53 protein-coding genes and 1 pseudogene (1 of these 54 running past the window's edge) are annotated in these 57671 nt (G+C 58.1%); 20 read left to right on the top strand and 34 right to left on the bottom strand.

The features are described from left to right. Positions 1-40: 40 nt before the first annotated feature. The 11 genes from JFT91_RS29660 to JFT91_RS17320 form a co-directional block, all read right to left on the bottom strand. On the bottom strand, positions 41-325 hold the full coding sequence (locus tag JFT91_RS29660) for a hypothetical protein (protein ID WP_201203847.1): 285 nt from the start codon (positions 323-325) through the stop codon (positions 41-43). Between the two features lie 255 nt (positions 326-580). Continuing rightward, entirely contained in the window at positions 581-811 is a 231-nt protein-coding gene (locus JFT91_RS17280) for a hypothetical protein (RefSeq protein WP_201225959.1), read from the bottom strand. A 120-nt stretch (positions 812-931) separates the two neighbouring features. Continuing rightward, on the bottom strand, positions 932-1162 hold the full coding sequence (locus JFT91_RS17285; protein WP_201203845.1) for a hypothetical protein: 231 nt from the start codon (positions 1160-1162) through the stop codon (positions 932-934). A 71-nt stretch (positions 1163-1233) separates the two neighbouring features. After that, positions 1234-2871, bottom strand: a complete 1638-nt coding sequence (locus JFT91_RS17290; RefSeq protein ID WP_201233245.1) for an ATP-binding cassette domain-containing protein — start codon at positions 2869-2871, stop codon at positions 1234-1236. Positions 2872-3016: 145 nt separating this feature from the next. After that, positions 3017-4054: a DNA topoisomerase IB gene (locus JFT91_RS17295; RefSeq protein WP_201225957.1), complete on the bottom strand. Its 1038-nt coding sequence runs from the start codon at positions 4052-4054 to the stop codon at positions 3017-3019. A 72-nt stretch (positions 4055-4126) separates the two neighbouring features. Further along, on the bottom strand, positions 4127-5206 hold the full coding sequence (gene modC / locus JFT91_RS17300) for a molybdenum ABC transporter ATP-binding protein (RefSeq protein ID WP_201225956.1): 1080 nt from the start codon (positions 5204-5206) through the stop codon (positions 4127-4129). A 3-nt stretch (positions 5207-5209) separates the two neighbouring features. Beyond that, positions 5210-5890 (bottom strand): molybdate ABC transporter permease subunit, encoded by a 681-nt coding sequence (gene modB, locus JFT91_RS17305; protein ID WP_201233246.1) that lies wholly within the window; start codon positions 5888-5890, stop codon positions 5210-5212. Beyond that, positions 5891-6658 (bottom strand): molybdate ABC transporter substrate-binding protein, encoded by a 768-nt coding sequence (gene modA / locus JFT91_RS17310; RefSeq protein ID WP_242489297.1) that lies wholly within the window; start codon positions 6656-6658, stop codon positions 5891-5893. A 167-nt stretch (positions 6659-6825) separates the two neighbouring features. After that, positions 6826-7890 (bottom strand): NAD(P)H-dependent flavin oxidoreductase, encoded by a 1065-nt coding sequence (locus JFT91_RS17315; RefSeq protein WP_201233247.1) that lies wholly within the window; start codon positions 7888-7890, stop codon positions 6826-6828. 109 nt (positions 7891-7999) lie between these two features. Next, complete coding sequence (locus JFT91_RS29665; RefSeq protein WP_242489298.1) at positions 8000-8344, bottom strand: hypothetical protein; 345 nt, start codon at positions 8342-8344, stop codon at positions 8000-8002. Continuing rightward, entirely contained in the window at positions 8341-10449 is a 2109-nt protein-coding gene (locus JFT91_RS17320) for an autotransporter (RefSeq protein ID WP_242489299.1), read from the bottom strand. The genes JFT91_RS29665 and JFT91_RS17320 overlap by 4 nt, the downstream gene beginning before the upstream one ends. A 188-nt stretch (positions 10450-10637) precedes the next feature. Between JFT91_RS17320 and acuI the strand changes: the two genes are divergently transcribed. Next, positions 10638-11621 carry an acrylyl-CoA reductase (NADPH) gene (gene acuI / locus JFT91_RS17325; protein WP_201203835.1) on the top strand — a complete coding sequence of 328 codons (984 nt, stop codon included), beginning with the start codon at positions 10638-10640 and terminating at the stop codon, positions 11619-11621. Positions 11622-11683: 62 nt separating this feature from the next. Next, positions 11684-12142 carry a GyrI-like domain-containing protein gene (locus JFT91_RS17330; RefSeq protein ID WP_201225951.1) on the top strand — a complete coding sequence of 153 codons (459 nt, stop codon included), beginning with the start codon at positions 11684-11686 and terminating at the stop codon, positions 12140-12142. On the opposite strand, the gene ada is transcribed toward JFT91_RS17330, so the two are convergent. The 5 genes from ada to JFT91_RS17355 form a co-directional block, all read right to left on the bottom strand. Next, a complete protein-coding gene (gene ada / locus JFT91_RS17335) occupies positions 12139-13203 on the bottom strand; it encodes a bifunctional DNA-binding transcriptional regulator/O6-methylguanine-DNA methyltransferase Ada (protein WP_201233248.1) in 1065 nt (354 codons plus the stop codon). The two genes, JFT91_RS17330 and ada, sit on opposite strands and share 4 nt — an antisense overlap. Positions 13204-13304: 101 nt before the next feature. Continuing rightward, a complete protein-coding gene (gene alkB / locus JFT91_RS17340; RefSeq protein ID WP_201205276.1) occupies positions 13305-13970 on the bottom strand; it encodes a DNA oxidative demethylase AlkB in 666 nt (221 codons plus the stop codon). 5 nt (positions 13971-13975) lie between these two features. Beyond that, positions 13976-14686 carry a 2OG-Fe(II) oxygenase gene (locus JFT91_RS17345; protein WP_201233249.1) on the bottom strand — a complete coding sequence of 237 codons (711 nt, stop codon included), beginning with the start codon at positions 14684-14686 and terminating at the stop codon, positions 13976-13978. Between the two features lie 92 nt (positions 14687-14778). Further along, positions 14779-14952 carry a hypothetical protein gene (locus tag JFT91_RS17350; RefSeq protein ID WP_201203833.1) on the bottom strand — a complete coding sequence of 58 codons (174 nt, stop codon included), beginning with the start codon at positions 14950-14952 and terminating at the stop codon, positions 14779-14781. 28 nt (positions 14953-14980) lie between these two features. After that, complete coding sequence (locus JFT91_RS17355) at positions 14981-15283, bottom strand: DUF1883 domain-containing protein (RefSeq protein WP_016984992.1); 303 nt, start codon at positions 15281-15283, stop codon at positions 14981-14983. Positions 15284-15494: 211 nt separating this feature from the next. Here JFT91_RS17355 and JFT91_RS17360 point away from each other — a divergent pair, with 211 nt between their 5' ends. Next, positions 15495-15851 (top strand): hypothetical protein, encoded by a 357-nt coding sequence (locus tag JFT91_RS17360; RefSeq protein WP_201225947.1) that lies wholly within the window; start codon positions 15495-15497, stop codon positions 15849-15851. A gap of 71 nt (positions 15852-15922) precedes the next feature. Beyond that, complete coding sequence (locus tag JFT91_RS17365) at positions 15923-16153, top strand: hypothetical protein (RefSeq protein WP_008082673.1); 231 nt, start codon at positions 15923-15925, stop codon at positions 16151-16153. Between the two features lie 3 nt (positions 16154-16156). Here JFT91_RS17365 and JFT91_RS17370 read toward each other — a convergent pair whose 3' ends face one another. Then, positions 16157-16444: a hypothetical protein gene (locus JFT91_RS17370; protein ID WP_201225945.1), complete on the bottom strand. Its 288-nt coding sequence runs from the start codon at positions 16442-16444 to the stop codon at positions 16157-16159. 138 nt (positions 16445-16582) lie between these two features. Beyond that, positions 16583-16768 (bottom strand): hypothetical protein, encoded by a 186-nt coding sequence (locus JFT91_RS17375; protein WP_201203829.1) that lies wholly within the window; start codon positions 16766-16768, stop codon positions 16583-16585. 259 nt (positions 16769-17027) lie between these two features. Between JFT91_RS17375 and galU the strand changes: the two genes are divergently transcribed. The 3 genes from galU (at position 17028) to gorA (ending at position 21127) form a co-directional block, all read left to right on the top strand. Further along, positions 17028-17867 carry a UTP--glucose-1-phosphate uridylyltransferase GalU gene (gene galU, locus JFT91_RS17380; RefSeq protein WP_008082670.1) on the top strand — a complete coding sequence of 280 codons (840 nt, stop codon included), beginning with the start codon at positions 17028-17030 and terminating at the stop codon, positions 17865-17867. A gap of 266 nt (positions 17868-18133) precedes the next feature. Continuing rightward, the gene (locus JFT91_RS17385) at positions 18134-19663 is read left to right on the top strand and encodes an MFS transporter (protein ID WP_347340639.1); all 1530 of its coding nucleotides are present in this window, start codon (positions 18134-18136) and stop codon (positions 19661-19663) included. A gap of 105 nt (positions 19664-19768) precedes the next feature. After that, complete coding sequence (gene gorA / locus JFT91_RS17390) at positions 19769-21127, top strand: glutathione-disulfide reductase (RefSeq protein ID WP_201233250.1); 1359 nt, start codon at positions 19769-19771, stop codon at positions 21125-21127. On the opposite strand, the gene JFT91_RS17395 is transcribed toward gorA, so the two are convergent. Next, complete coding sequence (locus JFT91_RS17395; RefSeq protein ID WP_201233251.1) at positions 21124-22140, bottom strand: DNA-binding protein; 1017 nt, start codon at positions 22138-22140, stop codon at positions 21124-21126. The two genes, gorA and JFT91_RS17395, sit on opposite strands and share 4 nt — an antisense overlap. 177 nt (positions 22141-22317) lie before the next feature. On the opposite strand from JFT91_RS17395, the gene JFT91_RS17400 reads away from it, so the two are divergent. The 3 genes from JFT91_RS17400 to ahpF all read left to right on the top strand — a co-directional run bounded on the left by JFT91_RS17400 (position 22318) and on the right by ahpF (position 25643). After that, entirely contained in the window at positions 22318-23256 is a 939-nt protein-coding gene (locus JFT91_RS17400; RefSeq protein ID WP_201233253.1) for a site-specific integrase, read from the top strand. 136 nt (positions 23257-23392) lie between these two features. Next, entirely contained in the window at positions 23393-23956 is a 564-nt protein-coding gene (ahpC, locus tag JFT91_RS17405; protein WP_007912224.1) for an alkyl hydroperoxide reductase subunit C, read from the top strand. A gap of 124 nt (positions 23957-24080) precedes the next feature. Beyond that, the gene (ahpF, locus tag JFT91_RS17410; protein ID WP_201233255.1) at positions 24081-25643 is read left to right on the top strand and encodes an alkyl hydroperoxide reductase subunit F; all 1563 of its coding nucleotides are present in this window, start codon (positions 24081-24083) and stop codon (positions 25641-25643) included. Positions 25644-25819: 176 nt separating this feature from the next. On the opposite strand, the gene gloA is transcribed toward ahpF, so the two are convergent. Continuing rightward, on the bottom strand, positions 25820-26341 hold the full coding sequence (gene gloA / locus JFT91_RS17415) for a lactoylglutathione lyase (protein ID WP_201225940.1): 522 nt from the start codon (positions 26339-26341) through the stop codon (positions 25820-25822). Positions 26342-26482: 141 nt separating this feature from the next. Between gloA and JFT91_RS17420 the strand changes: the two genes are divergently transcribed. Further along, entirely contained in the window at positions 26483-27001 is a 519-nt protein-coding gene (locus JFT91_RS17420; protein ID WP_207196962.1) for a DUF4946 domain-containing protein, read from the top strand. 217 nt (positions 27002-27218) lie between these two features. On the opposite strand, the gene JFT91_RS17425 is transcribed toward JFT91_RS17420, so the two are convergent. The 3 genes from JFT91_RS17425 to JFT91_RS17435 form a co-directional block, all read right to left on the bottom strand. Then, positions 27219-27584 (bottom strand): histone-like nucleoid-structuring protein, MvaT/MvaU family, encoded by a 366-nt coding sequence (locus JFT91_RS17425; RefSeq protein ID WP_077573093.1) that lies wholly within the window; start codon positions 27582-27584, stop codon positions 27219-27221. Positions 27585-27818: 234 nt separating this feature from the next. Continuing rightward, entirely contained in the window at positions 27819-29354 is a 1536-nt protein-coding gene (locus JFT91_RS17430; protein WP_201233256.1) for an EAL domain-containing protein, read from the bottom strand. A gap of 115 nt (positions 29355-29469) precedes the next feature. Then, a complete protein-coding gene (locus tag JFT91_RS17435; protein ID WP_201233258.1) occupies positions 29470-30342 on the bottom strand; it encodes a LysR family transcriptional regulator in 873 nt (290 codons plus the stop codon). Positions 30343-30420: 78 nt separating this feature from the next. Here JFT91_RS17435 and JFT91_RS17440 point away from each other — a divergent pair, with 78 nt between their 5' ends. Both JFT91_RS17440 and hppD read left to right on the top strand, forming a co-directional pair. Then, positions 30421-31368 carry a DMT family transporter gene (locus JFT91_RS17440; RefSeq protein ID WP_201233260.1) on the top strand — a complete coding sequence of 316 codons (948 nt, stop codon included), beginning with the start codon at positions 30421-30423 and terminating at the stop codon, positions 31366-31368. 245 nt (positions 31369-31613) lie between these two features. Next, the gene (gene hppD / locus JFT91_RS17445) at positions 31614-32690 is read left to right on the top strand and encodes a 4-hydroxyphenylpyruvate dioxygenase (protein ID WP_201225936.1); all 1077 of its coding nucleotides are present in this window, start codon (positions 31614-31616) and stop codon (positions 32688-32690) included. Between the two features lie 60 nt (positions 32691-32750). Here hppD and rarD read toward each other — a convergent pair whose 3' ends face one another. The 3 genes from rarD to JFT91_RS17460 form a co-directional block, all read right to left on the bottom strand. After that, entirely contained in the window at positions 32751-33632 is an 882-nt protein-coding gene (gene rarD, locus JFT91_RS17450; RefSeq protein WP_201225935.1) for an EamA family transporter RarD, read from the bottom strand. A 192-nt stretch (positions 33633-33824) separates the two neighbouring features. Further along, positions 33825-34838 carry an aldo/keto reductase gene (locus JFT91_RS17455; protein WP_201225934.1) on the bottom strand — a complete coding sequence of 338 codons (1014 nt, stop codon included), beginning with the start codon at positions 34836-34838 and terminating at the stop codon, positions 33825-33827. A gap of 68 nt (positions 34839-34906) precedes the next feature. Beyond that, positions 34907-35806, bottom strand: coding sequence for a LysR family transcriptional regulator (locus tag JFT91_RS17460; protein WP_201233262.1), 900 nt, complete (start codon positions 35804-35806; stop codon positions 34907-34909). 98 nt (positions 35807-35904) lie between these two features. Here JFT91_RS17460 and JFT91_RS17465 point away from each other — a divergent pair, with 98 nt between their 5' ends. Continuing rightward, positions 35905-36261 (top strand): VOC family protein, encoded by a 357-nt coding sequence (locus JFT91_RS17465; protein WP_201233264.1) that lies wholly within the window; start codon positions 35905-35907, stop codon positions 36259-36261. A 95-nt stretch (positions 36262-36356) separates the two neighbouring features. Here JFT91_RS17465 and JFT91_RS17470 read toward each other — a convergent pair whose 3' ends face one another. Next, on the bottom strand, positions 36357-37667 hold the full coding sequence (locus tag JFT91_RS17470) for an MFS transporter (RefSeq protein ID WP_201233265.1): 1311 nt from the start codon (positions 37665-37667) through the stop codon (positions 36357-36359). A 170-nt stretch (positions 37668-37837) separates the two neighbouring features. Here JFT91_RS17470 and JFT91_RS17475 point away from each other — a divergent pair, with 170 nt between their 5' ends. From JFT91_RS17475 to JFT91_RS17490, 4 genes are all read left to right on the top strand, one after another. Further along, positions 37838-38956, top strand: coding sequence for a sugar diacid recognition domain-containing protein (locus JFT91_RS17475; RefSeq protein WP_201233267.1), 1119 nt, complete (start codon positions 37838-37840; stop codon positions 38954-38956). A gap of 263 nt (positions 38957-39219) precedes the next feature. Then, on the top strand, positions 39220-40362 hold the full coding sequence (locus JFT91_RS17480; protein ID WP_201233269.1) for a glycerate kinase: 1143 nt from the start codon (positions 39220-39222) through the stop codon (positions 40360-40362). Between the two features lie 341 nt (positions 40363-40703). After that, positions 40704-42329, top strand: coding sequence for a methyl-accepting chemotaxis protein (locus JFT91_RS17485; RefSeq protein WP_201233270.1), 1626 nt, complete (start codon positions 40704-40706; stop codon positions 42327-42329). A 41-nt stretch (positions 42330-42370) separates the two neighbouring features. Beyond that, positions 42371-43558, top strand: a complete 1188-nt coding sequence (locus JFT91_RS17490; RefSeq protein WP_201233272.1) for a pyridoxal phosphate-dependent aminotransferase — start codon at positions 42371-42373, stop codon at positions 43556-43558. A gap of 118 nt (positions 43559-43676) precedes the next feature. Here the strand turns inward: JFT91_RS17490 and JFT91_RS17495 are convergent, their stop codons facing one another. The 5 genes from JFT91_RS17495 to JFT91_RS17515 form a co-directional block, all read right to left on the bottom strand. Further along, the gene (locus JFT91_RS17495; protein ID WP_201233274.1) at positions 43677-44654 is read right to left on the bottom strand and encodes a 2-hydroxyacid dehydrogenase; all 978 of its coding nucleotides are present in this window, start codon (positions 44652-44654) and stop codon (positions 43677-43679) included. Positions 44655-44667: 13 nt separating this feature from the next. Beyond that, entirely contained in the window at positions 44668-45966 is a 1299-nt protein-coding gene (locus tag JFT91_RS17500) for an MFS transporter (protein ID WP_201233276.1), read from the bottom strand. Positions 45967-46069: 103 nt separating this feature from the next. Continuing rightward, positions 46070-47041: a sugar kinase gene (locus JFT91_RS17505; RefSeq protein ID WP_201233278.1), complete on the bottom strand. Its 972-nt coding sequence runs from the start codon at positions 47039-47041 to the stop codon at positions 46070-46072. After that, on the bottom strand, positions 47034-47816 hold the full coding sequence (locus JFT91_RS17510) for a sugar phosphate isomerase/epimerase family protein (protein WP_201233280.1): 783 nt from the start codon (positions 47814-47816) through the stop codon (positions 47034-47036). The genes JFT91_RS17505 and JFT91_RS17510 overlap by 8 nt, the downstream gene beginning before the upstream one ends. Before the next feature lie 135 nt (positions 47817-47951). Continuing rightward, positions 47952-48977: a LacI family DNA-binding transcriptional regulator gene (locus JFT91_RS17515; RefSeq protein ID WP_347340640.1), complete on the bottom strand. Its 1026-nt coding sequence runs from the start codon at positions 48975-48977 to the stop codon at positions 47952-47954. A 232-nt stretch (positions 48978-49209) separates the two neighbouring features. Here JFT91_RS17515 and JFT91_RS17520 point away from each other — a divergent pair, with 232 nt between their 5' ends. Continuing rightward, complete coding sequence (locus JFT91_RS17520) at positions 49210-51936, top strand: hypothetical protein (RefSeq protein ID WP_201233281.1); 2727 nt, start codon at positions 49210-49212, stop codon at positions 51934-51936. 1604 nt (positions 51937-53540) lie between these two features. Continuing rightward, positions 53541-54823 (top strand): annotated as a pseudogene (locus JFT91_RS29670) (autotransporter outer membrane beta-barrel domain-containing protein). A gap of 55 nt (positions 54824-54878) precedes the next feature. On the opposite strand, the gene JFT91_RS17530 reads toward JFT91_RS29670, so the two are convergent. Together JFT91_RS17530 and JFT91_RS17535 are read right to left on the bottom strand one after the other, a co-directional pair. Continuing rightward, a complete protein-coding gene (locus tag JFT91_RS17530; protein ID WP_201233282.1) occupies positions 54879-55520 on the bottom strand; it encodes a DUF1345 domain-containing protein in 642 nt (213 codons plus the stop codon). A 134-nt stretch (positions 55521-55654) separates the two neighbouring features. Next, a protein-coding gene (locus tag JFT91_RS17535) for a multidrug efflux RND transporter permease subunit (protein WP_201233283.1) crosses the window boundary here: on the bottom strand, positions 55655-57671 show its 3' portion. 1082 nt of this gene lie beyond the right edge of the window; the window shows 2017 of its 3099 coding nt (coding positions 1083-3099); its start codon lies off the right edge, out of view; the stop codon is at positions 55655-55657.

Genomic DNA, 57671 nt, shown 5'->3' on the forward strand with positions numbered 1-57671 from the left:
AAAAAGGGCCGATGTTGATCGGCCCATTTTTTACGCAGTTCTAAACGAAAGATTGATGGGCAAAGCCCCGTGGCAAGCGTTGCAGTCCTGCCATTGCGGTCAACCGATCGGTCCACTCAGCACGCCAGTTAACGGCGTGGTGCGTGGCTTTCGCCTGTCGAGTGACGCGGCGAGCGGCGTTACGTTGTTCTTTTCTCGCCTCTTTGTAGGCATCAGTGTTACGGCAACTGCGGCATTTCACGCGATTGAGTTCGCGACTGGCGCTGAGGTTTTGGCCTTTATGGCCACAGGCCAAATGCCCGTCGACGTTGAAATGGATAACCATGAACAGTCTCCTTCGTGACGTGTAACAGTTATGACAACTGACAGGCCACAGTGTTCGGCAACGTAAACGACCAACAAAAAAACACCCGCATGCGGGCGGGTGTTAAGGGGATATCAAAAGGAGTTAGTTCACTGTAGGCGCGCAGATGTGATGGTTATGTGAAAAGAAATCCGTCACTGCAGCGAGAGTAAAAATACCGGACAGCCAATAGCGCGGTGACGCTTGTGCCACCGCTTATGAGGCCCAGGGCCCGCGTTACCTGAAGCGCGGTAGCGGCCTATCGACAGGCTTGAGCGCTGACAGTGTGTTGCGAATCAGCGGTGTATCTTTCTCGATGTCGTTCAGGCGATCGCGAATGCGCAGGGCGGTCGGGTGCCCGCCCTGATGATCAACCCAGTCGGCGATCTCTTTGCAAGCGGCCGCAAGGCGCGCCTGCCGGACGTCGAGAAGGGTGAGGAGGGTGGTGATGGACTCTTTTTCGGACATGGAACACCTCCGTTCGATGAAACCGCTGAGCGGCAGCAAAAAGCCCGCGAGTGCGAGCCTTTTGCCGTTGGGGCGCTGCTCCCTCAGCTGGTTTCAGTATAGACCCGCTTATGATCGGCATCAGCCGGAGAACTGGCGGGCTGGTAAGGGTGAACTGGCTGCGTTGAGGCGCTTGCATTCGCGCTCGGCGTCGTCTTGCGCGTCATAGCCATCACCGATGAAACCGTCGGTGCGCGTGTCGCGGATGCGGAACCAGCTTTTCGCTTCGGCAGGATCATGCTGGCTATCTCCGGCGCGTCGACCGTGAATGATGATCTTGTTGCAACGCTTCACGACGAATATGTCTTCCATGGCGTCACCGCAGTTGATTCGTGTCAGATCAACTATAGAAGTCCCTGACGATCGTGCAAAAAATACACAGTTCAGCTCGTCGGTTGCCACTGCCAGCCCTCGGGGTGCCACGTCAGGCAGTGGGTGGGATTTAACGCCCGGAGAAACGCATGGTCGTGAGAAACCGCGACAATCGCGCCGGGAAAGGTCTGTAACGCTCGTTCAAATGCTTGAATGGACGGCAGATCAAGATGATTGGTGGGTTCGTCAAGCAACATCAGTTGCGCCGGTATCTGGCGCCATAGGGCCAAGGCCAGCGCAGCTTTCAAGCGTTCACCGCCGCTGAGTGAGGCGCAGGGCTGGGTAGCCCGCTGTGCGTTCAATTGCAGGTGTGCCAGGTAACTGCGCAAAGTACCCTCGTCCAGCTGTGTCCGCTGGGCCTGCAGCTGTTCGACAATGCTGGTTTGATCATCAAGTATCTTCAATTGCTGATCGAGAAAGGCGAATGGCACATAGGTATTGCACACACCGCTCACCGGTAACCGTTTTGTGGCGAGCATTTTCAGCAAGGTCGATTTTCCGCAGCCGTTCGGGCCGCTGATGGCAACGCGCATCGGCCCGTGTATCGCGAGGTTCAGCCGGGTCGAGGGCGCTTCGAGCGGTAGCCACGGCAGGCAGGCATCAAGCAGCGTGCAGACTTGTCGGGTACTCGGCACAACGCTGCCCGGCAGGTTGATCAATACCTCGCTGTCTGGCACAACCTGCGCATAGGCGTCACGCACACGGCTGTCCAGATCGGTTTTACGTGCCTGGTGGCCGAGGCGAACATGTCCCATGATTTCCCTGGCGGCGGCTTTCATGGCCGTGCGCTCGAAGCTGGCTACGTTAGCCGTTTGCGCGTTGCGCCGACTACCGGCGGCGTGGCGCTGGATCGTATCGTGCTCACGTTGCAGTCGTGTGCGTTCACGCTGGCGCTCAGTGCGGGCTTGATCGAGCTGCGCCTGAGCCGCCGCTTGCTGGCGTCGGCGCTGCTCGACGAAATCCGCATAGCTGCCGCTAAACACTGTCGCGCCCAGCGGCGTCAGTTCCACGATCTTTTGCATGTGTTCCAGCAACTGCCGATCATGGCTGACCACAATCAGGCCACCGCGCCATTGCTTGAGGCTGCTCAATAGCCATTGCCTGCCTGCGCTGTCCAGATGATTGGTCGGTTCATCGAGTATCAGCAATTGAGCCTGGCTCAACAGTGCGCCAATCAGGGCGATCCGGGCTTGCTGACCGCCGCTGAGCGCCTTGGTCAGATCGCCGGCTGCGATGTGGGGCAACCCGGCGCCATCCAGTAACTGCCGCAAGCGATCCGGTAAATCCCAGCGCTCACCAATAAGGTCAAAATCATCGGCACTGGCGCAGCCGAGATTGAGTCGTTCCAGCGCCGCCAGTATCGGCGCCGCGCCTGTAGCCTCTGCCACCGTTTGTCCGGGTGTGGGAACGAAGCTTTGTGAAACGTAGTTCACCGAAACCGAACTCACCACAGTGCCGGCGGTGGGCAGCAGTTGTCCGGCAATCAGGCGTGCGAGCACGCTTTTGCCGACACCGTTGCGCCCGACGATGGCGGTCGGTAAGTGATCGAATTTGAGATTCAGTGCGTCGAAAATCGTCTCGCCATTATCGAATTGAAAAACCAATTGATTCAGGGAAACGAGTGCGGGCGTACGCGAGACGTGAGTCATCGGCACCTCCAGAAAAATGTCGTGAAAACTGACAAGCGCCGTTCAAGGCGTGTCGCGATTACATTTTTAGAAGGCCGGGTTGTTCACTTCTGCGGTCGTCCTGAGGAGGGAGAGGTGGCTAGCCTAGACGACGATGCGCAGTCGATCAAGGCGAGTCTGTCATCTCGCTCATTCGTTCAAGAAACATTGCCAGCGCCACCTCTTCGGCGCGCAAGCCTTTGCGCACACGCGGTCGTGGCAATTCGGCGAGGGCGCCGAGCATGAATTTTTCGACGACCGCTGGGTGGATGTAGCACTTGCGGCACACCGCAGGCGTGTTGCCCAGTTGTTTGGCGACGCCTTTCACCATTTCCACCACGTGCCGCTTGGCTTCGGTTTCCGACGCCCATTGCAGCTCGCGCAATACCGACAATGCCAGGGCGCTACCGGCCCAGGTGCGGTAGTCCTTGGCGGTGAAGTCAGCGCCGGTCAGGGTTTGCAGGTAAGCGTTGACGTCCGATGAGCTGACAGTGTGTCGCTCGCCGTTTTCATCCAGATACTGAAACAGGTTTTGCCCGGGAATCTCCAGGCAACGTTTGATGATGCGCGCCAGACGTCGATCCTTGACGGTGATCTGGTGTTCGATGCCGCTCTTGCCGCGAAACTGGAACAGGATCGCGCTACCGTTCACCTCAACATGGCGGCTGCGCAAAGTGGTCAGGCCGTAAGAGCGATTATCTCGCGCGTACTGAGTATTGCCGACGCGAATCAGGGTGGCGTCGAGCAGGGTGATTACCGTGGCCATGACCTTGTCGCGACTGAAACCGGGTGCGGCCAGCAACGCTTCCAGCTGCTTGCGCAGTTTCGGTAACGCCAGCCCGAACTCGCGCAGACGGGAATACTTGTCGGCATCGCGCACTTCGCGCCAGCGTGAGTGATAGCGATACTGCTTGCGGCCACGGGCATCACGGCCGGTGGCTTGAAGGTGGCCGCGCGGGTCGGTGCAGATCCATACGTCTGTGTAGGCCGGGGGCACGGCGAGGGCGTTGATGCGTTTGATTTCGTCCGGTTCGGTGATGCGCTGGCCGGACGGCTCGAAATAACTGAATTTGCCGCGCAGTTTTTTGCGCGTGATGCCGGGCTGCGTGTCATCGACATAGTGCAGGTCGGAGGGCAGTGCGTCGGTCAGCGCAGTGTCGGGCATGGCGGCTTCCTTCGGTGGCGCGGCGGTCTGTTAAACGATTGACCGCACGCCGTTGCCGTCGTGCCGAATGATTTACGCGAGCACCGCGACGGCTTTGATCTGTGCCCACAGTTGCTGGCCGGGATACACGCCCAACTGATCGCGGGAGAAGCGCGTGATCCGCGCCAGCAACGGCGTACCGCCAGCATCGAGGCGAATCAGCACGTGGGCGCTGTTGTCCGCCGCCTGTTCGCTGACCACCGTGACCGGCAGACGATTGAGGATGCTGCTGAATTCGTTGTGTTGCAGCGTCAGACTGATGTCCCGCGCTTGCACCTTGCAGCGCAGCGCCTGGCCCACCGTCATCGGTGCGTGCGTCACGCGGATGTTCATCTCGGTGGCTGGCAGTTGCAGGCTCAGCAGTTGATAGTCTGGGTCGTAGGCGCTGACCTGACCTTCGATGATCACGCCCGCGTCGTCGCCCATCGCCATCGGCAAGTCCAGACGCGCCAGAGTTTCGCCTATCGGGCCGCTGGCCAAGGCTTTGCCTTCGCTGAGCAACACCAGATGATCGGCCAGACGTGCTACTTCGTCCTGCGCGTGGCTGACGTACAGCAACGGAATATCCAGTTCGTCATGCAGGCGTTGCAAGTAAGGCAGGATTTCGTTTTTACGCTGACTGTCCAGGGCTGCCAGCGGTTCGTCCATCAACAACAGCTTCGGGCTGGTCAGCAGGGCGCGGGCGATGCCGACACGCTGGCGCTCGCCGCCGGACAGATGTTGCGGATGGCGCTCGAGCAAATGGCCGATGCCGAGCAACTCGGTGGCTTGCGCCATGTCGACCCGGCGCTGGGACTTGGCGATGCGCTTGAGGCCGAATTGCAGGTTGGCCAATACCGACAGATGAGGAAACAAACTGGCTTCTTGAAACACGTAACCCAGTGCACGCTTATGCGGAGGGACAAAAATGCCGTTGTCACTGTCCTGCCAGACCTCGTCATTGATCTGCACGAAGCCTTGTTCGGCGCGTTCAAGCCCGGCGATACAGCGCAGGCATGTGGTTTTTCCGGAACCGGAGTGGCCGAACAGCGCGGTGACGCCACGGCCGGGCACATGTAGATCGACATCGAGATCGAAGCCGGAGTAAGCGAGTTTCAGACGTGCATCAATCATCGATCAGCTCCAGCCTGCGCGGGTCTTGCGGCTGGAGTACAGCGCCAGCAGCACCAGGAACGAAAACACCAGCATCGCGCCGGCCAGCCAATGCGCCTGGGAGTACTCCATCGCTTCGACATGATCGTAAATCTGCACCGATACCACGCGAGTCTTGTCGGGAATGTTGCCACCGATCATCAGCACGACACCGAATTCGCCGACGGTATGTGCGAAGCCAAGGATCGCCGCTGTGACGAATCCGGGGCGCGCCAGCGGCAGAATCACACTGAAAAAAGTGTCCCATGGGTTGGCGCGCAACGTTGCGGCCACCTCCAGTGGGCGGGTGCCAATCGCCGAGAACGCGTTTTGCAACGGTTGCACCACGAAGGGCATGGAATAGATCACCGAACCAATCACCAGGCCGGTGAAGCTGAACGTGAGGGTGCCCAGCCCCAGCCATTGCGTGAATTGGCCGAGAAAACCGTGCGGCCCCATCATCAACAGCAGGTAAAAACCGATGACGGTGGGTGGCAGCACAAGGGGCAGGGCGACGATCGCCCCGATCGGGCCGCGCAACCATGAGCGGGTACGCGACAACCACAGGGCAATCGGAGTGCCGACAATCAGCAGGATCGCGGTGGTCAGGGACGCCAGTTTAAGGGTCAGCCAGATTGCGGCGAAATCGGCACTCGTCAGCGACATTTAGAGCTGGTAGCCGTAAGACTTGATCACCGCAGCAGCTTTCGGGCCTTTGAGGTATTCAACCAGTGCCTTGGCGGCGGCGTTGTCTTTGCCTTTGTTGAGGATGACTGCGTCCTGTTTGATCGGGTCATGCATGCTGGCTGGCACGATCCACGCCGAACCGCTGGTGACTTTGCCGTCCTTGAAGATCTGCGACAAGGCCACGAAGCCCAGCTCGGCATTGCCGGTGGAAACAAACTGGTACGCCTGGGTAATGTTCTGGCCTTCAACGATCTTGGCTTTGGTGGCGTCGGTCAGGTTCAGTTTTGCCAGTACTTGTGTCGCGGCCAGGCCGTAAGGCGCGGCTTTCGGGTTGGCGATAGACAAGTGCTGGTACTCGTTCTTTTTCAGCACTTCGCCTTTCGAATCGACATAACCTTCTTTCGCCGACCACAGTGCCAGGGTGCCGATGGCGTAGGTGAAGCGCGAACCCTTGACGGTGTCGCCTTCCTTTTCGAGTTTTTCCGGAGTGGTGTCGTCAGCCGAGAGGAATACTTCGAACGGCGCGCCGTTTTTGATCTGGGTATAGAACTGGCCTGTGGCGCCGTAAGCAGTGACCAGTTTGTGCCCGGTGTCTTTTTCGAAATCGGCAGCGATCGCCTGGATCGGCGCGGTGAAGTTAGCGGCGACTGCCACCTGCACTTCATCTGCCTGAGCGGCGCCAATGGCGAATACCGCGAGCAGGGAAGCCAGGCAGGTTGGGGCAAAACGTGAGGCACGAATGGTCATGTAACAGCTCCGTTGTTGGCGGGTGCAGTGGGCAGTTGTTATTGGGGATGGACTGCGCCGATGCGAGGGGTGAATCGCTATATAGTGGAATATATAGCGAAATGCCGCTAAACAGGAAGAGCTGTTAATAAATGGGGTGAGGCATTTTGGCCTCACCCTGTCTGATTTCAACGGTGTGTCAGCTTCGCTAGTGCATCCTCTGCCAACTGCCGAGTCAGTTTGGCGCTGCTCAAATCCCGGCCCAAGGTGAAAGCCTGGCCGGCCCAGAGGTTGGCGAATTGTGCATCATCTTTCGCTCGCAGCGGCATCAGGGCACCACCGGCCAAAGGAAATGCCGGCGCTTTCGGTGAGATCGGGCCCAGCTCGCGCATGACGCGGTTGAGAATACCGCGAGCCGGGCGTCCGGTAAAAAGATTGGTGACGGCGGTCTCGCTTTCTTTGGCAGACCGCAGAGCCTGATGATGCGCGGCGCTGACTTTCGCTTCCGGGGTAAACAAATAGGCAGTACCGACTTGCACCGCCGATGCTCCCAGCATAAAGGCTGCTGCAACGCCGCGAGCATCGGCAATTGCGCCGGCAGCAATCACCGGCACGCTCACCGCATCGACCACTTGCGGGACCAAGGCAAAAGTGCCGACCTGGCTACACAGATCATCGCTGAGAAACATCCCGCGATGGCCACCAGCTTCGTAACCCATGGCGATGATCGCATCACAGCCGTGCTGTTCCAGCCACACGGCTTCCTCAACGGTGGTGGCGGAAGAGAGAATTTTCGCCCCTGTGGCCTTGACCCGATCCAGCAAAGATTGCTCCGGCAGGCCGAAGTGGAAGCTCACCACCTCTGGGCGAAACTCTTCCAACACTTCGCACGCCGCTGCGTCGAACGGGGCGCGGTTGGACACCGGTGTCGGCGCATCAAAATCAACGCCAAGTTCCTGGTAATAAGGTTCGAGCAAATTTTTCCAGTCACGCGCCCGTTGTTCATCCGCCGCTGGAGGCTGATGACAGAAGAAATTCACGTTGAAGGGGTTGGCGGTGTGTTGGCGAATGGTCTGCAGTGCTTCGCGCAATTGCTCGATACTCAACATCGCCGCAGGCATCGAGCCCAGGCCTCCGGCGTTGCACACGGCGATTACCATGGATGAGTTTGTCGCACCGGCCATCGGGGCCTGGATGATCGGCAACTCAATGCCGAGAAGGTCAAGAATGCGGGTATCTGGCCATTGGCTCATGACAGCGGTTCTCCGAACAACGAAGCGGGCAGGGACGGCAGAGCCGGTTTTTTAACAGCAAAACCGGACCCAGAGCCAGTTCGAAATTCAGAACCGCTTGTTCAGGTTTTCAGCGTCGGTGAAATCCGCCACCACCACCTCCTCCAAACGAATGGTTCATGAATTGCGAGGAGTTGTGAAAGTTGTTGGTGCGCTGGTTACCCATATTGCGCGCAGCGGATTCCCGGTTGAGGTTCTGCAATTGCGCGTTGTTGTTGATGGGGGCAGTTCGTGTCGCGCCGCCCCCGACCATCGATTGCCAGCCACTGTCGGTCTTCTTGTAGACATTGCCGTCGTGGCCTGCATAAACGTTGTCACCGACGTGCGCAGCAGCGCTGTTGCGCCCGCGAACACCGCCGTATTGCGTGGTGTTGCCAGTGTTGGGGTTGTAGACCGCGCCGCGATTGGCGGTCACTTGCGTGCCGTTGCGCACATTGCCTGCGGTGACTTGACCGCCGGCAATTGCGCCACCGTTCGGGCCGACCACCGTGCCGCTGCGCCCGGCGGCGTAGTTACCGGTGTAGACGTTGTGTACCGCGCCGCGTTGCCCGGCAGCGGCAACCCCGGTACGCGAGTTATAGGAAGCACCGACCTGGCCCGCCCAACGATTGCCGGTCCAGGCGTTGTAACCGGCGCCATATCGGCTGACTGTCGCCCGATCACCCCACTGGTGATAGATGTTTCCCGTCGTGCCGGCCCAACCACCCGGGCCCCACGCCACGGCACCGCCGCGATAGCCGTAAGCGGCACCGCCCCAGGCCAGAGGCGCCGGGTACAAGTGCGGACCCCAGGCGTATCCCCAGCCATAATTGCCCCACCACGGATACGCCCCCAGCCCCAACCCATGGCGACGGTACTGCCGCCCCAACTCCAGCCGAAACCGAAACCGAATGTCCAACCGGTCCACGGCGTGTAGCGCATGGCGACGCCAAAACCGTAAGTCACCGGCGGCCCGTACCAGACACTGCCCACCCACGGCGAGTACGGATAACCGGTGCCATAAACCACGACGCCGGTGGCCGGATCGAGATTCGAACCCTGGTAACCGGGCGTGTAACCGACCACCACGGTGTCGCCGCTGGACTCGTAGACTTTGACGTAAGTGAGGTAATGCATGGGCGAGCTGGGCGGAATCGAGTAGATCACCGCGGGCACGGAACTGGCCACACTCCATGGACCGTTCACGGTGCTGGCGGTGAACCAGATACCGTTTTCAACCGCGTACCAGCTGTCATTGTCGACGCGGATAATCGGTGTGGCGCTGTTGACCACGTATTGCAATGGCGTGCTGTTGATGGCTTTGAGTTGCGGTTCGCCATCGAACTCTGGCGCAGTCATCTTCACCGCGCTTTTCTTGATCGCCGAAGTCTGTGGAATCGTTGCGGCGATGGCGGCTTCCCTGGCCTGCGGGGTGCCGGCCACCGAGGCTTTGACGTTCTCTTTCGGACTGTCGTCGGGGATATTGGCAAAGTCTGCGGGCAGCTTGTCCGCCGGGGTAAACGTCCACGGGCCATTCATGTCGCTGGCGCGAAACCAGCGCCCGGAGATCAGCACGTAACTGTTCTGATCGCCTATTTCCTTGAAAATGTGCCCGGTGGTGTTGCTCACGTACAACAGGCTGGTGCCCTGAATCGGCAACCATTGCACTGCACCGTCAGTAACAATCAACTCGGTCGGCGTGGTGGCGACGAAAATTTTTGGCTGAGGCGGTTTGGCCAGGCTGGGAACCTTGTCTTTCGGATCGCTTTGACCGGTCAGCAGGTCGACTTGCCGGCTCTTGATCGCGATCTGTTTGGCTTGCTCGAGATTGGCGGGAGGCGAGGGCAGGCGGGCGTAGTCACCGTTCAACTGATCGGCAACCATCCAGCCATCGAAGACGTGCAGGTAGTGTTTGCCCTGTGCATCTTTGAGTAGCAGCGGACGCGTATTGATGACCCGCTGCAAATCAGTGCCTTCGACGGGGCGATAGGTTGCTTCGCCGTCGATATATACCAGCAATGCCGGAACATCGGAGTGAATGATGGTCGGCGGTGTGTTTTCGAGGGGCGCGCCGTCGGCCTTTTGTTCGGCCGAGAGAACGCCGACTGCCGCTTCCAGCTGATCCAGCGATATGGTTTTCTTGCGGCTTTGAGCATCCTTTTGCAGGGCTGCGAGCCAGGTCTCGGACTGACTGGCGTCCGCCGGGAAATCGGCTTTGACGATTTGGTACTGGTCAAGCGCGACCCAGCGAGTGGCCTTGTCGACCAGGGTGTGGGCACTGAATTGAACAATCCCGAAGGTGGACTTGCCATCGGCGCCGGTCGCTTCGACGGCGGCGCGGGCGTTCAAGGTGTAGCCATCCCAACTGTCGAGTTGCGGTTGATACACCGTTAATTTCGCCTTGCCGCTGGTGATGACTTGCGGCCATGTCGGTTCGCTCGGCGCAGCATCAGCCGCCTTCGGGGCGGTCGCCGCCCACGCGTTGCCAACTGTCAAAAAACACAGCATCAACATCACAAACAACGCACGGGGGTAAGACATCGTCAGCTCCATCGACAGGCCGTTTTCATGAGGAGTAATCGCGAACTTACGGCAGTCGAAAAAGCATAGTCGCCCGCCATGGAAATACCCGGCCGATTCGCGGATTGGCGCAAAGTCGAGTGTGGCAATGTGTTGCGATGTGGTATTTCAAGGCACGATATTCTGAAAAACCGTCATGCGAGGCCATCATGTTCAACGCCATTGTGATCAACAAAGACGACAGCGGTTATCGCACCGAACTGCAGCGGATCAACGAAGATCACTTGCCGGAGGGCGATGTAACGGTGCGCGTTGCTTACAGCACGCTGAATTTCAAGGACGGTCTGGCGATTACCGGCAGCAGTCCTGTCGTGCGCAAGTTTCCGATGGTACCGGGGATCGATCTGGCGGGGACTGTCGAAGTCAGTTCGCATCCCGACTATAAAGTCGGCGATCAAGTGCTGCTTAATGGTTGGGGCGTCGGTGAGTCGCATTGGGGCGGCCTCGCACAAAAAGCTCGACTCAATGGCGACTGGCTTATCCCGTTGCCCAAAGCCTTTAGCGCGGCCCAAGCCATGGCCATCGGCACCGCGGGCTACACGGCAATGCTGTGTATTCTGGCGCTTGAGCGCAATGGCGTGACGCCAGAACAGGGCGAAGTGCTGGTTACCGGCGCCAATGGCGGTGTCGGCAGCTTTGCGATCGCGTTGCTCGGCAAGCTCGGCTATCGCGTGGTGGCGTCGACGGGGCGAGTGGCAGAGCATGAGTATCTGACGCAGTTGGGTGCCGCCGAAATCATTGACCGCGCCACGTTGTCCGAGCCGGGCAAGCCCTTGGCCAAGGAGCGTTGGGCGGCGGTGATTGACTCTGTCGGCAGTCACACATTGGCGAATGCCTGCGCGAGTACCCGTGCAGAAGGCACCGTCGCCGCCTGTGGTCTGGCCCAAGGCATGGATTTTCCTGCTTCCGTGGCGCCATTCATTTTGCGCGGCGTCACGTTGGCCGGCATTAATAGCGTGACTCAGCCTAAAGCGCGTCGTTTGCAAGCCTGGGATCATTTGGCCAAGGATCTGGACTTCGCCCTGTTGTCACTGATCAGTCACGAAATCGCCTTGAGCGAAGCCGTCGGCGCAGCGTCAAAATTGCTTGCCGGACAGCTGCGCGGACGGGTTGTGGTCGACGTCAATCGCTGACAAAGTGAGCGCCATTGCGGCGCTACGCAGGCGCCCTCAATCAGCAGGGAGCGAAACTTTCGATGGACTTGAAACGGCAGCAGATCAATGCGTTCACGGTGTCCGGTCTGAGCGTGCGCACGACCAATGCGGCGGAACACAATCCTGAGACGGCGAAGATCGGCTCGATGTGGGGGGAGTTTTTCGGCAAGGGATTTACCGAGAGTATTCAAGGCAAGCGCGCCGATTCTCCGGTTTACGGCGTGTATTCGGCTTACGAGTCCGATGCCTCCGGGCATTTCGATGTCATCGCGGGTGTCGCGGTGGACGAGGCCTCTGCGGATTTCCAGTCAGTCACCATTGAAGCGGGCGACTATCTGGTGTTCGAAGCGCAGGGGCCACTGCCTGACGCAGTAATCGCCACCTGGGGGAAAGTCTGGACGTTCTTCGAGGAAAACCCGCAGATTCAGCGTCGCTACGCGACTGATTTCGAAACCTACACAGGTCCCGAGTCAGTCGCGATCCATATCGGCATCCGCTAAGTCAGCTCGCGCTCAAGCAACTGACGTTTGCGCTCAACCCCCCAGCGATAGCCACTAAGATTACCGTCGCTGCGCACGACGCGATGGCAGGGGATCGCGACTGCCAGTCGATTGGCTCCGCAAGCCTGGGCTACGGCACGCATGGACGTTGGGGCGCCGATGCGTTGGGCAATGTCGGCGTAACTGGCGGTGCTGCCGGCGGGGATTTCCCGCAGCGCCTGCCACACGCGTTCCTGAAATGCCGTGCCGCGGACATCCAATGGCAAATCCAGGCCAATGGCCGGTGCTTCGACAAACCCCACGACTTTGGCAATCAATTGTTCGAAGCCATCATCGGCGCCGATCAGGTTGGCTTTACGGAACTGATCCTGAAGATCGCAGACCAGTTGATGCGGATCATCACCCAGCAGAATTGCACACACCCCGCGTTCGCTTTGCGCCACCAGAATGGCCCCGAGCGAGCATTGCCCGACGGCGAAACGAATGTCGTTGTTTTGCCCGGCAGCGCGATAGTCACCCGGTTTCATGCCCAGCAATTGATCGGCAGCTTCGTAGAAACGGCTGTTGGAGTTGAACCCAGCGTCATACAACGCGTCTGTCACGGAGCCACCGTCAGCCAGGCGTTCGCGCACTTTGCGCGAGCGCTGGGCTGCGGCATAGCCTTTGGGTGTCAGGCCGGTGGCGGCTTTGAATATACGGTGGAAGTGAAACGGGCTCAGTCTGGCGGTTTCCGCCAGTTGATTGAGCGCTGGCAACGTTTCGGCAGATTCGATCTGGCGGCACGCCGTCGCCACGATTGCGGCGTGCTGCGCCGCCACCTCACTTTGATCCTTGCTGGCCCGTTTACTCGGGCGATACCCGGCGGCTTCGGCCTCGAGGGCGGTGTTGAAAAACTCGACGTTCTGCGGTTTCGGCAAGCGTGCCAGGCTGCTCGGACGGCAATAGATGCCAGTGGTTTTTACGGCGTAGACAAACTGTCCGTCCGCCCGAGGATCCCGCGCGATCACGGCGGCCCAGCGTGGATCGTCTTCGATGTTGAGGGTGGTCGAAAGCGTTTTCATGAGGGGTGGTCCGTTGGCCTGTTTGATTCAGGTTAACCAGCAGCGCGGGGCGCAACACTCCGGGCCTTGCGGTCAAACTCTGCCAGTGATCCTTTTGCGATCTATCCTGCGACGCGGAAAGTCAGGTTGATCCGCTGTTCGCCAAGGCGCGGGTGCCTACCTTGCTTGATCGGCAACACGCCATGGAAGCGCAAGCGGTCAACCCCGCCCCAGATCACCATATCGCCATGCAGCAGCGCAATACGCTGGCTTTTGTCGCTACGATTGAATCCGCCAAACAGAAACATCGCCGGTAACCCAAGCGACAGCGAAACGATCGGTGCTGTGTAGGCTTTTTCGTCTTTGTCTTGATGCAAGGACATCTTGGCGCCAGGGACGTATCGGTTTATCAGGCAGGAGTCGGCGTTGAATCCGGCAAAGCCTGCCCGTGCCGCCGCCGAATGTGCCAGCTCGGCAAACACCGGCGGCAACGCCGGCCAGGGTAATCCGCTCAGTGGATCGACACTTGAATAGCGATAGCCGCTGCGATCTGTAATCCAGCCCAGCGCCCCACAACTGCTGGTGCCGACCGACATGCTGAAGCCGCCCGGCGTCATCATGTGACGCAAGGGGGCTGCGAGCAAAATCGCCTCCAGCGCGGGTAACAGTTGCTCGATCACCGGCAGGGCAAAGCCGCGCAGCAGCCACGACTGATCGCCAATTTGCTCGGCGCGCGGTTGTTGCTCGGGTTCGTGGTCGGCGAACAAATCGAAATGGCTCGGTTGCATGGTCGTCATGAAGCGTCGTGAAAGATGATGCCTAGGGTATGCCGATTTCCACTGTGCAGGCGACTCACGCCGTGACGCAAGGTCACCCGATAGTCGCCGCGCGTGCCTTTGACCGGGCGCTGGTTCACCGCGAAAATCACCGCATCGCCTTTCTTCAGGTCCAGCACGTGTGGGCGGGACTGCATGCGCGGGCGCTGCTCGGTCAGCACGAACTCGCCGCCGGTAAAGTCCTGCCCGGGTTCCGACAGCAGAATCGCCACTTGTAGCGGAAAGACTGATTCGCCGTACAAGTCCTGATGCAGGCAGTTGTAGTCCTGCGGGCCGTACTGCAATAACAGCGGCGTTGGGCGCAACTGTCCAGCTGCATGACAGCGCTGCATAAACTCGGCGTGGGTGGCGGGGAAGCGGGTGGGCAAACTCATCCGTTCGTACCAGCGATTCGCCAACGGCACCAGGCGTGGATACAGGGCTGTGCGCAGACGTTCAACTGCAGCGGGCAATGGATAGCGGAAATATTTGTATTCGCCACGACCGAACCCGTGACGGCTCATGATGACCTGCGAGCGAAACGGTTCGGTCTGCGGATACAACGCACTCAAGCGATCACAGCTTTTGCCCAGCAGCAGCGAGCGAATGATAACGCAGCCGTGCTCATCCAACTGTTGTTCCAGGTTTGCCCAATCGAGCATTTCCAGCCGGGCAGGGGACATCGACATGCTGACTCCTTGACTCAAGGTCGAGGTGGTCATTCTGAGCAGTGCGTAGCGGCAGAACACTCCGCCGCTTGCGGTCGAATTCCTGGCGGGTGTTACAGGGCTTTGCTGACAGCAATATCGCTGATCACGTCTTGTGCATCATGAAGTTTGGCGAGCTCAGCCCTGGCTTCTGCCTCGGTGCCGTCTACCAGTTGCGCGAACTCGAAGCGGCGCTCACCGTTTAGCTTGTACTTGATGACGTATTTGGTCGTTTGGGCCACGGTCATGCTTACCTGTCTGAATGGGCGGAGCGGCTCAGCTGAGTTTGGTGCTGGAGCGGCGGATGATCTTGATCGAATGGGTCAATGTCGGTTTGCGTGTAACGCTGATCGGGCGACGGTTGACGGTGTCGATGGTGATGTTCCAAAAACCAGTGCTCGGCGCGGTGATACGGGCCGGGAACGTGTCGAAAGCGCCGCCGTGATAGGTATGGCGACCGCCATTTTTAAAGCTGCGGAAGTTGGCGTCGTTCATCAGACGGATGTTGCACATTTGCGAGCATTGGATGACGACGATGTCGTCTTCGTTGAGGTGCTCGCGCTGGTGAATAAATTTCATGGGCGCCTCCAGAAGGGCTTTTTCTACAAAATCAAAACGATAGCTTGTCGATTGGGCGCAGTTTATCAGCCCGCACGGGTTATTATCTGGCCGTCGGGCGTTGGTTTGACAATTTTGAACAGATATTCGCAATCGGATGCGGGTTAAATGCAGAAGGCCCCGGAGAAAAACGGCATTTGTGCTGTCGGACGGTCTTTAACGGAGGTTTTGTATGAAGTGGGGTGTGGTGTGTGTGTCGTTGGTTCTGGCTTTGGGTGGTTGCGCGAGTGTTTCCGAAATCAATGAGACGCTGCCGACCATGAGCGTGATCTCCGGCAAGAAGCCCCAAGAATATGCGCAGTGCCTGACTGAAAAGCTCGCGGACAGCCGCGGCGCCTTGCAGATGCAGCCGCACAAGGATGGGGTTCGGGTAATCGTTCCCGGGAAACTGTCCTCGGGGCCCGCCGCCGTTTTTGATATCGAAGATCGCTCCGGCGGCAGCAGCATCAAGCTGCATGAGCGCATGTCCAACGTACCCGTACGCCCGCGGGATGTGCGTAACGCGGCCAACGCGTGTATTTCCGGCTGATAGACTGTTGGTCATCAGCATCAATGCCGTCACAGTGGTGCTGTGGCGGCATTTTCATATCTGGAGTCGCGATGAAGCGAGAGCAAGTACGGGAGCGCCACGTAGAGGGCCTGATCTCTGCTACCCATGTGATTCAGAATCCGGCGAATCCCGGGGAATGGATCGTGTTTTTCAAGAAAAGCGCCGGGCGCAGCTATTTTCTGGTGGACGATAACGACGAGGTCGAGTCTTTCAATCGGCTCGACGATCTCATCGAAGTCGTGCGGGGTCTCGGGATCAAGTTCGCCGAAATCCACATGTAAGCGCTATTTGCAGACAACCACTACGTTACGGGTCTTGTAGTTGCCGACGTCGACACCCAGTGTTTTGTCGCTTTCCTTTGGCTGGGGGGTGCCATCCGTGCCAACGATGCGATAACCGGTGCCTGCGCAGGAGGCGTCAGCCTTTTCATAGCAGGTAGCCCAGGAATTGGCTTCGCCCGAGCAATCGATGGTCAGGCCCTGTTCGCCGTTGTTCAGGTAGGTTGTTTCGGAGGTAGCGCAACCGGCCAGCGCCAGGATCGCGATCAGTGGCAGCAATTTGTTCAGGTTCATGATGTAGGTCTTCAGCGAGGGGGGACTAGACGCTCTGACAGCGCCGCGTTGAAAAGGTTATAGCGATAGGCCACTTGTTTGCACGCGGGTACAAAAAAGCCCTGCACAAGGGCAGGGCTCCAGGCGTTTCGCAGCTGATCAGTCCTGATCTTTGCCACGGCGCTTCGGCGATGCCGGGGTGTCGGTGAACACCGACGCTACATCAGTCGCCATTTGTTCGCTGTCGAAAGGCCCGGCCATGTGTTCGCCATTGGTAGTGGTCACCGTCCACTTGCCGTCTTTCTTGCGGATCTCATACCTGTTGATGATTTTTACCACGGCCATCTAGTCTGTCTCATTCGCTGGTTCAAAGGTGCCATGATACCGGCAAATGCTCGCATTGGGGGATGATCGGCGTATGGTGAAGTAGTTTCTCGGCGTCTTTGAGCTAAGCTGATTTCGCTGCCTGAACGCACCAACGGAACTATCGGCGAGAATATTTCTCTATGTTGGCATCGGTTAGCCAGTGCGGGGCATTGTAAGGTGCACGCCGCCTGATTAGACTGCGCCGAAACTCGTACACACAGCCCTTTCAAGGACTTATATGATCAAGAAATGCTTGTTCCCAGCAGCCGGTTACGGTACTCGCTTCCTGCCAGCGACTAAAGCCATGCCTAAAGAAATGCTGCCGGTGGTAAACAAGCCACTGATCCAGTACGGCGTCGAAGAAGCTCTGGACGCTGGCCTGACCGAAATCTCCATCGTTACCGGTCGTGGCAAGCGCGCTCTGGAAGACCACTTCGACATCAGCTACGAGCTGGAAAACCAGATCAAAGGTACCGACAAAGAGAAATACCTGGTCGGCATCCGCAAGCTGCTGGACGAGTGCTCGTTCTCCTACACCCGTCAGACCGAAATGAAAGGTCTGGGCCACGCGATTCTGACTGGCCGCCCGCTGATCGGTGACGAACCGTTCGCCGTGGTACTGGCAGACGACCTGTGCGTAAACCTCGACGGCGACGGCGTACTGACCCAGATGGTCAAACTGTACAAACAGTTCCGCTGCTCGATCATCGCTATTCAGGAAGTCGACCCTGAGGAAACCAGCAAGTACGGCGTCATCGCCGGCGAGATGATCCGCGATGACATCTACCGTGTTCACAGCATGGTCGAGAAGCCAAAGCCGGAAGATGCGCCATCGAACCTGGCGATCATCGGTCGTTACATCCTGACTCCGGACATCTTTGACCTGATCGAGCAAACCGAGCCAGGCAAGGGCGGCGAAATCCAGATTACCGACGCCCTGATGAAGCAAGCCCAGAACGGCTGCGTGATGGCCTACAAGTTCAAAGGCAAGCGTTTCGACTGCGGTGGCGCTGAAGGCTACATCGAAGCGACCAACTTCTGCTTCGAAAACTTCTACAAGACTGGCAAGGCTTACTAAGAGCGCTTGATCTGTCTGTAGGCACGTCACACGGTCCGCTCCGTGTGACGCTAAAAACAAACGCCCCGACATGTTCGGGGCGTTTGCGTTTGTGTCGGTTGGCAAAAGAAAAACTCCGAGATGCAAAATGAAACAAATGATGAATTGTCGGCAGGTATTTTCGCTGCTGAACTGACGAGCCGTCGCCAGGGATGCGCGAAGGAAAATTTTTACGGTCCATTCCAGCCGCGCCGTAAAGACATTGTTTGCAATAAGGAGTGTTGCCCGTGGCATTTACAGCCTGGATTCCCGGTCACAAATCAAACTCAAGACGCTGGTTCGGCCTCGGCGTTTTGATGCTGCCAGTGCTGCTGGTAACCGTAGACAACACCGTGCTTGGCTTCGCGCTACCAAAAATTGCCGAAGCCTTGCGTCCGACTGCCAGTCAGCAACTGTGGATGATCGACGCTTATTCGTTGGTGTTGGCGGGGCTGCTGGTATCGATGGGCAGCCTGGGTGATCGGGTCGGGCACCGTAAGTTGTTGCTCGTCGGATCTCTGGGTTTTGCTGTGGTCTCGGTGCTGACCGTGTATTCCGAAACGGCCATGCAGCTGATTATCGGGCGGACTTGTATGGGGATTTTCGGCGCAATGTTGATGCCTTCGACATTGGCATTGATACGTTCGGTATTTGAGGATCGAGAAGAGCGCAGACTGGCAGTAGCGATCTGGGCAACGACATTGACTGTCGGCTCGGCACTGGGACCTTTGGTGGGTGGGGTGTTGCTGCAGTTCTTTGATTGGGGCGCGATTTTTCTGTTGGCGGTGCCCGTCCTGATTCCGTTGTTGGTGTTGGGGCCGTTGTTGCTCCCTGAATCGGAGCGTGACGGGTCGGGTTCGCTGGACTCTATCAGCATCCTCCAGTCGATGGTCGCACTGGGAGGTATCGTTTACAGCATCAAGCATGGTGCCAGTGAGGGGGTCGACGGGATCATGCTGGGCGCCTTTCTGGTCGGTGTATTGGCAGGCTGGATGTTCGTGCGGCGGCAGTTGCGTCTGCCTGTACCCCTGATGGACATGACCCTGTTTCGCAACGGCACCTTCAGTGGTTCTATTCTGATCAATCTGATGAGCCTTGCCTTCCTCGTCGGCTTCGTTTTCTTCACGACTCAGTTCTTGCAGATTGTCCTGCAGATGTCGCCTTTGAGTGCGAGTCTGGCTTTGGTGCCGGGGCAAATTATGGCGATTGTGGTTGGAATGGCGGTGGTTCCGGTCGCGCAGCGTATGCCTGTGCATGTACTGATACCGGTCCTGATGGCTTTCGCTGGTGCGGCGTTTTTACTGGTGGCCAGCATCGGCAGCAGTCTCGCGGTGTTGGTGGCGGCGTTCGCATTGTTGAATATCGGAGTGGGCGCTATCGCGACGGTGTCCAATGACGTGATTTTGTCGGCCGCGCCTCCGGCAAAGGCGGGAGCAGCCTCCGCAATCAGCGAAACAGCTTATGAAGTGGGCGTGGTGCTGGGGACGACTCTGCTCGGCGGCTTGGTCACGGCCTACTATCGTACTGGCCTGCAGCTTCCAGCGTTTTTGAGTGATATTCAGGCGACGCTGGCAAGTGAAACGCTGTCAGGCGCTCATCATGTCGCGTCCGGTTTGGCGGGTGATCAGGCGCTACAGTTGATGCTGCAGGCGGGAAGTGCATTTGAAGGCGGAATTGAATTGGTCTCGTGGGTCGCGTTCGGTCTGGCGTTGATGGCGATTCTGATCGCCTGGCGAAAGCTGCGGTTACCGTTAACTCAACCGGCAGAATGTCACTGATCAAACGTTTGTTGCGCGAGCCCTCGGGGTTTGCAACTGCATAACCGTAGAGGCTTGCTCAATGAGCATCTGCAGGTATGCTGATCGCCTGCCGAGGAGATAGAAATGGCCTACGATTTTGACCTTTATGTGATTGGTGCCGGTTCCGGCGGTGTGCGCGCTGCGCGGTTTGCTGCCGGTTTCGGTGCAAAAGTAGCGGTAGCGGAGAGCCGTTATCTGGGCGGTACCTGCGTCAATGTCGGCTGCGTGCCGAAAAAGCTGTTGGTGTATGGCGCGCATTTTGCCGAAGACTTTGAGCAGGCATCCGGTTTCGGCTGGAGCCTGGGCGAAGCGAATTTCGATTGGGCGACGCTGATTGCCAATAAGGATCGCGAAATCAATCGCCTCAATGGCATCTATCGCAACCTGCTGGTCAACAGTGGCGTGACCTTGCACGAAGCGCACGCGAAGATCACTGGCCCGCACGAGGTTGAGGTGAATGGTGAGCGCTTCACCGCGAAAAACATTCTGATTGCCACCGGTGGCTGGCCGCAGATTCCGCAGATTCCGGGGCACGAGCATGCGATCGGTTCGAACGAAGCGTTTTTCCTGAAAGAACTGCCCAAGCGCGTATTGGTCGTGGGCGGCGGTTACATCGCAGTCGAATTCGCCGGGATCTTCCATGGTCTGGGTGCGAATACTACGCTGCTGTATCGCGGTGATCTGTTCCTGCGTGGCTTCGATGGCTCGGTGCGCAAGCACTTGCAGGAAGAGTTGACCAAACGTGGCCTTGATCTGCAGTTCAACGCCGACATTGCGCGTATCGACAAGCAGGGCGATGGCAGTCTGAAAGCCACGCTCAAGGATGGTCGCGTGCTGGAAGCGGATTGCATCTTCTATGCGACCGGTCGCCGTCCGATGCTGGACAATCTGGGGCTGGAAAACACCGATGTGCAGCTCGACGATAAAGGCTTTATCAAGGTCGACGAGCAGTATCAAACCACTGAGCCGTCGATCCTGGCGCTGGGTGATGTGATCGGTCGCGTGCAATTGACGCCAGTGGCTCTCGCCGAAGGCATGGCGGTAGCACGACGCTTGTTCAAACCGGAGCAATACCGTCCGGTGGATTACAAGATGATCCCTACGGCAGTGTTCAGTCTGCCGAACATCGGTACGGTCGGTTTGACCGAAGAAGAAGCGCGCGAAGCCGGCCACGACGTGGTGATCTTCGAAAGCCGCTTCCGGCCAATGAAGTTGACCTTGACCGAGTGTCAGGAGAAAACGCTGATGAAGCTCGTGGTCGACGGCAAGACCGATAAAGTCCTCGGTTGCCACATGGTCGGCCCGGATGCCGGCGAGATCGTGCAAGGTCTGGCGATCGCACTGAAGGCTGGCGCGACCAAGCGTGACTTCGACGACACGATCGGGGTACACCCGACGGCCGCCGAAGAGTTTGTCACCATGCGTACACCGGTCGGCGCTTAAGCGTCTTTCGGTTTGGCTGAGTCTGGCGCTGCCGCAACGGTGGCTGCCAGGCGCTGGCTTTCTTCCAGGCTTGCCTGTGCTTTGTTCAATTCCTTTTCCAGTGACTGATTGAGTAGCGCCTGCTCCTCGACGTTCTGCTTGAGTGTCTGGCTTTCCAGCGTGGCCACGCGCAGGCGTTCCTGGAGGAGGGTGCGCTCGCTGTCTGCGCGGGTGACTTGTTCGAGCAACTGATCCTGACGCTGATTGCTCTGCTTGAGTTGATCCTGGATCAAGCTCAGCTCGCGTTGAGTGCCACGGTTTTCCGTGAGCAGGCGCTCGTTGTCGCGATGCAGTTGAGTGATCTCATCCTGGCGCACCAGAGCGCTTTGCTGAGCCTGACGCAATTCGGCCTGAATTTGCTGCACTTGGCTTTCGTGACGGCTCTGTTCCTGTTCGCGCTGTTCTTTGGTGGCGTTGCGGTAGTGTTCCAGTGCATCGCGGGCGTGCAGGTGTTTTTCTTCCAGTGAGCGGATTTGCTCGTCCTTGTCCTGCAAACGCAATTCAAAGTCGGCCAATGCCTGATTCAGCCCGGCGTTGCGGGTCTGTTCGGTCTGCAGCATCGAGCGGGTATTGCCCAGTGCTTCGGATTCGCGCTCCAGCGCCGCGCCTTGAATCTCATGCTCCTGTTCCAGCTTTTCCAGTGCCTGGCGAGTCTGCTGCAGCTGCGTTTCGAGCGCGTCACGCTGCTCTTCAAACTGTTCGCGAGCCTGTTCTATTGGCTCTTGCGCCTGTTCTTTCAGGCGCTGGGCGAGCCGTGAAACCAGGGCGGTCAGTTCGTCATCGATCGGCTCTGCGGAAGCTTCCAGCGGCGCGGCGCCGTCATCCAGCTCCTTCAGATAGCGATGGATCGTGGTTTTCGAGCCGGTGTTGCCCATTTCAATGCGTACTGCATCGATGCTCGGGTGTTCGCCGCGAGCCAGAATCGCTGTGCGCGCGATTTGCACCAGTGCTTTGGTAATGCCGCCACGGGCCATGTGAACTCCTACGGTTTCGTACTGTGGTACATGCCACTAAAGTACGCAGTGTACCACGCTGAAAATAAAGTTAAATGCTTGATTATTAACAAGCGGGATATACTGGTATTACCCAATGCCAGATGATTAAATTGCTTTTTTGATCACTGAATCAGTACACCTGCGAGAAAACAGCCCATGAGCGATCTGGATCGCTATCTGCAAGCCGCCACCCGTGACAACACGCGCCGTAGCTATCGCGCGGCCATCGAACATTTCGAAGTGAAGTGGGGCGGGTTCCTGCCGGCCACGGCCGATAGCGTGGCGCGGTATCTGGTGGCGCACGCTGGCGAGCTGTCGATCAATACGTTGAAGTTGCGTCTGTCCGCGCTGGCGCAGTGGCACAACAGTCAGGGTTTTGCCGATCCGACCAAGGCGCCGGTGGTGCGCAAGGTGTTCAAAGGCATTCGAGCGTTGCATCCGGCGCAGGAGAAGCAAGCCGAGCCGTTGCAGTTGCAGGATCTGCAGCGAGTCGTCGACTGGCTTGAGCAAGAAGCGCACACCGCGCGCGAGCAGCAGGATCGTCCGTTACTGCTCAAGGCTTACCGTGACCGTGCGTTGATTCTGCTGGGGTTCTGGCGTGGTTTTCGCAGCGATGAGTTATGCCGTTTGCAAATAGAACACGTGCAAGCGAGCGCCGGCAGCGGCATCACGTTGTACCTACCGCGCAGCAAGGGTGACCGGGAGAATCTTGGGCAGACCTATCAAGCCCCGGCGCTGCTCAAGCTCTGCCCGGTGCAGGCCTACATCGACTGGATCACCGAAGCTGCGTTGGTACGGGGGCCGGTTTTCCGCAGTATCGACCGTTGGGGCAACCTCAACGAGGAGGGGCTGCATGCCAACAGCATCATCCCTTTGTTGCGCCAGGCATTGCAGCGCGCCGGGATTGCCGCTGAAAACTACACCAGCCATTCGCTGCGCCGAGGCTTTGCAACCTGGGCACATCAAAGTGGCTGGGATCTGAAATCGCTGATGAGTTATGTCGGCTGGAAGGACATGAAGTCCGCGATGCGCTATGTTGAGGCCAGCCCATTCCAGGGGATGGCTCGGATTACGGATAAACCGGTTACGCCCTAGAGATCGTTTTCTTCTATTAATACAGTCAGCTAATAGCGAAAACAAATCAGCAGCATCAGGTTTGCCAATGAGCCATCCGTCGAGCGAGTGGGTAGGATTCACCCATCGAATTCACAACCCTGACGGAGAGTCATCAATGCCTATCATCAACAGCCAAGTAAAACCGTTCAAAGCTACCGCGTTCAAAAACGGCGACTTCGTTCAAGTCTCGGACGCTGACCTGAAAGGCAAGTGGTCGGTCGTGTTCTTCTACCCAGCCGACTTCACCTTCGTTTGCCCAACCGAGCTGGAAGACCTGGCTGACAACTACGCTGCCTTCCAGAAACTGGGCGTAGAGATCTACAGCGTTTCCACCGACACCCATTTTGCCCACGCTGCCTGGCACAACACTTCGCCAGCCATCGGCAAAATCGAATACACCATGATCGGCGACCCAACCCACGCTATCTCCCGCAACTTCGACGTGCTGATCGAAGAAGTTGGCCTGGCTGACCGTGGCACCTTCGTGATCAACCCTGAAGGCCAGATCAAAATCGTTGAACTGAACGATGGCGGCGTTGGCCGTGACGCTTCCGAGCTGCTGCGCAAAATCAAGGCTGCTCAGTACGTTGCTGCTCACCCAGGCGAAGTTTGCCCAGCCAAGTGGAAAGAAGGCGAGGCCACTCTGGCACCGTCCCTGGACCTGGTCGGCAAGATCTAAGTCTGTGACACGCAACTCAGGGCGGTACGCCGCACCTACTTAAGTAAGCTGCACCGCCCAATAGAAAAGCCCGGGCGAGATTCGCTCGGGCTTTTTTTCGCCTCAAATAAAGGAAATCGCCCGTATGTTGGACGCCAATCTTAAAGCCCAGTTGAAATCGTACCTGGAACGGGTCACCCAGCCGATCGAGATCGTTGCATCCCTCGACGACGGTGCGAAATCCCGTGAAATGCTGGAACTGCTGAAAGACGTTGCCAGTCTTTCGAGCCAAATTACCCTGATCGACAGCGGTGACGATGCACGCAAGCCATCGTTTTCGATCAACCGTCCGGGCGCCGACATCAGTCTGCGTTTTGCCGGTATCCCGATGGGCCACGAATTCACCTCGCTGGTATTGGCCTTGTTGCAAGTCGGTGGCCATCCATCGAAAGCCAGCGTCGAGGTGATCGAGCAGATCCGTTCGCTCAAAGGCGAGTTCAGCTTCGAGACTTATTTCTCGCTGTCCTGCCAGAACTGCCCGGACGTCGTTCAAGCGCTGAACCTGATGGCTGTGCTCAATCCGAACATCCGCCACGTCGCCATCGACGGCGCGCTGTTCCAGGACGAAGTCAACGATCGCAAGATCATGGCCGTGCCGAGCATCTACCTCAACGGCGAGAACTTCGGTCAAGGCCGCATGGGTCTGGAAGAGATCCTCGCCAAACTCGATACGGGTGCTGTCGAGCGCCAAGCCGAGAAAATCAGTGCCAAGCAAGCGTTTGATGTGTTGGTAGTCGGTGGTGGTCCAGCCGGTGCTTCGGCGGCTATCTATGCCGCTCGCAAAGGCATTCGTACCGGTGTTGCGGCTGAACGCTTCGGCGGCCAGGTACTCGACACCATGGCCATCGAGAACTTCATTTCCGTACAGGAAACCGAGGGCCCGAAACTGGCGACGGCGCTGGAAGAACACGTCAAGCAGTACGACGTCGATATCATGAACCTGCAACGTGCCGATAAGCTGATCCCTGGCAAAAACGGCGAGTTGCATGAAGTCCGCTTCGCCAGTGGCGCGAGCCTCAAAGCCAAGAGCGTGATTCTGGCGACCGGCGCGCGCTGGCGTGAAATGAACGTGCCTGGCGAACAGCAATATCGGAACAAAGGCGTGGCGTACTGCCCGCACTGCGACGGTCCATTGTTCAAAGGCAAGCGTGTTGCAGTAATCGGAGGCGGTAACTCTGGCGTTGAAGCGGCCATCGACCTGGCCGGTATCGTCGCTCACGTGACCTTGCTGGAATTTGACGTGCAACTGCGTGCTGACGCCGTGTTGCAACGCAAGCTGCACAGCCTGCCGAACGTCACCGTCATCACCAGTGCGCAAACCACTGAGGTGACCGGTAACGGTGAGAAGGTCAACGGTCTGCGCTACAAGGATCGCAACACTGACGAACTGCGCACGGTCGAACTGGAAGGGATCTTTGTCCAGATCGGACTGTTGCCGAACACTGATTGGCTCAAAGGCACCATCGAGCTATCGCCGCGTGGCGAGATCATCGTCGACAACCGTGGCGAGACGTCGATCCCCGGGATCTTCGCTGCCGGCGACGTGACCACTGTGCCGTACAAGCAGATCGTGATCGCGGTAGGTGAGGGCGCCAAGGCTTCGCTGAGCGCATTCGATCACTTGATCCGCACGTCGGCTCCGGCGTAAGCGCGAGGCCAGAAATGAAAAAACCCATGAGCGATCATGGGTTTTTTTATGCCTGAGACAAATCCAAATGTAGCAGCGAGCCTGCTCGCGATAGCGGTGTGTCATTCAACGATTATGTTGGCTGACCGGATGCCTTCGCGAGCAGGCTCGCTCCTACAGAGGGATTGTGCTGTCAGTTACAGCGGCGTTGGCTGGATGATTTCGACCCAGTAACCATCCGGATCCTTGATGAACGCCAGGCTTTTCATGCGGCCATCGCTCAGACGTTTCTGGAAGTCGCAGCCCAGCTCTTCAAAACGCGCGCAGGCAGCCACGATATCCGGCACCGAAATGCAGATGTGGCCAAAACCACGCGGATCAGTGTTGCCGTTGTGGTAGGCGAAGTCCGCGTCGTTTTCGGTGCCGTGGTTGTGAGTCAGCTCCAGAATGCCCGGGATCGACTTCATCCACTCGGTACGAGCAGCGGCATCGGCCGGAATCTGTGCCTTGTCGACCAGTGCGAGGAAATACAGGCTGAACTCGGCTTCAGCGAAGTCACGCTTCTCGACCAGCGAGAAACCCAGCACGCGGGTGTAGAAATCCAGCGATTTGGTGATGTCTTTTACACGCAACATGGTGTGGTTGAAGACGAAGTTGCGGGTTGCGCTGTCTGGTGCGGCGGTTACGCCGGGGAAAGTGTTCAATTCGTGCAGGCTCATGGGCCCTCCAATAACTATGGGCGAGTGAATGCCCGCAATGATACGCATGCCTGCCAGCATCGCCAAATGAAAGGGCGGGCCGGGCTTGCCCTGCGTGCGGGCGGGGCTCAGACTTTGCGTTCAATCTGCGAGTGTGTGGCAATGATCCGACTGTTCAAATCCCTGTTTGTTTTTTTTGCGTTGTCTGTCGCTGCCGTTTATGTGTCGGCGGACGAGCCAACCATCACTTGGCCGGCGGGCTGGGAAGTCGAGGTGCTGCCGGGCGCATCGCCGCAGGTATCTCGGCAACGGGCGGTGAAAAACGATGCAGATGGCAATCAGGTCATGGTGATGGAATTGACCATGACTCAGGTTGAGGCGGGCCATCAGGTCAATTTGCAGGGTGTGCTGCTGGAGATGCGCAAATCGATACAGAAAGACTTTTTCCAGGGCGGTTATCAGAGCGTCTGCAACAAAGTTCACCCTGCGACGCTAGGCTCTTTGTCTGGACTGGAAACCACTTGTACGATCACCGAGAACGGCCGGCATGTGTTGTCGCAAACGTTGGTGGCGGCGGTTGAAGCGGATAAGGCTTATGTTCTTTCGTACGCCGGACAGGCAGAGGTTTATAAGGCGAGCGCTGACGAAATAGTGGCGGTGAGAAACAGCCTGAAACTTTAACGGTCTGTTCTATTTTGGCTCGGTTAGATACCCGAATGGATTAAGCACAAAGTTAAATATTGGCTGCTTGCGAAACATCGCGCAGCAAAATGTTTAGGCCCGCGGTTCAGCAACGTTACAGGCAATGCGCAACTTGTTCGGTGAAAATCATTTCATTTGTTAGATATTGTCAATAAAAAAGCCCTGCATCAGGCAGGGCTTTGTTGACGGCGTGGGATTAACCGCGCAACCAGGAATCAACAGTGGCTGCACCGTATTGTTCCTTCCAGGCTTTCAGGCCACGGTGGTTGCCGCCCTTGGTTTCGATCAGTTCGCCGGTGTGCGGGTTGTGATAAACCTTGACCACGCGGGCGCGGCGGGTTTTAGGTGCTGCAGAAGTTTGCAGACCGGATTTGGCCGGATTCGGATCGAGAATGGCGATGATGTCTTTCAGGCCTTTGCCGTAGTGTTTCATCAGCCCCTGGAGCTTTTCTTCGAATTCGATTTCTTTCTTGAGCCCGGCATCGTTCTTCAGCGACTCCAGCTGCTTGAGCTGTTCCTGAAGGGCCTTTTCGGCTGCACGAAATTCAGCGAGTCTGGACAATATCTTTACTCCAATAGTGTGTTTGGCTGATACCAACCGCAAACAAAGCTATAAGCCAAGAGCCTTGAAGCGACTCGGTGATAAATGGCTCACCTGCCAATCTTGCTCAGGTTGAAAAAATTGTAGTAGTTAATGCGCCAAGAGTAAATCCTGATCTTGTCCTCATGTAACAACTGCGGTCTTTTGTATCAATTTGGTGCGCCGCCGCTGCGCACCCGGCTTAATCGCACTTAGTTAATGGTGACTTAATGCGCTGATGAAATCAGCGGCAGGCATGGGTTTGCCAAACAGATAGCCCTGCATGAAGTTAACGTGATGAGCGGTCAGGTATTCGGCTTGCGCCTGAGTTTCGACACCTTCGGCAACAATACCCAGATCAAGCTTGGCCGAGAGTTCGATAATCGTGTCGAGAATATGCCGCGACAAAGCGTCGATGCCGATCATGGCGACGAAGCTCTGATCGATCTTGAGGAAGTCGACATTGAATTGGCGCAAGTAACCGAGGCTCGAATGACCGGTGCCGAAGTCGTCGATCGCGATCTTCACCCCCAGACTGTGCAGCTGCTCGAACAGTTGATGGGTGATATCGGTGGGTTCGATCAGCTCACGCTCGGTCAGTTCGAGTACCAGGCTGACGCTGCCCGGGATGAACGTTGCGAGGAACTGTCGGCAGTCTTCAACCAGTTCCAGATCATGGCAATGGCTTGCGGTGATGTTGATGCCGATGTGGAACGGCGCGGCGAAACTCGAAGACTGTGGCCCGAGCAGCGCAGCGGTCTGCTGCATCAAGGCGCGGGTCATTGGCACAATCAGCCCGGAGTGTTCGGCGAAAGGGATGAACAGATCCGGTCGCACCAAGCCTTCTTTGGGGTGATTCCAGCGCATCAGCACCTCGGTGCCTGACCATTTTTTGCTGTCTCCGTGCACGACCGGCTGAAAGTAGGGAATGAACTCGCCGGCTTCCAGAGCACGGAGCATTTCATGGCTTGGCGACGTCGAGCGCTTCTGCACGATGTGGCCGATCGCGCCGGACACCACGCCAAAAAAGATCAACAGGCTGAACAGCGGCGGATATTGGTTTGCCATGTAGCGCCAGGTTTCGCCCTCGGGGAAACCTGCCGAAACACTGAAGGCGTAGCGCGGCGACACCAGCATGCTTTGTGCAACTGGCAAAGCGGGCGGGGTGCCTTGATGTACGGTACCGTCGGCGGACAGCCAGTTATCACCGACTTGCAGCAAAAGCAGCGTCTGTCGGCCGATCAAACGCAAAATGTTGCTCAGGTGATAGCCATCCAGCGTGGTCAGCGCACCGCCACGGCCGTCGCTGAGGCGATACACCAACAGCGCGGTATTGGGCGTTACCGGATTGCCGTTCATGAGCCACAGTTTGCCTTCGTGGTAATCGCCCGAGTTCACGGCTTCCTTGAAGTCACCGAACAGCGAACTGCAATAGAGGTTGTCGTCCCATACCAAATTGGTGGAGCGCACGAAGGGGCGCCGGGTGACTTGTTCGCGCAGGGCCAACTTCACGTCTTCGCAGGTTTTTCCTGCCAATGGCAGCAACTCGTGAGCAGCTTGCGCCGTGTTGTCGAGCATCAATTCGAATTGACGCAAGGCTTCTTCGGCGGTTTGCCGAGCACTCTGCTGCAGGGTGCGTTCGGCCTGCATATAGAGAATTACGCAACCCAGCACTACCGGGAGCAGGCCGCTGAGCAGTGTCACGATGATGCGAGTGCTGCGCTTGCGGCGGGATCTGACGGTTAACGGCATGGGCGCATCCTGTCGCGAAGGTATAGCGCTCTGAAATGCCGGACGGGCAACGGCGCGCGGCCAAAAAACAGTTGAGCCAGAAGGGAGGATAGATGGCCGATGAAACTTGTGCTGCTCATTGATGATTCATGTTTGTGGCCAATTCGATAAACGCCAGCGCGGCGGGTGAGGCCTGACGTTGGTCGAGGACGGCAAGGCCGATCTGACGTCTAACGCCTGGCGACAGCGGTATTGCTACGTAGCCGCGATGTGGCGAGTCCGGTAGCGAGCCTTCAGCGACGATCGTGATCGCGTCGCCGCGACTGACCGTGTCGAGGGTGCTGAGCAATTGCGAGCAGCGGTAGCGGACGTTGGGTTGCAGGCGCGCCGCCATGAACAGCCGCGACACCAGTTCCGCCGAGCCGGCTTCGGTGAGTACGAACGGGGTGTCACACAGGTCTTTCAGACTCACGGCTGAACGCATTGCCAATGGATGGTCAAGCGGGAGCAGGGCGACCATCTGGTCTTCGATCAAGGCAAAGGTGTCGAACCGCTCCTCGGGCAGCACCACAAAACCCACATCGATTCGCCGCTCTTCCAGCCACTGCGTGACCTGCCGATCCGGCCCTTCATCAATGTGTACCTCGATACCCGGATGTGCCTCGCGAAAGCGCTGGAGAATCTTCGGCAACAGTTTGATCGACGAAGTCGGGCCGAACGAGCCGATGCGCAAGGTGCCACTCTTCATGCCGCGAGCATCGGCCGCTTCCTGACGCAGCGTGTTGGCGAGCCCGAGCATTGCCCGGGCGCGTAGCAATAGTTGTTCACCAATGTCGCTGAGTTCGACTTGCGACTGATGCCGACGCAGCAATTCGACGCCCAATTCCTGCTCCAGTGACTTCATCGCGTGGGAGACCGCCGACTGGGAAATCCCCAAACGGTGGGCGGCGAGGGTAAAACCGCGCAGTTCGGCCACCCGCGAGAAGATTTCCAGTTGCGTGAGGGTCATGAGTAATTGCTCATTTTACGATGATGAAGAATGAGGTGAATGATACGCCATTCTTCTGTTATTACCGGCTGGAGCATCATGCGTAACGTTGAGCGAATCCCTGTAGCGTCTTCCGACATGCCGGTTTATGTGACCTTGGCGGCGGTCACCATGGTCTGGGGTGGGACGTTTGTTGCCGGGCGTTTTCTGGCCGGCAGTCTTAGCCCGATGTTCGCCGCCAGTTTGCGATTTTTGTTGGCCAGTGCCGCATTACTCGGCTTTTTGTGGCTGGCACGAATTCCATTGAAGCGACCAACGCCCAGGCAATGGCTGCAATTGATGCTTTTGGGGTTCTTCGGGATTTTCTTCTACAACTTGTGTTTCTTTTACGGTTTGCAGTACATCAACGCGTCGCGAGCGTCGTTGATTGTCGCGTTGAATCCGGCGGTGATCGGCCTCGCGTCGTGGCTACTGTTCAAGGAACGCCTGGGTCGACTGAAAGTGGCCGGCATCGCAATCTGTATTGGCGGCGCTTGCCTGGTGATCGTCAGTCGCAATCCGCAACTCTTGGCAGCGACCGCGCAGGCGTGGATCGGTGATCTGTTGATTCTTGGTTGCGTGCTGGGCTGGGGTGTTTACTCGCTATTTTCCCGCAATCTGAACCAGACGCTCGGCCCGGTGCAGACGGTGACGTATTCGATACTGATCGGCACGCTCCTGCTGTGGGCGCTGGCCGCCGTTCGCGGCGAGTTGCGCTGGACGGCGCTGAGCGCGCTCGGCACGGCACAGTGGCTGAGCCTGCTTTACCTCGGCGTGCTGGGTTCGGCGCTGGCCTACATCGGTTACTACGACGGCTTGCGCAAAATCGGCGCGACACGCTCTGGCGTGTTTATCGCCTTGAACCCGTTGATCGCAGTGATCTTCGGCGCACTGTTGCTCGGTGAGCAGTTGACGCCGGTGATGTGGCTCGGGGGGGCGCTGATCCTGAGCGGTATTTACCTGTGCAACAAACCCCTTGCACAGGGCGTAAAAAAGCGGATTTTATAGAGGGAGCAGACAAGCCTATTTACGCTGTGTAGAATCGGGTTACGCATACAATAATAAACGTCTTCTGGCAGCAGAAGCCTCGCCCGCAAAAGCCTTGGGTCGACAATGAAGATATTCGGGTTTCAACTGATCTACGGTGACTTCCTCGCCCGCAGTGTGCGTGGCATCTCCTGTGCGCCACCCAGCAACCTCGCATGACTGACAAATAACCCTGGTTAATTGATAAGAAATGATGAGGCGTCACCATGGCAGATTTATACGAAAACCCAATGGGCCTGATGGGCTTTGAGTTCATCGAGTTCGCATCGCCGACACCCGGCACTCTGGAGCCGATCTTCGAGATCATGGGCTTCACCAAAGTCGCGACCCACCGTTCCAAGAACGTGCACCTGTACCGTCAGGGCGCGATCAATCTGATCCTCAACAACGAACCCAACAGCGTCGCTTCGTACTTCGCGGCCGAGCACGGCCCGTCAGTGTGCGGCATGGCGTTTCGCGTCAAGGATTCGCAAAAAGCCTACACCCGCGCACTGGAACTCGGCGCGCAGCCGATCCACATCGAAACCGGCCCGATGGAGCTGAACCTGCCGGCGATCAAAGGCATTGGCGGCGCGCCGCTGTACCTGATCGACCGTTTCGGTGAAGGCAGTTCGATCTACGACATCGATTTCGTGTTCATCGAGGGTGTTGACCGCAATCCGGTCGGTGCCGGTCTGAAAATCATCGACCACCTGACCCACAACGTCTATCGCGGCCGCATGGCCTACTGGGCGAATTTCTACGAGAAGCTGTTCAACTTCCGTGAAATCCGCTACTTCGATATCAAGGGCGAATACACCGGCCTGACCTCGAAAGCGATGACCGCGCCAGACGGCATGATCCGCATCCCGCTCAACGAAGAGTCGTCGAAGGGTGCCGGGCAGATCGAAGAGTTCCTGATGCAGTTCAACGGCGAGGGCATTCAGCACGTTGCGTTCCTCACTGATGACCTGATCAAGACCTGGGATCAGTTGAAGAAGATCGGCATGCGCTTCATGACCGCGCCGCCAGACACCTACTACGAAATGCTCGAAGGTCGCCTGCCGAATCACGGCGAGCCGGTCGATCAACTGCAATCGCGCGGCATTCTGCTCGATGGCGCGTCGGAGCAGGGCGACAAGCGTCTGCTGCTGCAGATCTTCTCGGAAACCCTGATGGGCCCGGTGTTCTTCGAATTCATCCAGCGCAAGGGCGATGATGGTTTCGGTGAGGGTAACTTCAAGGCGTTGTTCGAATCGATCGAGCGTGATCAAGTCCGCCGTGGTGTGCTTGCTACCGAGTAAACAAAAAAGCCTGGCTTCGGCCAGGCTTTTCAAATCAAAAGATCGGACGATCTTTTGCCGTTAAGGCCGACGTTGGCGCATCAGATGTTTGAACCCTTCAAACACCAGCACAATCACCGCCAGCCAGATCGGAATGTACGTCAGCCACTCACCGGACTTGATGCTCTCACCGAGCAACAACGCCACGCCGAGCAACAGCACCGGTTCGACATAACTCAACAAACCGAACAGGCTGAACGGCAACAAACGGCTGGCAATGATGTACACCACCAACGCTGAAGCACTGATCAGGCCCAGTAGCGGAATCAGCCACATCAATCCCGGGTATTGATCGAACACGCCAAAACCTTGCTCGCCACCGCGCACAAACCAGTACGCCACCGGCAGCATCAGGGTCATGTCGACCCACAAGCCGCCGAGGTGGTCGGTTTTCAGGTATTTACGCAGCACGAAATACAGTGGATAGCCAATCACGACCACCAGAGTTGCCCAGGAAAACCCGCCGACCTGATACAACTCATTCAGCACGCCCAGACTCGCGAGGAACACCGCGACTTTCTGCAGATAAGACAAGCTTTCGCCGTAGGCAATTCGCCCGGTCAGCACCATCGCCAGCGGCAGCAGGAAGTAGCCCAGCGAGACATCAAGGCTGTAGCCGTTGAGCGGCGCCCACATGAACAGCCACAGTTGCACGCCGAGCAGGGCGGCCGAGACGATCAGCCCGGCAATCAGTTTCGGTTTCGCCGCCATCAGGCGAACCAACTCCAGAACTCGTCGCCATTCACCCGACACCAGCATGAACACGGTCATGCACGGTACGGTCAGCAACATCCGCCAGCCGAAAATTTCCACGCCGCTCAACGGAGTGAGCAACGAGGTGTAGTAATACATGACGGCAAACAGCACTGAGGCCGAAACCGATAAAGCGATACCTTTAGACAAACTGTCCTCGCGGGTGGGTGATCAAACGGGGCGCGAAGGATACGTGGTTTTTGTGCTGAATATTGGCCGGATGCTCATTATTTCCCACACTCCTTCCATCCTGTAGGAGCTGCCGAAGGCTGCGATCCTTTGATCTTAATCCGAAAAATAATCAAAAGATCGCAGCCTGCGGCAGCTCCTACAGGAATCGGGTCAGGCCTGATGCGGTTTGCGGCCCGACACAAAATGGCTCACATCGTTGAACCCTGGTGTCGACGCATGCCCCGGTGTCACCAGCGAGTCGATAAACGCCTCATCTTCCGCTGTGATCTTCACGGCTTGTGCCTTGGTGTAAGCATCCCACTGTTGCTCAGTGCGCGGCCCGACAATCGCCGAGGTTACCGCACTGTTGTTCAGCACCCAGGCAATCGCGAACTCGACCATGCCGACGCCGCGCCCCTCGGTGTATTGCTGAATCTGCTGGGCAATGCGCAGTGACTCTACCCGCCATTCGGTTTCAAGAATGCGTTTGTCCTGGCGCCCGGCGCGGCTATTGGCATCTGGTGTCACGTCCGGCGCGTACTTGCCGCTGAGCACGCCACGGGCCAGTGGACTGTAAGGCACCACACCCAGACCATACGTCTGCGCAGCAGTAATCTGCTCGGTTTCGGCCTGACGGTTGACGATGTTGTACAGCGGCTGGCTGATCACCGGCCGATCAACACCGAGTTGGTCGGCGATGCGAATCACCTCGGCAATCCGCCAGCCGCGGTAGTTCGACAGGCCCCAGTAACGAATCTTGCCTTGACGAATCAGGTCGCCAATCGCCGAGACGCTGACCTCCAACGGCGTGTTGTGGTCTTCGCGGTGCAGGTAATAGATGTCGAGGTAGTCGGTGCCCAGTCGCGTCAGGCTGGCGTCGAGGCCGTTGAAAATGTGTTTACGGCTTAAACCGCTGCGGTTCGGTACACCGTCCACCGGGCCGAAACCGACCTTGGTTGCCAGCACCCATTCATGGCGATTGCCGGCAATCGCTTCGCCAACGATTTCTTCTGACCGACCGTTGGTATAGACGTCGGCGGTGTCGATGAAATTGATGCCCTGGTCCCAGGCCTTGTCGATGATGCGCAGGGATTCTTCAGTGCTGGTCTGCTCGCCAAACATCATCGTGCCGAGGGTGAGGGTAGACACCTGCAACCCCGAATGCCCCAGTGTGCGATAGCTCATGCCGAAATCCTTTTGCCTGTGGGAAAACATTAATCAAATACCAGAAGCGTCCGACGCGGCAAAGTGAATTATCGGCTAAACACCCGGCAGCGCTCCTGCAAAAACGCCTGCAACACTTTGACCCGCTCCGACACTTGCACCCGATGCGGGCAAAACAGGTTGAACGGCGCGCTTTCACCTTGCCAATCATCAAACAGCGTCACCAGACGCCCGCTGCGGACATCTTCGACGACGTCGAGCCAGGCTTTGTAGGCGATGCCATGCCCGGCCAGCGCCCAGCGGCGGGCAACTTCGCCGTCGTCGCTGAGGTAGTCGCCGCGAACTTCGATCTCCAGCACCTCATCCGCGCGAGTGAACCGCCAGGTGTTGTAGGGCCGACCGTTGCGCAAATAGAGCAGGGCACTGTGTTCGCTCAATTCGGCGGGATGGAGTGGCGTGCCACGCCGTGCCAGATAGTCCGCACTGGCGCAGGCGACGCGGCGGTGTTGCGGCAGAATCGGCAATGCCACCAGCGTTGAATCGCTCGGCACACCGAAACGCAGTGCCACGTCCACGGTCTCGCGAAACAGATCCGAATGGCGGTCGTTGAGGAGCAATTGCAGCTGGATGTTCGGGTGTTCGCGCTTGAATTCGTCCAGCCACGGCAGCAACACATTGCGCCCGAAATCCGACGGCGCCGCCAGTTGCAGCACGCCGCTGAGGCCTTCGGTCTGCTGCTTGAGCGTTTGCTCACCTTCGGCCAGCGTTGCCAGGGCCAAACGCACGCTTTCCAGATAGCGCCGACCTTCTTCGGTCAAACGCATGCTGCGGGTGGAGCGGGCGAGCAGACGGATGCCGAGTCGGGTTTCCAGGCGCTTCAAGGCAATGCTGGCAGCGGCCGGCGTCAGTTCCAGAGTGCGGGCAGCGGCGGAAATGCTCCCGGAATCGGCCACGCGGACGAAGATCTCCAGATCGAGAATCGAGCTCATTGATAAAAATCCTTTAAAGATCTTTGCGTTTTAGCGGGATTTTTCCGTGATTGGCAAGTGTCGATACTGCAATCAATGAATAACCACGGGAGATACGCATGACCTGGACATTCGATCATCTGGCGTTTAACAGCGCTGACGGCGAGACGTTGCAGGAAACCTTCGCGGCGTTGCTCGGACTGACTCCGGGTCGCCGACCGCCGTTTCCGTTTCCCGGGCGCTGGCTGTATCAGGATGCGCACGCGCTGGTGCATGTGATCGAGCAGCCGACGTTCGAAGAGACCGCGCTGAGCCACATCGCGTTTCGCACCGATACGCCGGCAGAAACCGTGTTGCAGCGGGTGCGTGACAGTGGATTGCCTTACCAGTTGGCGCAGGTGCCGGGGGAGGGGATCTGGCAGATTTTCGTGCAGATGCCGGGTGGACTGGTGCTTGAACTGGATGCGTTGGCTTAAAAACAAAAGATCGCAGCCTCCGGCATCTCCTACGCAGAACGTATTCCACTGTAGGCGCTGCCGAAGGCTGCGATCTTTTGATCCTGCTCTTGCTATTAAGCCCGCAACGTCCGCGTCATCCGCAACGCCAACAGACTCCCGCCAACAATCACTCCCGCCAGCAGATACAGCGCCGCGTCCGTCGAGCCGGTGCTGTCCTTGACCCAGCCCACCAGGTACGGGCTCAGGAACCCGGCCATCTGCCCCATCGAGTTGATCAGCGCCAACCCACCAGCAGCAGCGCCCGCGCTCAGCATGGCTGTTGGCACCGGCCAGAACATCGGCAAACCGGTCAACGCGCCCATGGTCGCGATGGTCAGGCCGAGAATGGCAATCGCCGGATTAGCCGCGAAATTCACTGCAATCACCAGACCGATAGCGCCCATCAACATCGGCACCACCAAGTGCCAGCGACGCTCTTTACGCAAATCCGCCGAACGCCCGACCACCAGCATGAACACGGCCGCCAGCAGATACGGAATCGCACTCAGCCAGCCGATCACCAGGTTGTCGCTGAAGCCGAGGTTCTTGATGATCGACGGCAGCCAGAAGTTGATCGCGTAGACGCCGCTCTGAATGCAGAAGTAGATCAGGCCGAACGCCCAGATCGCCGGGTTTTTGAACACCGCCAGCAGAGAGTCTGTAGTGGTTTTCGGTTTGTTCGCGAGGTCTTCGGCCTGATCCGCTTCAAGCACTGCGCGTTCATGCGGGGTCAGCCATTTGGCGTTGGCGAAGCTGTCGCTGAGCAGGAAATAGGCGAGGGCGCCGAGGATCACCGTCGGGATACCTTGCAACAGGAACATCCACTGCCAACCGGCGAGTCCGCCCTGGCCCGCGGCGAAGTGATTCAGAATCCAGCCAGAGAACGGGCTGCCGAGCAGACCGGAGACCGGGATCGCCGACATGAACAGCGCCATGATCCGGCCACGGCGGAAGGTCGGGAACCACTGCGAGAGATACAGCACGACACCCGGGAAAAACCCGGCTTCGGCGGCACCGGTAAACAGGCGCAGAGTGTAGAACCCGGTGGGGGTTGTGACGAACAACAGGCAGGTCGACAGCGTTCCCCAGGTGATCATCATCACCGCAATCCAGCGCCGTGGACCGAACTTGGTCAACGCCAGGTTGCTCGGCACGCCGCACAGCACGTAGCCGATGAAGAAAATACCGGCACCAAGGCCGTATACGGTTTCGCTGAATTTCAGCGCGTCGAGCATCTGCAGTTTGGCAAATCCAACGTTGACCCGGTCAAGGTAGTTGAACAAGTAGCAGATGAAGATGAAGGGGATTAAACGCAGGGTAACGCGTTTATAAACGGCATTTTTATCGTCTTCGATGGTCTGGGTAGCTGCGGCGCTGTGCGACATAGCGGCTCTCTCTTTATTATGATTTTTTGCGATGCAAAGGGTAACGTTGATCGCCCTGAGAGTCTCGGCCACCTTTGGCAGGATTGTCTTTGTGCCTGAGCACAGGGTTTGCCGCCAGACCCTGTGCGGGTGAACAACCGTCCGCGCGTGTTTTCAAGGATTTACACACTATGTTCGAACTCGATCACGACCTCGCTCAGGACATCGTTGACCGGGCCATGGCCATTTTGCCTTACAACGTCAACGTCATGGACAGCCAGGGGCTGATCCTCGGCAGTGGCGAACCGGAGCGCATCAACACCCGCCATGAGGGCGCGCAACTGGTGCTGGCCAACAGTCGCGTGGTGGAGATCGACGCGCAGACGGCGGCGCACCTCAAGGGTGTGCAGCCGGGGATCAATCTGCCGCTGCTGCTCGATCAGCGCTTGATCGGCGTACTCGGGATCACCGGCGAGCCGGATCAGTTGCGCACCTACGCCGAGTTGGTGCGGATGACGGCCGAGATGCTCGTCGGCCAGCGCAACCAGCAAGCCGAACAGCAATGGCGACGTCAGCGTTGCGATGATTTGCTGGCGTTGCTGTTGAGTGAGGCGGGGGATTCGCCGCGTTTGGTGGATGAGGCACAGCAAATGGGCCTCAAGCCGCAATTGGCGCGGGTGCCTTATCTGTTCGAGTTGGGTCTTGAACATGGGCCGGGGCAAACCGTCGATGCGCTGAGTGCCTGGCTGACGTCGCGTTACCCCGACAGTTGGTGCGTGAGCTCGGCGAAATCATCACTGCTCTGGTGTCGGCCGGCCAGTCACAACGTCGAACATGATCGTTTGCTGGAGAAACTCGACGGCTTGGGCTGGAATATTTTGCGCATTGCCGTGGGCGGGCAAGCCGAAGGGCTGCTCGGGCTGCGTCGCTGTTATCGCCGGGTCGGGGACTTGCTCGCTTATGGTCGCGACGTGCTGCCGCACTCACGGCTGCTGACCCTCAATCGCTATCGGTTGCCAGTAATGCTGTGGCGCCATCGCAACGATGATGCGCTCGATGAGTTGCTCAAACCGTTGCGCAAGGTGATCGCCAAAGACAACAACGGTCAATTGCTGGCGACGTTGCGCAGTTGGTGTGAGCACGACGGGCAAAGTCAGGCCTGCGCCGATGCATTGGGTATTCACCGCAACAGCCTGCGTTATCGGATGGAGCGGATTGCCGAGCTCAGTGGCGTTGACCCGCTGCGGCTGGACGGCATGCTGGCGCTGTATCTGGGCGTGCAGCTTTTGCCACAGACTGATCCGAATTAATCGCCATATTTCAAGGACGCAGCTCTCAATGGTGGAACGCATTCCCATGTAGGAGCTGCCGCAGGCTGCGATCTTTTGATCCTGTTTTTAAACATCACATCAAAAGATCGCAGCCTGCGGCAGCTCCTACAGAGTTCTCCAGAGTTCATTAATTGGGGTTTTGTTGAAATGAACAATAAACGTCTGTGCAAATTGTGCAGCGGACAGGCGTCAATGCGCATGCCGACTGGCAGCATGAGGGGCATTGGAACTGGAGAATCATCATGAAGATTGTCATCGCCCCCGATTCGTTCAAGGACAGCCTGAGTGCCCAAGGCGTCGCCGAGGCTATTGCCCAAGGCCTGACGCAGGTCTGGCCGCAGGCAACGCTGGTCAAATGCCCGATGGCCGATGGTGGCGAAGGCACGGTCGAGTCGATTCTCGCTGCCTGTGAAGGCGAACTGCGCCGTACCCGCGTGCGCGGCCCGTTGGGCGCGTCGGTTGAGGCCGCGTGGGGCTGGTTGCCACACAACCACACCGCAATCATCGAAATGGCCGAAGCCAGTGGCTTGCAACTGGTACCGCCGGGGCAGCGCGACGCCTGCATCAGCAGCACGTTTGGCACCGGCGAATTGATTCGTGCAGCGTTGGATGCTGGCGCGCATCGGGTGATTCTGGCGATTGGTGGCAGTGCGACCAATGACGGTGGCGCCGGCGCGATGCAGGCGCTTGGCGTTCAATTGCTCGATGCGCAAGGGCAGTCGCTGGCGCCGGGTGGTTTGGCGCTGGCGCAATTGGCACGACTGGACCTGAGTGAACTCGACCCGCGGCTGGCGCAAGTGCGCTTCGACATTGCCGCCGACGTCAACAATCCGCTGTGTGGCCCGCACGGTGCTTCGGCGATTTTCGGCCCGCAGAAAGGCGCGTCACCGGCGCAGGTCGAGCAGTTGGATCAGGCGCTGGGGCATTTTGCCGAGCTATGCGCGCAGGCGCTGGACAAAGACGTTCGTGATGAACCGGGTAGCGGGGCGGCGGGCGGTCTGGGTTTCGCGGCGAAAGCGTTTCTGGGCGCGCAATTCCAGGCCGGTGTCGAAGTGGTTGCCGAGCTGGTCGGCCTGGCCGAGGCGGTCAATGGCGCAGATCTGGTGATCACTGGCGAAGGGCGCTTCGATGCCCAGACACTGCGCGGCAAAACCCCGTTCGGCGTCGCGCGGATTGCCAAGCAGGCGCAGGTGCCAGTGATCGTGATTGCCGGCACTTTAGGTGATGGATACCAGGAACTTTATGGTCACGGTATCGATGCCGCATTCGCCGTGACCAGCGGCCCGATGACACTGGAGCAGGCCTGCGCCGAAGCGCCACGGTTACTGCGCGAACGCGCCACCGACATCGCCCGCGTCTGGAAACTGGCCAGACACCAGTCCTGAACAGCACTGAGAATCCTGTGGTGAGGGGATTTATCCCCGTTGGGCTGCGAAGCGGCCCCTTACAATCCTCCAAGCACTTCGCATACACAGGATTGGCGACTGCTGCGCAGCCGATCGGGGATAAATCCCCTCGCCACAGGAGCGGGAGAAGCTTCAAAGTGTTTCATTTTTGTAACACATTGAAAAATATTTTCGCTTGACCCCAAACCTTCCTAAAGCCTGGCCGATATAGCTAACAGGCGCACAAAGACTCCTTCGAACAGTGACGCCGGGCTGAACCCGTTTACGGGCCAGTGATTACGGCAAGGACGCTCGCAGTTACCTCATTCGAGAGTCCTCCTATGTCTTTGCGTAACCTGAATATCGCCCCGCGTGCCTTTCTCAGTTTTGCTTTTATCGCCTTGTTGGTGATTTTGCTCGGCGTATTTGCCGCCAACCGCATGACGACCATTCGCCAGGCGTCTGTCGACATGCAGACCAACCAACTGCCTAGCGTCGGTTACCTGGGCGTCGTTACGGAAAACGTCCTGCGCTTGCGCATCCTCTCGTTCCGGATTCTGGTCAACCGCGATCCGGCGGGTTTGCAGGAAGCGCAGACCCGCATCGGTGTGTTGGTCGACAAGGTGCGCAGCGCGCAAGCCAGCTACGCCGCACTGCCTGCTGGCGGCGAAGAACTTGCGCAATACCGGGCGTTTGCCGCGACGCTCGACAGTTATCTGCAAGCGCAAAACCAGATGATGGAGTTGTCGCGACAGGACAAGGTCGATGAGATGCGTACGCTGATCAATACGCGGATCAAGGACGGCACTGACCAGATGGGCGAGCAGCTCAACAAACTGATCGCAATCAATGCTGCCGATGCGAAGAGCGCCTCCCAGGAAGCGGGTGAACATTACGACAGCGCCATCACCGGGATCATCATCGTTTCGGTGGTGGCTGCGCTGGCCACGGTTTTGCTGGCCCTGCTGCTGACGCGCAGCATTGTCACCCCGCTGAACCGCGCAGTCGCCGCCGCGCAAACCATTGCTGGCGGCAACCTGAGCAAAACCATCGAGGTCGACGGCAAGGATGAACCGGCGCGCCTGCTCGAAGCCCTGGCGAGCATGCAAGTAAACCTGCGCAAGACCATCGAACAGATTGCCGGCTCCGCCACGCAACTGGGCGCCGCGGCCGAAGAACTCAGCGCCGTCACCGAAGAAGCGTCGCGTGGCCTGCAACAACAAAACAATGAAATCGAGCAAGCCGCCACTGCCGTCAATGAGATGACCGCGGCAGTGGAAGAAGTCGCGCGCAATGCGGTGTCGACGTCTGAAGCCTCGAACCAGTCGACCCACGCCGCCCGTGAAGGTCGCGATCAAGTGGTGAAAACCGTCGACGCGATTCAGACCATGACCCACGACGTGCAGAACACCGCGCAGATGATCGAGGGCCTGGCCGCACAAGGTCGCGACATCGGCAAGGTGCTCGACGTGATCCGCGCCATCGCCGAACAGACCAACCTGCTGGCGCTCAACGCGGCCATCGAGGCGGCGCGAGCCGGTGAGGCCGGACGTGGTTTTGCCGTGGTGGCGGACGAAGTGCGGGCACTGGCCCATCGCACCGCGCAGTCGACTCAGGAAATCGAAAAAATGGTCGCCGGCATTCAGAATGGCACCGGCGAAGCGGTTTCGTCGATGCAGCAGAGCAACCAGCGCACTCAGTCGACCCTGGAAATGGCCCGCGCGGCCGGCGTCGCGCTGGAGCAGATTACCCAGTCGATCCATCAGATCAACGAGCGCAATCTGGTCATCGCCAGCGCCTCGGAAGAGCAGGCGCAAGTTTCGCGCGAGGTCGACCGCAACCTGGTCAACATCCGTGATCTGGCCACGCAATCGGCCGCCGGGGCCAACCAGACCAGCGCTGCGACGCATGAACTGTCGCGCCTTGCGGTGGATTTGAACGCCATGGTGGCGCGTTTTGTGATTTGAGATAGGGTGAAGGCTGGAGACCGCGCAATCAGGAGACGTACATGCGCTATTCAGCCTTGACCCAACGAATCGCCGGGGAAGGAGCAGCGGCCTGGCAGATTCACGACCGAGCGCTGGAGTTGCGCGCCGAGGGTGTCGATATCCTGCTGCTGAGCGTGGGCGACCCGGATTTTGATACGCCACTGCCGATCGTTCATGGCGCCATCGACAGCCTGTTGGCGGGCGATACCCATTACTCCGAAGTCCGTGGCCGAGTGGCGCTGCGCAAGTTGATTGCCGAACGGCATCGGCGACGCAGTGGTCAGGCGGTCGAGGCCGACCATGTGATTGTCATGCCCGGCGCGCAGTGCGCGGTGTATTCGGTGGCGCAATGCCTGCTGGATCCGGGCGATGAAGTGATTGTCGCCGAACCGATGTATGTCACCTATGAAGGTGTGTTTGGCGCTTGCGGGGCCACGGTGGTGCCGGTGCCGGTAAAACCGGAAAACGGCTTTCGGGTCGACCCTGCCGATGTTGCCGCGCGCATCACGCCGAAGACCCGCGCCATGCTGCTCAACAGCCCCAACAATCCCTCCGGCGCGAGCCTGTCACTGCTGATCTGGCAGGAACTGGCGGCGCTGTGCATTCGGCATGACCTGTGGCTGATCAGCGATGAGGTCTACAGCGACCTGCTCTACGAAGGCGAACATATCAGCCCGGCGAGTTTGCCGGGCATGGCCGAGCGTACGGCGACGATTAACAGCCTGTCGAAATCCCACGCCATGACCGGCTGGCGTATCGGCTGGATGATTGGGCCGAAGCCGTTGGCCGAGCACTTGGTGAATCTGTCATTGAGCATGCTGTTTGGCCTGCCGGACTTTGTCCAGAAAGCTGCGGAGACTGCGCTGAAGTCTGACCTGCCGGAGGTGACGCAGATGCGCGAAGAGTATCGCTTGCGTCGGGATCTGGTGTGCGAGCGTTTGCAGGGTTGTCCGGGGTTGTATCCGATTCGTCCCGATGGCGGCATGTTTGTCATGGTCGATGTGCGCCAGACCGGGCTAGGCGCTCAGGCATTCGCCGAGCGCTTGCTGGAGGGTTACGGCGTGTCGGTGCTGGCCGGTGAAGCGTTCGGGCCGAGCGCGGCGGGGCATATTCGTCTTGGGCTGGTGGTCGACCGGGTGAAACTGGCCGATGCCTGTGCGCGGATTGCCTTGTGCGCGGCGCAGCTTTTACAAGCGCGCAGTGCCTGATGGATCTGCATTGTCTGTTCCGGCCCAATCGCGAGCAAGCTTTGCTCCTACATTTGAAATGCGCTCCCCTGTAGGAGTGAGCCTGCTCGCGATAGCGATGTAACAGGCACTGAAGATCTCAGCCCCGCCAGACAGATGGATTCACCAGATTCGCCGGTTTCTCTCCCTTCAGCGCGGCCATCAGATTCTCCACTGCACAGCGCGCCATCGCCTCACGCGTTTCATGCGTCGCCGAGCCCATGTGCGGCGTCGCCACCACATTGTCGAGCTGCAACAACGGCGAGTCATGACTCAACGGTTCACGCTCGAACACATCCAGCCCCGCCGCGCGAATTTGCTTATTGCGCAAGGCATCGATCAGCGCCGCCTCATCTATTACCTTGCCCCGCGAGATATTGATGAAGATGCTTTCCGGGCGCATCAATGCAAACTGCTCGGCACCGATCAAACCTTCGGTCTGCGCCGTCAGCGGCAAGGTCAGGCAAATGAAATCGGCCTGTTTGAGCAAATCTTCGAGGCTGCGGTACTGCGCATCGAATCGCTCCTCGACTGCCGGTTTACGCGACTGGCTGTGATAGAGCACCGGCATGCCAAAGCCGAAATGACCACGCTGGGCCAACGCTTCGCCAATGCGGCCCATGCCGATGATCCCCAGCGTCTTGCCGTGTACATCGGTACCGAAATGCGCAGGCCCGATGTTGCGGCTCCATTGACCGTTGCGCACCATGTTGGCCAGTTCCACCACGCGCCGCGCGGCTGCGAGGATCAGGGCGAAACCGGTGTCGGCGGTGGTTTCGGTGAGCACGTCCGGGGTATTGGTCAGGACGACTTTGCGTCGAGTCAGGTAGTCGATGTCGTAGTTGTCGACGCCCACCGAAACGCTGGCAATCGCCTGCAGTTGCGGCGCGAGATCCAGCAACGCAGCATCGAGTTTCAGACTGGCACCGAGCAGACCGTGGGCGCGGGGCAGGGCGTCGCGCAGTTGCATGAGGCCGTCAGCGTCGAGGCTTTCGATCAGTGTTACCTCGCACTGTTCTTGCAGGCGCGCCATCAGCGCTGGCGAGAGTTTCTTGTACAACACGACGTGTTTTTTCATGGCAAAAGTCTCTTCAGGAATGGGCCGGTACGCGGCGCGCAGTCACGGCTTTGGCCACCACGCGATCACTCGCGCCGGGCTTGAGGAAAATCGTCAGCACCACCGACAGCAACAACGCGCCGCTCATCAGCAGATACGAAGCGCCGGGCGAACCGGTGGAGCTGTTCAGATAACCGACCAGATACGAGCCGCCGAACGAACCGAGCGCGCCCATGCTGTTGATCAGCGCCATCGCGCCACCGGCGACGTTGGCCGGGAGAATCTCCGGGACGATCGCAAAGAACGGCCCGTACGGCGCGTACATGCAGGCGCCGGCAATCACCAGCAGCGTGTATGACCACCAGAAATGTTCAGCGCCCAGCGCGTACGAACCGTAGAAAGCGATCGAAGCGATCAACAGCGGCGGCCAGACGAAGCGTTTGCGTTTTTGCAGTTTGTCCGAGCCCCACGACACGGCGAGCATGCCGATCACCGCCGCCAGATACGGCAGCGCCGACAGCCAGCCGGCCTCGATCATGTCCATTTGTGCGCCGGCCTTGAGAATCGACGGCAGCCACAACACAAAGCCATAGACGCCAATGCTCCAGCAGAAAAACTGCAACGCCAGAATGATCACCTTCGGCGAACGGAACGCTTCGGCGTAGTTTTTCACGGCTTTGATACCGACCTGCTCGGCCGCCAGGGCACTTTCGAGATCGTGCTTTTCCTGTTGGCTGAGCCACTTGGCCTCGGACGGACGATCATCGGCCAGTTTCCACCAGATAAACGCCCAGAGCACCGCCGGCAAGCCTTCGATGATGAACATCCAGCGCCAGCTGAAATGCTGGACCAGATAACCCGAGACCACCGACATCCACAGCATCGTTACCGGGTTGCCGAGGATCAGAAAGGTGTTCGCGCGTGAGCGTTCGGCACGGGTGAACCAGTGGCACAGGTACACCAGCATCGCCGGCATCACCGCCGCTTCGACCACGCCGAGCATGAATCGGATGACGATCAGCCAGTAGGCGTTAGAAACCACACCGGTCAACGTGGCGAGCGCGCCCCAGAGGATCAGGCTGACGAAAATCAGCTTTTTCACGCTGTGTTTTTGCGCGTAGATCGCGCCCGGCACCTGAAAGAAGAAGTAGCCGAGGAAGAACAGCGCACCGAGTAATGAGGACAGCCCCGGCGTGATCATCAGGTCGGCGGCCATGCCCGATGCAGCGGCGAAGCCGTAGTTGGCGCGATCGAGATACGCCAGGCTGTAAGTGATGAACACGATCGGCATGATGTACCACCAGCGACGGCTGGCCAGGTTTGCGGTTGTCATGGTCTTGCTCCTGAGCTTGTTGTTTTTGTCGCAGCAGGTTCGATAAATCGCTTGTCGCTTAGGGCCCATCGCGAGCAGGCTCACTCCTACAGGGGAGCGCATTTCAAATGTAGGAGTGAGCCTGCTCGCGATTGGTCTCTTCGAATTCGCCAAATAGGTCGGCCCGGGTCGGCAGGCCTTCCATATCCCCGCGACTCTGCACCGCGCGACTGCCAATCCAGTTCGCTCGCTGCACCGCCTCGGCAAAACTCTGTTGTTCCAGCAGGGCACTGATCATCCCAACGGCAAAGCCATCACCGGCACCGACCGTATCGACGACGTGGGCCACCGGCACGCCGGCAACAAAACCCTGCGCCAGCTGCGTGCGGTAATAGGCGCCTTGCGGGCCTAGCTTGATCGCCACGGCTTCCGCGCCTTGATCGAGATAAAACGCCGCAATGTCGGCCGGGTCGTCGAAGCCGGTGAGCAAGCGACCTTCGCTCAGCCCCGGCAGCACCCAGTGGGCGAGGGCGGCGAGCCGGTTGATCTCGGTGATCATCTCGCGCTCGCTGGCCCACAGGCTCGGGCGCAGATTGGGGTCGAACGAGACGCTGCGTCCGGCGTTGCGCATGCGGCTCATCAATTCAAAGGACATCTCCCGCGCCGAGGCTGACAGTGCCGGAGGAATACCGGTGGCGTGCAGGTGCCGGGCGCTGAGTAATTGTGCGGTGATCGACTGCGGCGAAAGATGGCTGGCCGCCGAGCCGCGACGGAAATACTCGACCTGCGGGTCGCTGCCATCGTCACTGCGAGACTTGAACTGGAAACCGGTCGGGTGGGCGCTGTCGAACTCGACATGAGCGCAATCCAGACCTTCTTTTGTCAGCGTTTCGACAACGAAACGCCCGAGCGAGTCTTGACCGACCCGGCTCAGCCAGGTGACGTTGAAGCCCAGGCGTGACAGGCCAATGGCAACGTTGCTGTCGGCGCCGGCGATGCGCTTGTGAAATTGCTCGACTGCCGCAAGGTCACCCGTTTGCTCGGCGACGAACATCGCCATGGTTTCGCCGAACGAGAGAATATCGATCTCAGACATGAGCAGGCTCCAGACGCGATTGGCCGAGATGGGCGAGGGCGGCGACGTGTTTGCGGGTCAACTCGACCAGATCATCGCCCTGCAACGGATATTCCGCCGCGCGCATAACGCCTTGGGCCATGTGCCGCAGCAGTTGTTCCCACAGATGCAGATCGCTGACGGCGGGCGGCACGGCGACCAGCTTGCCGTCAGCGCGCCGCGCCACGGCTTTGCAATGCACGTAGCCGACATATCGGCCGAGCAGGCGTGCGGCGCTGGCGGCGGACTGGTCCTGCCACTGCCAGTTGCCAATGTCGAAGGTCATTTTGATCGGCAGGTTGTGCTGCTCGACGGCAGCGAAAAAACGCTGGAACGGTTCGATGCGTCCGCCGTGCAAGGTCTGATCGTTTTCCACCAGCAATTGCACTGGGCTGTGTTGCAGGCGCTCAGCCAAGGCCTGCAGATCATTGTTGTCGGTGAAATAACCGAGCGACACCTTCAGCCATTTCGAGCCGAATGCTTCGGCTTGTTGCAGGGCAGTGATCAACTCGGGATTGGGTCGCGCCTGACCTGCGAGCCACAGTTCGGTCGGTGACGAATAGATGCTTTGCAGGCCATGGAATTGGCTGGCCTCAGCCAGTTGCGCAGGCTCTTCGCGCGTCAGCAGTTCCTCGCGCCATTCGATGCGATTCGCCCCGGCGCTCGCCAGCACTTCGATGAAAGAGCCTTGACCGCGCTGGCGAACCAGGTCGGCGCCGTAGCTGGACAGGCTGATGGAAACGTCGGGTTTATTCATTGTTATTGACCTCTGAAACCGGTTTCATTTTTGTTCAAATTTTTTCTTCAGGGCCTCATCGCGAGCAGGCTCGCTCCTACAGGGGAACGTATTCCAATTGTAGGAGTGAGCCTGCTCGCGATAGGGCCCTTACAGTCACCGCAAATTCCCGAGCGTCGACCCACGCTCAACCAACAGCGGCGCAAAATCCAGCACCCGCGTCGCGTCGACATCCCCACGCAAACGCCTGAGCAAACAGTCAAACGCGCGTGCACCAATCTCTTGCGTCGGCTGCGCCAGCGCGGTAATCCCGCTGCCCACCAACGGATACCAATCGAGATCATCCAGGGCAATCAGCCCGACATCCTCGAACAACCGGCAACCAATCTCGCGCAACGCCTGGGTCGCGGCCAACGCCGCCACGCCGTTGGTGCAGAACAACGCTTTTGGTCCGGCTGCCGGCGCGTTGAGGAAGTTTTGCAGATGCGCGCCCAGATCATCACTGGTTTCCAGCACGGTCCCGGTCAATCGTGAACGTTGGGCTGTCTGCGCCTGAAAACTGCTAACCCGCTCGATCCGCGAACTGGTGCCGTCATACGGCTCAGTCACCAACAACACGTGGCGATAGCCGCGTTGTTCAAGGTGCGTCAACGCCATCTCAACGGCTTGCGGGTTGTTCAGTCCGACCATATCGCTGTCGAGGCCATCGACCTTGCGATCGACCAGCACCAGCGGCATTTCGCGGTGCAATTCATGCAGTTCGTCACGGTGATGGCCGAGGGTGTTCACGATCAGCCCTTCGATGTTGTACGAGCGCAGCAGCGCCAGATGCTGACGTTCCTGCTCGTCATCGCGGTCGGTGTTGCACACCACCAGGCTATAGCCGTGCGCACGGCAAGCGGTTTCCACCCCGTGCATCACGGCAATTGAATAAGGATTACGGATATCGGCCACCAACATGCCGATCAGGCGCGTACGCCCGCGTTTCAAGCCGCGCGCCATTTGGTTGGGGCGATAGCCGAGTTCGGCAATTGCCTGCTCGATGCGCAGGGCGATGGCATCGGAGAGCAGGGCACGGTCGTCGCCGATAAAGCGCGACACGCTGGCCTTGGACACGCCGGCGCGTTCGGCGACGTCAAGCATGGTCACGCGGCTGCGTTGGGCGGCGGAGAAGTCGTTCACGGTTGAGTCTTCTTATTGTCTGAAACCGGTTTCAGGAAACAACAATTTCTTGGGTTGCGTCAAGTGAAGAGCTGGCCGGTAGAGGAAAAGCAAACTGCCGTTTCCGACAGACGGTAGCGACACCTGTCAGATCTGACAGTTGGCGAATGATGGACGGAAGCGCCTAATTCGCTCAACGGATCAACAAGCTTTTTTACACGCGGAACTTAACTTTTAGTGGTGGATGGAAATCATGAGTTCAGTCGGTATTTCCAAAAATAGTCCCTCGAACGGTGTTTTTGCCGCGCCACTATCAGTCGAAGGTGTTGATGACAATGATCTGGACGGACATATCCCCAGAGATATTTTGTTGAAGGGCACTCGTATCGTTATTCCTCGTCCGGATGACACCGGACCCAAGGACCAATTGATGGTGTTTTGGGTTCAGAATTCAATAGAAACGACTATTTTTGACCATACCTATCCTGCGGGGATTATTGATCCTTTTGTTTATGTGACCCTGACGCCGCAACAAATGGCAACTGACGGTGTGGCGCAAGTTTATTACAAGTTCTGGAAGGGAGGTGGCGGTAATCCGGATGAGTCGCCACCGCGCATGCTGACCATTGATCACACCGCGCTATTGAGCTTTCCGGAACCCTTGGCGGTGCACGCAACACTCTGGGGATATTGGAATAACAATACGAACCCTCCATTGACAAGTGGTGGCACGCTCCGAATTCGGCCTCTCAATAATATTGCTCAGCCCTTGGATGTCGCGTGGATTGAATGGAGGGGATATCGGAGTCTTAACGGAAGTGGTCCGGAAGTGACAGAAGCTTATGGTCGCTGGGATAAAACACTTTACGCTACAGATATAACAAATGGCTTCAACTATGTAGTGCCGTTCCAGAATCACATCAGTTCGTTGATTGACAATGATTCCGCTATCGTCGTCTGCCAATTGTTCAGGGGTGGCAGGATCATTGCTGAGTCAGAAAAAGGATTGGTGAAAGTTGATCGAATTACACCTGGTAAACCTGGCCCTTTCGGCCTGAACTCGCAAGGAGAGACGATAGTGGGAATTATATTTGTACCTAAAAAACAACGGGCAGTTTCTGTTAATGTTTCATCTGACATTGGGCCTTTTGCGGATATTGCAGTTGAGACACTGACGGGTGGTTTTATCGCAAAAGCTGTAATGGATTCTGGTATTTTGCCCATCAATTTCACTCGTACACTCGATGAATTGGATAACGACAGTATTGAGGTTAAATACCGTGAAAAAGGAGAAGTGGCCTGGACTGATTACCCAATGTCCATCGACCTTGTACCGGTTGTCGATCGGCCGCCTAGCCCCATCCCACTGCCGTTGAATGCAAGTTTGTTGGCTGAAAAGGCTACCTCACCCGGTCCGACTGTCTGGGAACTCAAGATTGAGCTTTATAAAGGAGGGGGCGGTAACTACGAAGAGTCCAATACTCTGGAATTTACGGTAGATCAGCTCGCGCCGGTCAATACAAAAAACCCTCCCAAAAAAATCAGGCCGACACCAGCTCCTGTTTTTGTCAACGGCACCCCGCTCCCGTTGCGCAATATTGACCAGGCCTGGATAACTGCTAATCCGAATATGAATTTCACGGTGAATGTTACTTATTTCGGGCGTCGTGTTGACGACAACCTGACCGTCTGGTTGAGCTCCGCGACACTAGGTTCACAAAGAGTTCAACTCTTTAACGGCGCGGTCCCTGCTGCTGGTACCTTCGATATCCCCAGCAACGAGTTGCTTCAATTCGCGAATGGACGTGTCAATCTAATTTATCGCTGGGATGACTGGCTGGGTAATCTGGGCGAGGAGTCTGTTTCTACTCCCATTCTGACATTGGCATTGCCGCAACCGCCATTGGCCAAAAAAGCCCCGCTGGTGCCTGAAACCGATCCAAATTACAGCGAACCGCTCTATTGGGAAAACTTTGAAGGCGGGATTGCGGCAATCGTCGAAAACGCATTTATCGAACACGCAGTACCGGGGGATCAAATCTTTTTGTACATTAAGGATCCCCTTGATGTCACCAACCATTTTGAAACGCCTAAACAGCCATGGGCTAACGCCAATTTGAGCTTCGATCTTACCTACGCTGCACTTGATCAAATATTTAACGGTGCCGATGAGCCCAAGGATGCCGAGATTCACTATGAAATAGAACGAGCTGGTATTCCGAGTAATGCTATTTCACCTACTGCAACCATTAGCCTGGCATTCGATATTGCGGGTCTGAAACCACCAACACCTCCTGATCTGAACAATCCAGATCTCCAATTACCGGTTGTAACGGGAGTTTCCAATATTGCTAACGTGGTGGAGGCTACTGATCGCGACAAGCAGGGTACATTCAAAGTAACCAACGGTCTTACAGATCCGGATTTTGAACCGGAGCATACCGTCAAGTGTTACTTGGGGGCTTCCGCTATAGCTTTTGCGGAGTTCAGTCCGCTTGTCGCTGTATCAGAGTTTTCAGTTCCGATTCCTGCGAGTGAAATGGCCAAGTTGACACCGCCAAGCGATACAGCTCGCTACACGATTGAGAAGACCGGAACAGGCAAGAACGTTAACAAGTCCTTGCCGCAAACAGTAACAGTCAATCGGATTCCGATCGTTCTGCCGGAGCCTACGATCAAAATCCGTAACCCTGTTCTTCGCGACTTTATCGAGTGCTACGCGATGATCAGTCCTACGAGTGCTTATGTTCTGGGACTGCAAATCAGAAAAGATCTGCTGCTGCCGCCGGGCACGAATATCACGGTACATTTTGAAGCGCACTCGAATGCCGCGGGTACTGCGTTGATTGCCGGTACAAAGGCCTCGGCGCCTTACACCATTGCGGCGGCGAACGTGCCCGATGTTGCTGGTGTGGGTACTGATGCAAACTTCAAGGCCGCACAGCCTAAGCGAGGTGCAGTTGCATGGGGGAAATACTGATATGAAGCCCAAGGTGGCCTGCAATCATCAACGCCGGTCATTAAACCTTTGGATACGATCAATAACAGCTTCCAATATTGCGACCTGACAGCAGCGCCAGTCTAGGTTTGCGATAAATCGAGTGGTCGTTTTGCATCGCGAGAGGGGCAATTGTCTCTCTCGCGATTTTTACCACTCATCAGGAGAATTTGGATTATGCCTGCACGCTGGAAGGATATATCGCTGTGCATATAAGGATTAGTCCTACATAAAATATTCGGTTTTCTTATTAGTCTGTCGGACGTTTTTTAGGTGGGCGCTTGCAACACTGCCGAAAAAACAGAAGTAGTAATTGTGCAGATTTGAGGAAGTATTCATGCCCATTTTTTTCGTTCCAGACACCCGAGCGCCATCAGATTGATGATGGCGGCGACATTGATCGTTGCGCCCCAGGCTTACAGTCGAACCCTGTTGCCAGGCGAGAGTGAAGTGGTCACCAATCCACCGGCGCCAGAAGCCTGGGTGGTGTCCCAAGGGGGACGCTGACCATCGACAATTCGACAGCGTTGACCATCGGTGCACAGAGTGCCAATGTCGTTTTCAACGGTGGCCAGAGTCAGCGTATTGATGCAAACACCTCTTCGTTGAATATGTCCGGCGCCAAGGTCGTTAGCGCAGCGGGCCGGGGAGCCATCCAACTGCTCAACAGCACAGCAACGATCGACAACTCGACTATCACCAGCACCAACAGTTTCGGGCTTTTGCTGGGACGTAACATCAACACCCCTGCATCATCCTCTGCCACCGTTACTGGCAAAAGTGTCATCACCGGTGCGATCGGCGGCGTGCAAGCGGTAGGTTTTGCCGTGCTGAACCTTAACGACTCCACTGTCGTCGGCACCGGGGCCACCAGTTACGGTGTGCAACTGGGTGGCGCAACACTTTCAGCGACCGCCAGCACGATTACCGGCGCGAAGGACGGCCTGCAAATCGTGACCGACACGGTCGGTGTCAACGCCAGCACCGTAACGCTCAACAACACCCGCGTGACCGGCGGGACCGGATCTGCAATCGTATTGGGTTCCTCGGGCAGCGCCGGGACTGTCGCCAACATCAATGTCAGCGGCAGTTCCGAACTGGTCGGCGGCGATGGCTTGGTGTTGCAGGCGATCAACCGCTCCACCGCCAACTTCAATGTCAATGGCAGTACCCTGACCGGCGATGTGCTTGCCGAGACCGGCAGTACGGTTTCACTCATCATGGAAAATGCAGCCACGCTGAACGGCAATCTGCGGAATGTCACCCAGTCCAGGTTCGACGCCGGCAGTACCTTGAACGGCAACGTAGAAGGCGTCGCGGGAACAGCGGCCTCCGTCAGCGTGGACCACGGCTCAGCCATCAACGGTAACGTCAATAATGTCGCGGTCCTTTCGTTGAATAATTCCAGCACGCTGACCGGTGACGTCACCAGCGATGCCAACGGGAGTGTGTTGCTGGACAATGGTTCGGTACTCACCGGCCAAATCACCAACTCGGGCAACCTGAGCATCAACAATGCTGCGCGATGGGTCATGACCGGTGACAACGAAGTTCAGCATCTGAACCTGAACAACGGTGTCGTGCAGATGGGCACCAACGAGCAGTTCCAGCAGCTGAATGTCGGTAATCTCACCGGTAACGGCACGTTTGTGATGGGCACCGACCTGGGAACAGGCAGTACTGACTTCCTGAACGTGACCGGGTCTGCAAGCGGTCAGCATCAATTGCTGGTGTCTGCCACGGGCAGCACGCCAGTGACCGCAGAACCGGTGAAGGTCGGCAATATCGCCGCCGGCGACGCCGCCTTTACTCTGGCCAATAAAGACACGGTGGATGCCGGTACATTCGTTTACCGACTGAAGCAGGACGGGCAGGGCCTGTACCTCAACCCCGACAAGGAAACCGTCAGCACCTCGACCAACACCGCCCTGGCCCTTGCCGGCAGTGCCCGTAGTGTACTGAACGCAGAAATGAATATGCTCAGCGACCAGATCGGTGATCGTGGGTTGAGCATTCGGCCGGATGCTTCGCTTCGCGCGGCCAGTGACAGTGACACCACAAAACTGAGCAACAGTGTCTGGGTGCGCACTTATGGCAACCAGTACAACGTCAAGAATGCCTATGGCGACGGTTATATCCAGAACCAGAGCGGCATCACCGGTGGTGCCGATACGACGGTGGACATCGCCGGTCGTGCCTGGGTGATCGGTGGTTTTGTGGGCTCCAGCCGCACCGAGATGGACCTCAAATACGGCTCCAGCGCGACAGTCGACAGTCTGAATGCCGGTGTTTACGGCAGCACGTACGATGTTGAAAGTGGTGTGTTCGTCAACGTCATGGCCAAGATCAACCAGTTCGACAACAAAGCCAAAGTCACCATGAGCGACGGCACCCGGACCAAGGGTGATTACAAGGCTTTGGGCGCCAGCGGCTCGGTGGCAGTGGGCAAACACATTCGCCTGCAGGACAACTGGTTTGTCGAGCCTCAAGTCCGGGTGTCGACCGGTGCGACCCAGAGCGAAAGCTATCGTCTGGACAATGGTCTCAAGGTCGAGGCCGACACTATGCGTTCGGTCCAGGGCAATGCTGGTGTGAGGGGGGACGAGTCATTGCTCTTGAAAACGGCAGTCTTCTGGAGCCGAGCCTGTCACTGGGAGCTAACCATGAATTCGTCAAGACCAACGAAGTCAAAATCAACGACAACAGCTTCGATGATGACCGTGCGAGCAGCTCCCTGGAGTATGGCGCTGGTCTGAAGTGGATGCCGGCGCAACGCAATTGGCAGGTTTCCGGTCAGGTTGGCGGCAGCAAGGGCAACACCGTCAGCCAGGACTGGAGCGGCAGCTTGAGAGTCAGTTACTTCTTCTGATGCGCTGAAACAACAAACGCCCCGTGCAAAGCTGCCGGGGCGTTTTTTCGTGCGCTCACCCGAAGAGCCCGGCTGCGATGTTGATCGAAAATCCGAGTATCGCCGTGTTGAACACAAACCCGATCAACGATTGCGCCAATACGATTTTGCGAATATCGCGCGTTGCCACGCCAACATCTGCCGTCTGCACCGCCACGCCGATGGTGAACGAGAAATACAGAAAGTCCCAATAGTTGGGCGTGGTCAGCCCTTCGGCGAAACGCAGCGCCGGTTCCTTGCCATCCCAGGTGTAAAACAGGCGGGCGTAGTGCACGCAGAAGATCACCCCGATCAACAGCCACGAACCGATGACTGTCAGGGCGGTGAAGCCGTAGTGCATGAGTTTGCGGCTGGTTTCCAGATCTTTGCTGCCGGCCAGTTCCAGGGTGATGGTGGCGAGACTCGCCAATGCCGCGATGCACACGACGAACAGCACCAGCCCGGCATTCTCGTCTTCGATGACGGCAATGCGTTTAACGTCCGGCGCCCTGGCGCGCACGGTCAGCCAGAACATCAGGATCAAGTAAGTCCAGACGCCGGCGTTCCAGCCGATGAGGATTTTGCTGATGATCGAGTCGGCCGGGACAAGCAGGCCGGTGGCGAGTCCGAACAGCGCGGCGGCGGACAGGCGAGGGTGGGTACGGGCGAGAAAGGGCATGGGGACTCGAGGGGCCAGGGTAATTCAGACACCTTAGCCATGTGGGAGCTGGCTTGCCAGCGATGACGGCGGCACAGTCAACATTGATGTTGGCTGACCCAGCGCTATCGCTGGCAAGCCAGCTCCCACGGGGGCTAGTGGCGTTTAGTCAATCGTTGTACGAGCTTCATGACGACGACGAAGAAGACCGGCACGAAGATCACCGCCAGCGTCGCGGTGATCATTCCGCCGATCACGCCGGTGCCGATGGCTTGTTGGCTCGCCGAACTGGCGCCAGTAGCGATGGCCAGCGGCACTACACCGAGAATGAACGCCAGCGACGTCATCACGATCGGTCGCAGGCGAAGACGCGCTGCCTGCAACGTCGCATCGATCAGGTCATGCCCTTCTTCATACAAGCTCTTGGCGAACTCGATGATCAGGATCGCGTTCTTCGCCGACAGGCCAATAATGGTGATCAGGCCGACCTTGAAGAACACATCGTTGGGCATCCCGCGCAGTGTCACCGCGAGTACCGCGCCCAACACGCCCAATGGCACCACCAGCAACACTGAAGTTGGAATCGACCAACTCTCATACAGCGCTGCCAGGCACAGGAATACGATCAGCAACGACAACCCGAGCAGAATCGGTGCCTGACTGCCGGACAGGCGTTCCTGCAATGACAGCCCGGTCCATTCCTGACCCAGGCCTTTCGGGCCTTGGGCAACCAGACGTTCAATCTCGGCCATGGCCTCGCCAGTGCTGTGGCCCGGTGCCGGCTCGCCGGAAATGGCAATCGCCGGATAACCGTTGTAACGGGTTAACTGTGCCGGGCCCTGAATCCATTTGGCCTGCACAAATGCCGACAGCGGCACCATTTTTCCGTTGTTATTGCGTACGTGCATCTTCAGCAGGTCGTCGACCTGGCTGCGCTGATTACCTTCGGCCTGTACGACCACGCGCTGCATCCTTCCCTGATTGGGGAAGTCATTGATGTAGCTCGAGCCCACAGCGGTGGACAGCACGCTGCCGATATCTGCAAACGACACGCCCAACGCATTGGCCTGCTTACGATCCACTTCGAGTTGCACTTGCGGTGCTTCGGCCAGTGCGCTTTCACGCACGTTCATCAGCACCGGGCTTTTCTCGGCGGCGGCTAGCAGTTCCGAGCGCGCCTGCATCAATGTTGCGTGGCCGAGGCCGCCGCGATCCTGCAAGCGGAACTCGAAACCACTCGATGTGCCCAAGCCGTCAACCGGCGGTGGCAGCACGGCGAAGGCCATGGCGTCCTTGATCTGGCTGAGGGCGATATTGGCGCGGTCGGCAATCGAGCTTGCCGAGTCGTCGCTGTCGCGTTGCGACCAGTCTTTCAGTGTGCTGAACGCTAACGCGGCGTTCTGCCCACTGCCGGAGAAGCTGAAGCCGAGAATCACCACGCTGTCGCTGATCCCCGGTTCGCCAGCGTTATGCGCCTCGAACTGTTCGGCCACCTGCACCGTACGGTTCTTGGTCGCGCCGGGTGGCAGTTGAATATCGGTGATGGTGTAACCCTGGTCTTCGACCGGCAGGAACGAGGAGGGCAGGCGCGCAAAAAGCAGGCCCAGGCCGACCAGCAACACCCCGTAGATCAGCAGATAGCGACCGGTGCGTTTCAGCGCATAACCGACCCAGCCCTGATAGCGCTCGGTCAGCTGTTCGAAGCGGCGGTTGAACCAACCGAAAAAACCGCGTTTTTCGTGGTGTTCGCCTTTGGCAATCGGTTTGAGCAGCGTTGCGCACAATGCCGGGGTCAAGGTCAGGGCGAGAAACGCCGAGAACAGAATCGAGGTGGCCATCGACAGCGAGAACTGCTGGTAGATCACCCCGACCGAGCCTTGCATGAACGCCATCGGAATGAACACTGCCACCAGCACCAGGGTGATGCCGATGATGGCGCCAGTGATCTGCGTCATCGCCTTGCGTGTGGCTTCCTTGGGCGACAAACCCTCGGTGGCCATGATCCGCTCGACGTTCTCGACCACGACAATCGCGTCGTCCACCAGAATGCCAATGGCCAGAACCATGCCGAACATGGTCAGCACGTTGATCGAAAAGCCCAGCGCCAGCATGGTCGCGAAAGTGCCCATCAGCGCCACTGGCACCACCAGCGTAGGGATCAGCGTGTAGCGC

The sequence above is a fragment of the Pseudomonas sp. TH08 genome, from assembly GCF_016651275.1.
Classification (GTDB): Bacteria; Pseudomonadota; Gammaproteobacteria; order Pseudomonadales; family Pseudomonadaceae; genus Aquipseudomonas.

Coding starts and splice junctions, on each gene's coding strand:
- JFT91_RS17360 (WP_201225947.1), top strand. CDS start 15,495: ATGAAGTGGGGTGTGGTGTGTGTGTCGTTGGTTCTGGCTTTGGGTGGT.
- JFT91_RS17315 (WP_201233247.1), bottom strand. CDS start 7,890: ATGAGCCAATGGCCAGATACCCGCATTCTTGACCTTCTCGGCATTGAG.
- JFT91_RS17395 (WP_201233251.1), bottom strand. CDS start 22,140: ATGGCCCGTGGCGGCATTACCAAAGCACTGGTGCAAATCGCGCGCACA.
- JFT91_RS17370 (WP_201225945.1), bottom strand. CDS start 16,444: ATGAACCTGAACAAATTGCTGCCACTGATCGCGATCCTGGCGCTGGCC.
- JFT91_RS17320 (WP_242489299.1), bottom strand. CDS start 10,449: ATGTCTTACCCCCGTGCGTTGTTTGTGATGTTGATGCTGTGTTTTTTG.
- JFT91_RS17420 (WP_207196962.1), top strand. CDS start 26,483: ATGATCCGACTGTTCAAATCCCTGTTTGTTTTTTTTGCGTTGTCTGTC.
- ada (WP_201233248.1), bottom strand. CDS start 13,203: ATGAAAACGCTTTCGACCACCCTCAACATCGAAGACGATCCACGCTGG.
- JFT91_RS17435 (WP_201233258.1), bottom strand. CDS start 30,342: ATGACCCTCACGCAACTGGAAATCTTCTCGCGGGTGGCCGAACTGCGC.
- modB (WP_201233246.1), bottom strand. CDS start 5,890: ATGTCGCTGACGAGTGCCGATTTCGCCGCAATCTGGCTGACCCTTAAA.
- JFT91_RS17530 (WP_201233282.1), bottom strand. CDS start 55,520: ATGCCCTTTCTCGCCCGTACCCACCCTCGCCTGTCCGCCGCCGCGCTG.
- JFT91_RS17520 (WP_201233281.1), top strand. CDS start 49,210: ATGAGTTCAGTCGGTATTTCCAAAAATAGTCCCTCGAACGGTGTTTTT.
- JFT91_RS17330 (WP_201225951.1), top strand. CDS start 11,684: ATGGACTTGAAACGGCAGCAGATCAATGCGTTCACGGTGTCCGGTCTG.
- ahpF (WP_201233255.1), top strand. CDS start 24,081: ATGTTGGACGCCAATCTTAAAGCCCAGTTGAAATCGTACCTGGAACGG.
- JFT91_RS17465 (WP_201233264.1), top strand. CDS start 35,905: ATGACCTGGACATTCGATCATCTGGCGTTTAACAGCGCTGACGGCGAG.
- JFT91_RS17440 (WP_201233260.1), top strand. CDS start 30,421: ATGCGTAACGTTGAGCGAATCCCTGTAGCGTCTTCCGACATGCCGGTT.
- gloA (WP_201225940.1), bottom strand. CDS start 26,341: ATGAGCCTGCACGAATTGAACACTTTCCCCGGCGTAACCGCCGCACCA.
- JFT91_RS17495 (WP_201233274.1), bottom strand. CDS start 44,654: ATGAAAAAACACGTCGTGTTGTACAAGAAACTCTCGCCAGCGCTGATG.
- JFT91_RS17345 (WP_201233249.1), bottom strand. CDS start 14,686: ATGTCGATGTCCCCTGCCCGGCTGGAAATGCTCGATTGGGCAAACCTG.
- JFT91_RS17480 (WP_201233269.1), top strand. CDS start 39,220: ATGAAGATTGTCATCGCCCCCGATTCGTTCAAGGACAGCCTGAGTGCC.
- JFT91_RS17455 (WP_201225934.1), bottom strand. CDS start 34,838: ATGAGCTATCGCACACTGGGGCATTCGGGGTTGCAGGTGTCTACCCTC.
- JFT91_RS17280 (WP_201225959.1), bottom strand. CDS start 811: ATGTCCGAAAAAGAGTCCATCACCACCCTCCTCACCCTTCTCGACGTC.
- JFT91_RS17485 (WP_201233270.1), top strand. CDS start 40,704: ATGTCTTTGCGTAACCTGAATATCGCCCCGCGTGCCTTTCTCAGTTTT.
- JFT91_RS17285 (WP_201203845.1), bottom strand. CDS start 1,162: ATGGAAGACATATTCGTCGTGAAGCGTTGCAACAAGATCATCATTCAC.
- modC (WP_201225956.1), bottom strand. CDS start 5,206: ATGATTGATGCACGTCTGAAACTCGCTTACTCCGGCTTCGATCTCGAT.
- JFT91_RS17355 (WP_016984992.1), bottom strand. CDS start 15,283: ATGAAATTTATTCACCAGCGCGAGCACCTCAACGAAGACGACATCGTC.
- JFT91_RS17490 (WP_201233272.1), top strand. CDS start 42,371: ATGCGCTATTCAGCCTTGACCCAACGAATCGCCGGGGAAGGAGCAGCG.
- acuI (WP_201203835.1), top strand. CDS start 10,638: ATGTTCAACGCCATTGTGATCAACAAAGACGACAGCGGTTATCGCACC.
- modA (WP_242489297.1), bottom strand. CDS start 6,658: ATGACCATTCGTGCCTCACGTTTTGCCCCAACCTGCCTGGCTTCCCTG.
- gorA (WP_201233250.1), top strand. CDS start 19,769: ATGGCCTACGATTTTGACCTTTATGTGATTGGTGCCGGTTCCGGCGGT.
- ahpC (WP_007912224.1), top strand. CDS start 23,393: ATGCCTATCATCAACAGCCAAGTAAAACCGTTCAAAGCTACCGCGTTC.
- hppD (WP_201225936.1), top strand. CDS start 31,614: ATGGCAGATTTATACGAAAACCCAATGGGCCTGATGGGCTTTGAGTTC.
- alkB (WP_201205276.1), bottom strand. CDS start 13,970: ATGCAACCGAGCCATTTCGATTTGTTCGCCGACCACGAACCCGAGCAA.
- JFT91_RS29660 (WP_201203847.1), bottom strand. CDS start 325: ATGGTTATCCATTTCAACGTCGACGGGCATTTGGCCTGTGGCCATAAA.
- galU (WP_008082670.1), top strand. CDS start 17,028: ATGATCAAGAAATGCTTGTTCCCAGCAGCCGGTTACGGTACTCGCTTC.
- JFT91_RS17475 (WP_201233267.1), top strand. CDS start 37,838: ATGTTCGAACTCGATCACGACCTCGCTCAGGACATCGTTGACCGGGCC.
- JFT91_RS17505 (WP_201233278.1), bottom strand. CDS start 47,041: ATGTCTGAGATCGATATTCTCTCGTTCGGCGAAACCATGGCGATGTTC.
- JFT91_RS17290 (WP_201233245.1), bottom strand. CDS start 2,871: ATGACTCACGTCTCGCGTACGCCCGCACTCGTTTCCCTGAATCAATTG.
- JFT91_RS17460 (WP_201233262.1), bottom strand. CDS start 35,806: ATGAGCTCGATTCTCGATCTGGAGATCTTCGTCCGCGTGGCCGATTCC.
- JFT91_RS17400 (WP_201233253.1), top strand. CDS start 22,318: ATGAGCGATCTGGATCGCTATCTGCAAGCCGCCACCCGTGACAACACG.
- JFT91_RS17350 (WP_201203833.1), bottom strand. CDS start 14,952: ATGACCGTGGCCCAAACGACCAAATACGTCATCAAGTACAAGCTAAAC.
- JFT91_RS17295 (WP_201225957.1), bottom strand. CDS start 4,054: ATGCCCGACACTGCGCTGACCGACGCACTGCCCTCCGACCTGCACTAT.
- JFT91_RS17500 (WP_201233276.1), bottom strand. CDS start 45,966: ATGACAACCGCAAACCTGGCCAGCCGTCGCTGGTGGTACATCATGCCG.
- JFT91_RS17510 (WP_201233280.1), bottom strand. CDS start 47,816: ATGAATAAACCCGACGTTTCCATCAGCCTGTCCAGCTACGGCGCCGAC.
- JFT91_RS17470 (WP_201233265.1), bottom strand. CDS start 37,667: ATGTCGCACAGCGCCGCAGCTACCCAGACCATCGAAGACGATAAAAAT.
- JFT91_RS17430 (WP_201233256.1), bottom strand. CDS start 29,354: ATGCCGTTAACCGTCAGATCCCGCCGCAAGCGCAGCACTCGCATCATC.
- JFT91_RS17365 (WP_008082673.1), top strand. CDS start 15,923: ATGAAGCGAGAGCAAGTACGGGAGCGCCACGTAGAGGGCCTGATCTCT.
- JFT91_RS17375 (WP_201203829.1), bottom strand. CDS start 16,768: ATGGCCGTGGTAAAAATCATCAACAGGTATGAGATCCGCAAGAAAGAC.